A 56,001-nucleotide genomic window follows, 5' to 3' on the forward strand; every position below is an offset into this window, starting at 1 on the left:
CTTGCAGGCGATGCAGCGCTCTTCGCCGTTTTCATAGCGGCGCAGCGCATGCAGGCCACGGAAGCGCGGCGACAGCGGCGTCTTCTCTTCCGGAAACTGCACCGTGATGTTGCGCGACAGGAAATGCCGGCCGGTCAGGGCCATGCCCTTGAACAGCTCGGTGAGCATGAAGCTCTTGAGTAGGTCCTTGATGGAGCTCACAGCGGACACCTCGGAATCACTTCCAGATATTGAACGGGGACTGGATCCACAGACCCACGATCACCAGCCAGATCAGCGTGATCGGGATGAAGATCTTCCAGCCCAGACGCATGATCTGGTCATAGCGGAAGCGCGGGAAGGTCGCGCGCACCCACAGGAACATGGTCACGACGATGAAGGTCTTGGCGAACAGCCAGAACCAGTTCCAGAACGCCATGCTGTTCTGGATGAAGGCCGGCGTCTCCATGCCCAGCAGGTTGAAGGAGATCGGCGCCGACCAGCCGCCCAGGAACATCACCACCGAAAGCGCCGACACCAGGATCATGTTGGCGTACTCGGCGAGGAAGAACATCGCGAAGGACATGCCCGAGTACTCGATCATGTGGCCGGCGACGATCTCCGATTCGCCTTCCACCACGTCGAAGGGGTGGCGGTTGGTCTCGGCCAGGCCAGAGATGAAGTAGACGACGAAGACGGGCAGCAGCGGCAGCCAGTTCCAGGACAGGAAGTTCAGGCCATGCGTGGCGAACCAGCCCTTGGTCTGGCTCACGACGATGTCGGTCATGGACATCGAGCCGGTCACCATCAGCACGATCACCAGCGCGAAGCCCATCGCGATCTCGTAGGACACCATCTGCGCCGAGGCGCGCAGTGCGCCCAGGAAGGCGTACTTCGAGTTCGAGGCCCAGCCGGCGATGATCACGCCATAGACCTCCAGCGAGGTGATGGCCATCAGGAACAGCAGGCCGGCGTTGACATTGGCCACCGCGGCGTCCGGACCAAAGGGCACGACCGCCCAGGCGGCCAGCGCCGGCATGATGGTCATGATGGGGCCGAGGAAGAACAGGCCCTTGTTCGCCGCCGCCGGCGTGATGATCTCCTTGAAGATCAGCTTGACCGCGTCGGCGATGGGGGTCAGCAGGCCGTAGGGGCCCACGCGGTTGGGGCCGGGACGGATCTGCGACCAGCCGATGGCCTTGCGCTCCCACAGCGTGAGATAGGCGACGCAGACCATCAGCGGCGCGACGACCGCGATGATCTTCAGCAGGCTCCAGAGCACCGGCCAGATCAGCGGCGAGTAGCCGTTGAAGAAGGCCGCGCCAGCGTTGTAGAAGTTGTCCATGTTCTAGTCTCTCAACTCCTGATTACGCCTTGCTCACGCGCAGGCTGCCGAACATCGCGCCGAGCGGCGCGGTCTCGGGCAGGCCGGCCGGCACGCGCACCACGTTGGCGGGCAGCGAAGCCTCGGCGCGAGCCGTCAGCAGCGCCTCGCCGGCGCCGTCCTGGCTCAGCCGCACCAGGCCGCCCTGCTCGCCAAGTCCCAGCTCCTGGCACAGCGCGGTGGGCAGGCCCACGATGGCGGCGTCGCGCCCATCGCGGGTCAGCTGCAGGCTGCTCGCGCGGCGCACCATCGCGTCGGTGGCGTAGATGGGCACGGGGCTCAGGCGCTCCAGGCCGGCCGCGGCGGCCGGCAGGACTGGCGCCACGCCGGTCGTGTTGTCCAGGCGGGCGGACAGCTCGCCGTGGCCCAGTGCCGCTTGGCGCACCTGTTCCGAGCTGTCGAACTCGAAGCCCGACAGACCCAGCAGATTGCCCAGCACACGCAGGATCTTCCAGCCCGGACGGGTCTCGCCCAGCGCCTTGACGACGCCGACGAAGCTCTGCAGGCGGCCTTCGGCGTTGACGAAAGAACCCGAGGTCTCGGTGAACGGCGCGGCGGGCAGCAGCACGTCGGCGTAGTCCAGACCGCTCTTGAACGGGCTCATCACGACGACCATCTCGGCGGCGTCCAGCGCCTTGGCGGCGGCCGACGGGTTGGCGCCATCCAACACCGGGTCCACATTCAACAGCAGCAGCGCCTTGGCCGATGTGGCCTCCAACAGTTCCACGGCGGAACGACCGCCCTGCCCCGGGCGCGCTCCCACCAGCTGGGCGCCGACGGTGTTCGCCGCGGCGGACAGGAAGCCCACGCTGGCGCCGGTCTGCGCGGCGATCCACTGCGCCAATGCCAGCAGGCTGCTCGCCTGCGGATGCTGCGCGGCGGCGTTACCCAGCAGCACCGCCTTCTGTTCGCCCGACAGCAGCGCGGCGGCGATGGCGCGCGCCTCGTCGGTGGCCTCGCCGGCCAGCGGTGCGTTGGCGCCGGTGCTCTGCGCCACAGCGGCGGCCACGTTGGCCAGCTGCTGCACCCAGTTCGACGGCGCGGCGCTGATGCGCGCGGCGACCGGCATCAGCCAGTCATCGGCCATGCCGCCCAGCGCGACGATCTGCGCGCCATGGCGGGCCGCCTGGCGCAGACGCTGCGCGAACAGCGGGTGATCCTTGCGCAGGAAGGAGCCGATCACGAAGGCCGCGTCCAGCTTGGACAGCGACGCGATGGGGCGCCCCAGCCAGAAGGCCTTTCCATGGCCGGCGCGCAGGCCGGCGTCGGCCTTGCGCAGCTCGGTGTCGATGTTCTCGCTGCCCAGGCCGCGCACCAGCTGCGCCAGCAGGTGCAGTTCCTCGACAGTGCTGTGCTCGGAGCCCAGCGCGGCAATGCTGGCGGCGCCGTGCTGGTCCTTGATCTGCTTCAGACCGTTGGCCACGTATTCCAGCGCGGTGGTCCAGTCCACCGTCTTCCACTGGCCGCCCTGCTTCAGCATGGGCGCGCTCAGGCGCTCGTCGCCGTTCAGCGCCTCGTACGAGAAGCGGTCGCGGTCGGCGATCCAGCATTCGTTGACGTCCTCGTTCTCCAGCGGAACGACGCGCATCACCTGGTTGTTCTTGACCTGCACCACCAGGTTGGCCCCGGTGGAATCGTGCGGGCTAACGCTCTTGCGGCGCGACAACTCCCAGGTCCGGGCGCTGTAGCGGAAAGGCTTGCTGGTCAGCGCGCCGACCGGGCAGATGTCGATCATGTTGCCCGACAGCTCGGAATCGACGGTGCGGCCGACGAAGGTCTGGATCTCGCTGTGCTCGCCGCGGTGGGCCATGCCCAGCTCCATCTGGCCGGCGATCTCCTGACCGAAGCGCACGCAGCGGGTGCAGTGGATGCAGCGGCTCATCTCCTCCATGGAGATCAGCGGACCGACGTTCTTGTGGAAGACGACGCGCTTTTCTTCGCTATAGCGCGACTGGCTGGCGCCATAGCCCACGGCCAGGTCCTGCAGCTGGCATTCGCCACCCTGGTCGCAGATCGGGCAGTCCAGCGGGTGGTTGATGAGCAGGAACTCCATCACCCCCTGCTGGGCCTTGATCGCCTTGTCGCTCTTGGTGCGGACGATCATGCCCTGGGTCACCGGCGTGGCGCAGGCGGGCAGCGGCTTCGGCGCCTTCTCCACCTCGACCAGGCACATGCGGCAGTTGGCCGCGATCGAGAGCTTCTTGTGATAGCAGAAGTGCGGGATGTAGGTGCCGGACTTTTCGGCGGCATGCATGACCATGCTGCCTTCCTGCACCTCGACCTTCTTGCCGTCGATTTCGATTTCAACCATAGCTTGTCCTCACCGGCACCGCGTCAGGCGGCGATCGGCGTCTGGGCCTTCTGTTTCTGTGCCGCCTCGATCATCGCGACGAACTCGTGCTTGAAGTGCTTGAGCATCGCGCGCACCGGCATGGCCGCGGCGTCGCCCAAGGCGCAGATCGTGCGACCCTGGATGTTGTCGGCGACCGAGTTCAGCAGATCGATGTCCTCGGGACGTCCCTGGCCGTGCGCGATGCGCTCGATCACGCGGTGCATCCAGCCCGTGCCCTCGCGGCAGGGCGTGCACTGGCCGCAGGATTCGTGGGCGTAGAAGTAGGACAGGCGCAGCAGGCTCTTGACCATGCAGCGGCTGTCGTCCATCACGATCACCGCGCCCGAGCCCAGCATGGAGCCGGCCTTGGCGATGGAGTCATAGTCCATCGTGCAGTCCATCATGACGCTGGCCGGCAGCACCGGGGCCGACGAGCCGCCGGGAATCACGGCCTTGAGCTGGCGGCCGGTGCGCACGCCACCGGCGAGCTCCAGCAGCTTGGAGAACGGCGTGCCCAGCGGGATCTCGTAATTGCCCGGACGCTCGACGTCGCCAGAGACCGAGAAGATCTTGGTGCCACCGTTGTTGGGCTTGCCGATCTCCAGATAGGGCTGGCCGCCGTTGCGGATGATCCAGGGCACCGCGGCGAAGGTCTCGGTGTTGTTGATCGTGGTCGGCTTGCCGTACAGGCCGAAGCTGGCCGGGAACGGCGGCTTGAAGCGCGGCTGGCCCTTCTTGCCTTCCAGCGATTCCAGCAGCGCGGTTTCCTCGCCGCAGATGTAGGCGCCGAAGCCATGGTGGGCGTGGAGCTGGAAGCTGAAGTCCGAGCCCATGATGCGCTCGCCCAGATAGCCGGCGGCCCGGGCTTCTTCCAGCGCGGCCTCGAAGCGCTCGTAGACCTCGAAGATCTCGCCGTGGATGTAGTTGTAGCCCGTCGTGATGCCCATGGCGTAGGCCGCGATGGCCATGCCTTCGATCACGATGTGCGGGTTGTACATCAGGATGTCGCGGTCCTTGCAGGTGCCCGGTTCGCCCTCGTCGGAGTTGCAGACCAGGTACTTCTGTCCCGGGAACTGGCGCGGCATGAAGCTCCACTTCAGCCCGGTGGGGAAGCCCGCGCCACCGCGGCCGCGCAGGCCGGAGGCCTTGACCTCGGCGATCACCTGGTCCTGCGTCAGGCCGGCACCGCCGTCCTTGCCCAGAATCTTGCGCAGCGCGGCATAGCCGCCACGCACTTCATAGTCCTTCAGCGACCAGTTGCCGCCGTTCAGGTCGGCATAGATCTGCGGGCCAATATGGCGGCCGTGGAAGCAGGTTTCGACGCCCTTGCTTTGAAACTTGGAGAGATCCAGCATGCTTGCCCTCAGTTCTTGGCGGCGTGGGCCTTCAGCGTGTCCACGAGTTCATCGAGCCGCTCGTGGCTCATGAAGGAGCACATCTGGCGGTCGTTGACCAGCATCACCGGCGCATCGGCGCAGGCGCCCAGGCATTCGCACTTCTGCACGGTGAAGACGCCGTCGGCGGTGGTGCCGCCCTCGTCCACACCGAGCTTGTGCAGCAGATGGTCCAGCGCCTGCTGGCCATTGCGCAGCAGGCACGGCAGGTTGGTGCAGACGTTGAGCTTGAACTTGCCCACCGGCCGCTGGTTGTACATGTTGTAGAAGGTCGTGACCTCGTACACCGCGATCGCGGGCATGCCCAGGTAGTCGGCAATCGCGTCCTCGGCGGCGCGGGACACATGGCCCTGCTCCTGCTGGACGATGGACAGGCAGGCCATCACGGCCGACTGCTTCTGCTCGGCGGGATACTTGGCGACCTCGCGGGCGAAGCGCGCCTTCGTGGCCTCGCTCAGGACGAAGCCGGTGTCTACGGTTTCAGTGCTGCTGCTCATCGCGCTCACCACTCAACGGTCAATTTCGCCGAACACGATGTCCATCGTGCCGATCACGGCCACGGCATCGGCAATCATGTGGCCGCGGGACATCTCGTCCAGGGCCGCCAGATGCGAGAAGCCCGGCGCGCGGATCTTCAGGCGGTAGGGCTTGTTGGCGCCATCGCTGACGATGTAGATGCCGAACTCGCCCTTGGGATGTTCCACCGCGGCATAGGCCTCGCCCTCGGGCACGCGGAAGCCTTCGGTGAAGAGCTTGAAGTGGTGGATCAGCTCTTCCATCGAGGACTTCATCGCCACGCGCGACGGCGGCGCCACCTTGTGGTTGTCGGTGATCACCGGGCCCGGGTTGGCACGCAGCCACTTCACGCACTGCTCGACGATGCGGCAGGACTGGCGCATTTCCTCGACACGCACCACATAGCGGTCGTAGGTGTCGCCGTTCGTGCCCACCGGCACGTCGAAGTCCATCTTCGCGTAGACGTCGTAGGGCTGGGTCTTGCGCAGGTCCCAGGCGATGCCTGAACCGCGCAGCATCGCGCCGGTCAGGCCCAGGTTCAGCGCGCGCTCAGGCGGAACGACGCCGATGCCCACGGTGCGCTGCTTCCAGATCCGGTTGTCGGTCAGCAGGGTTTCGTAGTCGTCGACGTTCTTCGGGAAGCGCTTGCAGAAGTCCTCTATGAAGTCCAGCAGCGAGCCCTGGCGGTTCTCGTTGAGCTGGGCGATGGTCTTCGCGTTCTTGATCTTGCTGACCTTGTACTGCGGCATGCTGTCCGGCAGGTCGCGGTACACGCCGCCCGGACGGAAATAGGCTGCATGCATGCGCGCGCCCGAGACCGCTTCGTACATGTCGAAGATGTCCTCGCGCTCGCGGAAGCAATAGATCAGGATGTTCATCGCGCCGCAGTCCAGACCATGGCAGCCCAACCACAGCAGGTGGTTCAGGATGCGGGTCAGCTCCGCGAACATCACGCGGATGTACTGGGCGCGCTCGGGCACCTCGATGCCCAGCATCTTCTCGATCGCCAGGCAGTACGCGTGCTCGTTGGCCATCATGGACACGTAGTCCAGGCGGTCCATGTAGGGCAGCGACTGGATGTAGGTCTTGCTCTCGGCCAGCTTCTCGGTGGCGCGGTGCAGCAGGCCGATGTGCGGGTCGGCGCGCTGAATGACTTCGCCGTCCAGCTCGAGCACCAGGCGCAGCACGCCGTGTGCGGCCGGGTGCTGCGGGCCGAAGTTCAGCGTGTAGTTCTTGATTTCTGCCATCTCAACCTCTATGCCGGATCACAGCCCGCCGTAGTTCTCTTCGCGGATCACGCGCGGCGTGATCTCGCGCGGCTCGATGGTCACCGGCTGGTAGACCACGCGCTTCTGCTCGGCGTCGTAGCGCATCTCGACGTGGCCCGTGGTCGGGAAGTCCTTGCGCAGCGGGTGGCCGATGAAGCCGTAGTCCGTCAGGATGCGGCGCAGGTCCTCATGGCCCTCGAAGATGATGCCGAACATGTCGAAGGCCTCGCGCTCGAACCAGTTTGCCGCGTTCCAGATCGGCGTCAGCGCGGGCACGCTGGGGAAATCGTCGTCCGGCGCGAACACCTTCAGGCGCAGGCGCCAGTTTTTGTTCACCGACAGCAGGTGCGACACCGCCGCGAAGCGCGGGCCTTCGTGAGCGCCATCCTTGTAGCTGCTGTAGTCGACGCCGCAGAGGTCGATCAGTTGCTCGAAGCGCAGCTCCGAGTGATCGCGCAGCAGCTTGGCGACATTCAGCGAATCCTTGGCCGCCACGGTGATGGTGATCTCGCCCAGTTCGCGCTTCAGGGACACGATCTGGCCACCCAGGACGGACTCAAGCGCCGCCTGCAAGTTATCGAGTTTGCTCATGTGCTCAGCGTGCGATGGTGTTTTCGCGGCGGATCTTGGCCTGCAGCTGCAGGATGCCGTACAGCAGCGCCTCGGCGGTGGGCGGACAGCCAGGGACATAGACGTCCACCGGCACGATGCGGTCGCAGCCGCGCACCACGGAGTAGCTGTAGTGGTAGTAACCGCCGCCGTTGGCGCAGGAGCCCATCGACAGCACCCAGCGCGGCTCGGCCATCTGGTCGTAGACCTTGCGCAGCGCCGGCGCCATCTTGTTGCACAGCGTGCCGGCGACGATCATCAGGTCGGACTGGCGTGGGCTGGGGCGGAACAGCATGCCGAAGCGGTCGATGTCGTAGCGTGCCGCGCCGGCGTGCATCATCTCGACCGCGCAGCAGGCCAGACCGAAGGTCATGGGCCACAGGGAGCCCGTCTTGGACCAGTTGATCAGCTTGTCGACCGAGGTGGTGACGAAGCCTTCCTTCAAAACGCCTTCAATGCCCATAGCGTGATTCCATTCATTCGCAGCGATGGGGCTCCAGGAGCCCCAGCTTGCGCAGGTCGCTCAGCAAGCGCCTGCCGTCCCTGCCCCGACCCGCCGGCCGGGACCACAGCTCATTCCCAGTCCAGCGCGCCCTTTTTCCATTCGTAGGCAAAGCCAACGACCAGAATGCCCAGGAAAACCATCATGGCCCAGAAGCCCGCCGCGCCGATCTCGCGCAGCGAAACCGCCCACGGGAACAGGAAAGCGATTTCCAGGTCGAACAGGATGAAGAGAATGGCGACGAGGTAGTAGCGCACGTCGAACTTCATGCGCGCGTCTTCAAAGGCCTCGAAGCCGCATTCGTACGGAGAGTTCTTGGCGGCGTCGGGACGACGCGGGCCGAGCACGAAACCCAGCACCTGGGGCAGGATACCCACGACGGCACCGACCAGAATGAAAAGGATGACGGGGAGATATTGCTCCAGGCTCACGGATCTGCCCTTCTCTTGTAATTCGCTGCACGACCGACCCCACGGGGCCGAGGATTGACCAAAAGCAACGGGCGCGCCGCAGGCGATTCTTCAATCGCTCACGGACCGCGCCCGCTTGTGTCCCCTTTCGCGGTCCCGACTCCTCTTCGGAACCGCCACAGGGCGCCCGACACTGTCATCGCACGATACCCGCCCAATCTGACAGATACCCTGCACCCCAGGTCATTTGTATTTGTATTTGGTGCCGACGGCGAGACTCGAACTCGCACAGCTTTCGCCACTACCCCCTCAAGATAGCGTGTCTACCAATTTCACCACGTCGGCTTTGCAATTTCGTCTGAAGTTCAGCACCTCAGACAGCCTTGCATTCTATACCGTTTTTACAGAGCCTCCAGAGAGTTGCTGCGCTTTTTGTTGCTTGACTCTCGAGACGGCCGCTGTGCGTTCAGCGCGAGGCCGCCGGAGCCGGAGCCGGTGCCACGCCAGGAATGGCAGCCGCGCCGGAGGCCGCGGGCACCACCACGGCCGGGGCCGCTTCGTCCAGTTCGCTGCCGCCGCCCGGCGCGGCCGAGGGCCGATGGCTGCCCAGATAGGCCAGTGCCAGCGTGCAAACAAAGAACAGCGTGGCACACACCGCGGTGCTGCGCGACAGGAAGTTGGCACTGCCGGTGGCACCGAACAGGCTGCCCGACGCACCGCTGCCAAAGGACGCGCCCATGTCGGCGCCCTTGCCGTGCTGCACCAGCACCAGACCGATCATTGCCAGCGCGCTCAACAGTTGCACCACCAGCACCAGGTTCATCATCACTTGCATTCTTCTTTCTCCGAAAAACTCGTTGCCGGACCGAGACTCAGCCCGCGGCGCGGCAGATCGCGGCGAAGTCCGCCGCCTTCAGCGAGGCGCCACCGATCAGACCGCCGTCGATGTCCGGCTGGCGAAACAGCTCGGCGGCGTTGTCCGGCTTGACGCTACCGCCATACAGGATCTGCATCTGTTCGGCCTTCTGCGTCGCCGCACGCAGTTGCTGGCGCAGCAGCGCATGCACCGCTTGAGCCTGCTCCGGCGTGGCGGTGCGTCCCGTGCCGATAGCCCAGACCGGCTCATAGGCCACCACGATCTCGCCAATGCAGTGCGTCAACGTGTGGACCACCGCGGCAAGCTGGCGCTTGACCACTTCCTCGGTGCGCCCGGCCTCGCGCTCCTCCAGCGTCTCGCCGACGCAGACAATGGGCGTGACGCCGTGCGCCAGCGCGGCCTTGGCCTTGTCCGCGACCAACTGATCGCCTTCGCGATGGTAGGCACGGCGCTCCGAGTGGCCGACGATGGCATAACGACAGCCCAGGTCGGCCAGCATCGCCGACGAGACTTCGCCGGTGTAGGCGCCCTGCTCGTGGGCCGAGCAGTCCTGGGCACCGTATTGCACCTGCTGGCCGGTCAGCGCCAGCGCCGTTTCGGTGATGTAGGGAAAGGGCACGCAGACGGCCACCTGGGCGCTCCAGGGGCCCAGCTCCTTCAGGCCCGCCAGCAGCAGCGCGTTGGACGCGCGGTTGCCATGCATCTTCCAGTTGCCCACCACCAGTTTCTTGCGCATCTGAGACTCCGAATTCAATTCACCAGCACAGCACGATCTTGCCCACGTGCTCGCCGGACTCCATCAGGGCATGGGCCGCGGCCGCCTCGGTGGCCGGGAACTGGCGATAGATCACCGGCGCGACGCGCCGGCTTTCCAGCAGCGGCCAGACCCGCTCGCGCAGCGCACGGGCAATCTCTGCCTTGAACGCCACGGGACGCGGACGCAGCGTGGATCCGGTGATCGTCAGACGCCGGCGCAGCACCTGCCCGGCATCGAACTCCGCCTTCACCCCACCCTGCACCGCGATGATCACCGCGCGGCCATCGTCCGCCAGGCACTGCACGTTGCGCGCCACGTAGGCCCCGGCAACCATGTCCAGGATCACGTCGACGCCGCGCCCCTCGGTGGCGGTCTTCACGGCCTCCACGAAGTCCTCGTCGCGATAGTTGATCGCCACGTCAGCGCCCAGACGCCGGCAGGCCTCGGCCTTGGCCGCGCTGCCCACCGTCACCAGCACGCGCGACCCCAGGGCCTTGGCCAGCTGGATCGCGGTGACGCCGATGCCGCTGCTGCCCCCATGGACCAGCAGGCTCTCGCCTGGCTGCAGGCGCGCGCGCTCGAAGACATTGCTCCACACGGTGAAGAAGGTCTCCGGCAGGCTGGCCGCCTCGGCCATGCTCCAGCCCGCGGGCACCGGCAGGCATTGCGCCACCGGCGCCGTGCACAGCTCGGCATAGCCGCCACCCGCGACCAACGCGCAGACCGCGTCGCCGATCTTCAGGCCGGCCTCGGCCAGTGCCGCGGCATCGCCCTCGGCGACGGTGCCCGCCACCTCCAGCCCGGGCAGCTCGCTGGCCCCGGGCGGCGGTGGATAAGCGCCCTTGCGCTGCAGCACGTCCGGTCGATTGACGCCGTAGGCCTGCACCCGGATCAGGCATTCGCCTGCCCCGGGCTGCGGCACGGGCCACTCCACCAGCTGCAGCACCTCCGGCCCGCCGGGCCGGCTGATCGCCAGGGCTTTCATCGCCGTCGCTTACTCGGCAGCACCTTCGCCAGCCGGGGCTTCCGGCGCGGCGGCCTGTGCGGCCATCGGCGCATCGCGGTCGATCAGCGCCTTCATCGACAGCTTGATGCGGCCCTTCTCGTCGGTCTCCAGCACCTTGACCTTGACGATCTGGCCTTCGCTCAGGAAGTCGGTCACCTTCTCGACGCGCTGATGCGCGATCTGGCTGATGTGCAGCAGGCCGTCCTTGCCAGGCAGGATGTTGACCAGGGCACCGAAGTCCAGGATCTTGGTGACCGGGCCCTCGTAGACCTTGCCCACCTCGGCTTCGGCGGTGATCTCCTCGATGCGCTTCTTGGCGATCTCGGCCTTGGCGCCATCGGTCGACGCGATGGTGATCGTGCCGTCTTCGGCGATGTCGATCTGCGTACCCGTCTCTTCGGTCAGCGCACGGATGGTGGCGCCACCCTTGCCGATCACGTCACGGATCTTCTCCGGATTGATCTTCATGGTGTACAGGCGCGGGGCGAATTCCGAGATCTCGGTCTTCGCGCCACCGACGGCCTCGACCATCTTGCCCAGGATGTGCAGACGGGCTTCCTTGGCCTGAGCCAGCGCGACCTGCATGATTTCCTTGGTGATGCCCTGGATCTTGATGTCCATCTGCAGCGCGGTCACGCCGGTGGTCGTGCCGGCCACCTTGAAGTCCATGTCGCCGAGGTGGTCCTCGTCACCCAGGATGTCGGTCAGCACCGCGAAGCGGTTGCCGTCCTTGATCAGGCCCATCGCGATGCCGGCGACGTGCGCCTTCAGCGGCACGCCCGCGTCCATCAGCGAGAGGCAGCCGCCGCAGACCGAGGCCATGGACGACGAACCGTTGGACTCGGTGATCTCGGACACCACGCGGATGGAGTACGGGAACTCTTCCTTGCTCGGCAGCACCGCGACCAGCGCGCGCTTGGCCAGGCGGCCGTGGCCGATCTCGCGGCGCTTGGGGCTGCCCACGCGGCCGGTCTCGCCGGTGGCGAACGGAGGCATGTTGTAGTGCAGCATGAAGCGCTCGCTGTACTCGCCGGCCAGCGCGTCGATGACTTGCGCATCGCGGTCGGTACCCAGGGTCGCGGCGACCAGCGCCTGCGTTTCACCACGGGTGAACAGCGATGAGCCATGCACGCGCGGCAGCACGCCGGAGCGGATCTCGATCGGGCGCACGGTGCGGGTGTCGCGACCGTCGATGCGCGGCTCGCCGGCCAGGATCTGGCTGCGCACGATGCGAGCTTCGATCTCGAACAGCAGGCCGTCGACCTCGACGCCGTCGAATTCCACGCCCTCGGCGCTCAGCGCTTCCTTGACCTTGGCATAGGCCTCGCGGCAAGCCTGGGTACGCGCCTGCTTGGAGCGGATCTGGTAGGCGGCACGCAGCGGCTCTTCGGCCAGCTGGGTCACCTTGGCGATGAACGGCTCGTTCTTGGCCGGGGCGGTCCAGTTCCAGGCCGGCTTGCCGGCCTCGCGGACCAGCTCGTTGATCGCGGCGATCGCGATCTTGCCTTGATCATGGCCATAGACCACGGCGCCCAGCATCAGGTCTTCGCTGAGCTGATCGGCTTCGGATTCCACCATCAGCACGGCGGCTTCCGTGCCGGCGACCACCAGGTCCAGCTTGGAATCGGCCAGCTGGGTCTTGCCCGGGTTCAGCACGTACTCGCCATTCACATAGCCCACGCGCGCGGCGCCGATCGGGCCGTTGAACGGAATGCCGGAGACGGCCAGCGCGGCGCTGGTCGCGATCATCGCGGCGATGTCGGCCTGCACCTCGGGGTTCAGCGACAGCGTGTGGATCACCACCTGCACTTCGTTGAAGAAGCCCTCGGGGAACAGCGGACGGATGGGGCGGTCGATCAGGCGGCTGGTCAGGGTCTCCAGCTCGCTGGGGCGGCCTTCACGCTTGAAGAAGCTGCCCGGGATCTTGCCAGCAGCGTAGGTCTTCTCGATGTAGTCGACCGTCAGCGGGAAAAAGTCCTGGCCCGGCTTGGCCTCGGTGCGCGCCACCACGGTGGCCAGCACCACGGTGTCCTCGATGTTGACCAGCACGGCGCCGCTGGCCTGACGGGCGATCTCGCCCGTTTCCATCGTCACGCTATGGGGACCCCATTGGAAGGTCTTGGTGACTTTGTTGAACATGCTCATGCGCATCTCCTCTAGTGTTCGGGCGCTTGCGGTGCGCCGCTAAAAACCGGGAGTGGGGCTGGGTTTGGCGCGATGCCATTCCAGAGGACCTGCAGCGCAGGCACCGTGGAATGACACATCCGCCACGTCAGCTCAACTCCAGTAGCGAAGAACAAAACGATGAAGGACAAAGAGCCTGTGCTGGCGTGTACATCCAGACAGGCTCTTCATGCTCGCGGCGCGATTACTTGCGCAGGCCCAGCTTCTGGATCAGCGCGGTGTAGCGGGAGGCGTCCTTGCTCTTCAGGTAGGCCAGCAGGCTCTTGCGCTGGTTGACCATCTTCAGCAGACCGCGACGGCCATGGTGATCCTTGGCGTGCAGCTTGAAGTGGGGGGTCAGCTCATTGATGCGGGCGGTCAGCAGGGCCACTTGGACTTCGGGAGACCCCGTGTCGTTGGCGCTGCGGGCGTTGGCCTTGACGATTTCGGCCTTGTTCAGATCGGCGACTGCCATGATGCGTTCCTTGCTGGATCGGAGTGCCGCCGGCAGCGCAACGCAGAAAGAATTCTTCTGCGCCGGGATACGCGAACGGTTTCCGTAGGTTGGACTTGCGGACACAGGTGAAACCGACCCATGCCGTGCTGTGTTTTCCTTCAAGCACTCGCCCCAAGCAGCTTGGCGCGAGGCGCACTTGCAGGAAAACCCGTGGAGTATAGCCTATCCGCTCAACCGGGCCGGCGCATCCGGCAGCGACTGGGCAATTGGGCCTCTTCGGCGCTCAGGAAACGCAGCGTGCGGAAGCCATAGCCCGAACCCTCGTTGTCGTGCGCCACACCGCCCTCCCCGGCGCGCCGCATCACGCTGACCACCAGGGGTTGCTGCAGCTGGTGGTCCGTCGGCCGCATCCAGCCTTGATGGGCGATCCCCAAGGGACGGCCATCCAGCTTCAGCCCCTCGAGCGCGCGCGCCACCGCCAGCGCCTCGGTGCTGCCGGCGCGTTCCATCGCGGCCACCAGCATCTCCACCATCAGCTGCATGCGGGCATGCAGATAGTCGTGCTCGGGCCGCGAAAAGCGGGCACGGAAGGCCGCATAAAAGCGCTCGCTGGCCGCATCGCCCATGTTCGGATGCCACTCCGCCACCGCCAGCACGCGATCCACGCCCGCCTCGCCCAGCGCGGCGGGCACGCCCAGCGCATTGCCATAGAAGGTGTAGAAGCGCGTGTCCAGGCCGAGATCGCGGGTGGATTTGATCAGCAAGGTGAGGTCGTTGCCCCAGTTGCCGGTCAGCACCGCCTGGGCACCGCTGGCGCGGATCTTGGACGCATAGGGCAGGAAATCGCGCACCCGGCCCATCGGATGCAGCTCGTCGCCGACGATCTGCAGGTCGGGCCGGCGCTGCGCCAGCATCTCGCGCGCGCGGCGCAGCACATGCTGACCGAAGCTGTAGTCCTGGCCAATCAGATAGAGACGCTGCAGGCGGCGGTCCTGCGCGATCACCTCGACCAGCGCGGCCAGGCGCATGTCGGCATGGGCGTCGAAGCGGAAATGCCAGACGCTGCATTGCTGCTCGGTGAGCACCGGATCGACGGCCGCGTAGTTGAGAAAGAGCGCGCGTCGCCCCGGTTCGCGCGCGTTGTGCTTGTCCAGCGCGGCCAGCATGGCGCCGGCCACCGCCGAGCTGTTGCCTTGCAGCAGGAATCCCGCGCCCTGCTCAATCGCGCCGCGCATCAGCGCCAGCGATTCCTCGGCCGAGCCCTTGCTGTCCATGCGCAGCAGGGCCAGCGGCCTCGCGCCCTGCGGCAACCGGACACCACCGCGCGCATTGACGCGCTCGACAGCCCAGACCAGATTGCGATGGACCGCCTCGCCCGCATTGCCGAAGGGGCCGGACAAGCCTTCGATCAGCGCCAGCCGGATCGGCTCGCCCGCGGCGCGCGCGGGCTGTGCGCAGGCCAGCGCGGCGGCCGCCAGCAGCGATCGCCGCTTCACGCCGCCGCCAGGTCCCAACGGGGGCGCACCTCGAAGGCACCACTGGTCTCGGTGCGGGCCAGCCCGGCGCGCAGGCGCAGCGCCGCGGCCATCGCGATCATCGCGCCGTTGTCGGTGCACAGGTGCAACTCGGGATAGTGGACGCGCACGCCGCGCCGAGCGCACTGGGCATCCAGCTGCTCACGCAGGCGCTTGTTGGCCCCCACGCCGCCGGCCACAACCAGTCGCCGCAACCCCGACTCCTTCAACGCCAGCAGCGACTTCTTCACCAGCACTTCGACGATGGCGGCCTGCGTGGACGCCGCAAGATCGGCGCGCTGCGCGTCGGTGATGCCCTCGCCCAGGCGACGGACCTGGGTCAGCACCGCGGTCTTGAGCCCGGCGAAGCTGAAGTCAGGCTTGCCGCTGTGCAGCAGCGGCCGCGGCAGCGCAAAGGCCGTCGGATCGCCCTGCTCCGCCAGGCGCGCCAGGTGCGGCCCACCCGGATAGGGCAGCCCCAGCAGCTTGGCGCTCTTGTCAAAGGCCTCGCCGGCCGCGTCGTCGATGGTCTCGCCCAGCAACTCGTACACACCCACGCCGTCCACCCGCATCAGCTGGGTGTGGCCGCCAGAAACCAGCAGCGCGACGAAGGGGAACTCTGGCGGATCGGCCGACAGAAAGGGCGACAGCAGATGCCCTTCGAGGTGATGGACCGCCAGCGTGGGCCGCTCCAGCGCGGCCGCCAGCGACACGGCGACGCCCGCGCCCACGAGCAGCGCGCCAGCCAGCCCCGGCCCCTGGGTGTAGGCCACGAGGTCAATGTCCTGCAGGCGGCAACCGGCCTGCTGCATCACTTCGCGGGTCAGGGGCAACACGCGCCGGATGTGATCGCGGGAGGCCAGCTCCGGCACCACGCCGCCGTAGGCCTGGTGCATCGCGATCTGGCTGTGCAGCGCATGCGCCAGCAGCCGCGGCGTGCCGGCGCCGCTGGCGTCGACCAGCGCCACGCCGGTCTCGTCGCAGGAAGATTCGATGCCCAGGACCCGCATGCTCAGTGCTTTTCCTTGGCGTGGTTGATGGAGTACTTGGGGATCTCCACCGTCACGTCGGTGTTGGCCAGGATGGCCTGGCAGGACAGGCGCGAGTTGGCCTCCAGCCCCCAGGCGCGGTCCAGCATGTCTTCCTCGTTCTCCTCCATCTCGGACAGCGAGGCAAAGCCCTCGCGCACGATCACGTGGCAGGTGGTGCAGGCACAGACCTGATCGCAGGCGTGCTCGATCTCCACGCCGTTGTCCAGCAGAGCCTCGCAGATGGAGGTGCCGGCCGGCGCCTGCACCGTCTTGCCCTCGGGGCAGTACTCGGGATGGGGAAGGATCTTGATGATGGGCATGGGTTGTCCTGATGCTGACTCAGACCTGGTCGATGCTGCGCCCGGTCAGGGCTTGCTGAATGCCGCGGTTCATGCGCGCGGCGGCAAAGGCCTCGGTGCCCTTGGCCAGCGCCTCGGTGGCGGCCTCGATGGCGTTGGCATCGCTGCCGGCCGCCGCTTCCACCATGCGATGGGCCAGCGCCGCGATATCGGCATGCTCGGCCTCCGACAGCAGGTCGCCGTCGGCCGCCAGCGCGCTCTGCGTGGCGAGCAGCATGCGCTCGGCCTCCACCTGGGCCTCGCGCAGCTTGCGAGCCTGCATATCGGACTCGGCGCTGTCGAAGCCTTCACGCAGCATGCCGGCGATCTGTTCGTCGGACAGCCCGTAGCTGGGCTTGACCTGAACCGACGCCTGCACGCCGGAGCCCAGTTCCTGGGCCGACACGCTGAGCAGGCCGTCGGCGTCGACCTGGAAGCTGACGCGTATGCGCGCGGCCCCGGCGGCCATGGGCGGAATCCCACGCAGCTCGAAGCGCGCCAGCGAGCGGCACTCGCTGACCAACTCGCGTTCGCCCTGCAGCACATGCAGCGCCAGCGCGGTCTGGCCGTCCTTGAAGGTGGTGAAGTCCTGGGCGCGCGCCACCGGGATGGTGGCGTTGCGCTCGATGATGCGCTCGACCAAGCCGCCCATGGTCTCCAGCCCCAGCGACAGCGGGATCACGTCCAGCAGCAGGATCTCACCGTCGCTGTTATTGCCGGCCAGCAGGTTGGCCTGGATGGCGGCGCCCAGCGCGACCACTTCGTCCGGATTCAGATTGGTCAACACCTTGGCCGCGCCGTCGGGGCCGAAGTGATCGCCGATCGCGCGGCGTACGCAGGGCATGCGCGTGGAGCCGCCCACCATCACGACCCCTTGCACGTCCTCGGGGCGCACCCGGGCATCGCGCAGCACGCGGCGCACCACGGCCAGGGTCCTCGCCACCAGGGGCTGGGTGAGCGTTTCGAACTGGACGCGGCTGACCTCCAGGCTGAGTGCCCCGGTTGAAAGCTCGGCGCTCAGGGTGCTGCGGTCCGCGTCGGTCAGCGCCTCCTTGGCCCGGCGCGCGGCGACCAGCACGCGGCGCTTATCCTGGGCGCTGACCGCGATGAGCCCGGCCTGCGCCAGGGCCCAGTCGGCCAGCGCGCGGTCGAAGTCGTCGCCTCCCAACTGGGCATCGCCACCGGTGGAGACGACCTCGAACACACCGCGCGTCAGGCGCAGCAGCGAAATGTCGAAAGTGCCACCGCCCAGGTCATAGACGGCATAGAGCCCCTCGCTGCCGTTGTCCAGCCCATAGGCGATGGCGGCGGCCGTCGGTTCGTTGATCAGGCGCAGCACATTCAGACCCGCGAGCTGGGCCGCATCCTTGGTGGCCTGGCGCTGCGCGTCGTCGAAATAGGCTGGCACGGTGATCACCGCGCCGAACAGGTCATCATCGAAGCTGTCCTCGGCGCGCTGGCGCAGGGTGGCCAGAATCTCCGCAGAGATTTCCACCGGCGACTTGGCACCCTCGCGCGTCATCAGGCTGAGCATGCCCGGCGTGTCCTCGAACTGATAGGGCAGCTTCGCGCGGTCGGCCACATCGACTACGCGGCGCCCCATGAAACGCTTGACCGAGACGATGGTGTTTTCCGGGTCCTCGCCCTGCGCGGCCAGCGCGTCGAAGCCGATCTGGCGTCGCCCCTCGGGCAGCACGCGCACCGCGGACGGCAGGATCACCCGCCCCTGCTCGTCCGGCAGGCATTCGGCGACGCCGTGTCGCATCGCGGCCACCAGCGAATGGGTCGTCCCCAGGTCTATGCCCACTGCAATGCGGCGCTGATGCGGGTCGGGAGATGCGCCGGGTTCGGAAATCTGTAGCAATGCCATGGTCTTATTGTCCCAACGCTTCCAAGCGTTGATCGATGTCGGAGCGGAACCGGGTGATGAACATCAAAGCCCGCACCGCCTGGGCGGCGGCGGCGGGCTCGCCCAACTCGTCCAGCTGCCGCCCCGCCTCGGCCAACAGCGCACGCTCGCGCTGCGCAACTTCGTCATCCAGCCGCTGCACGGTTTCGGCATCGGCGGCCTCGTCCAGCGCCTCGCGCCACTGCATCTGCTCCATCAGGAAGGATGCCGGCATGCGCGTGTTCTCATGCGCCTGGATGGGCGCGCCGCGCAACTCGCACAGATACGCGGCGCGTTTGAGCGGGTCGCGCAGGCGCTGATGCGCCTCGTTGACGCGCAAAGCCCATTGCATGGCCATGCGCTGGGCCGCGCCGCCCTCGGCAACGAATTTGTCGGGATGCACGCGGGCCGCCAGTTGCTTCCAGCGCGCGGCGATTTCCGCGCCGTCCTGCGCAAAGCGCTGCGGCAGGCCGAACAGGCTGAAATCGTCGTCGTCTAGCTTCATGGCATCAGGCTTGTCGCTGTCTCGGACGCCGGCAGGCGGCTCCGGAATGAAAAAGCGCGGCCCTGCCGCGCCTCGGTGGAAGCTCGCCCCGGGCGTACGCCTGCAGGACCGCCTCCGTCAGGCCCGTCGGCTCAATCCATCGTCAGACGCGGAAGGACTCGCCGCAGCCGCAGCGGTCCTTCTCGCGCGGGTTGCGGAACTTGAAGCCCTCGTTGAGCCCCTCGCGGACAAAGTCCAGCTCGGTGCCATCCAGGTAAGGCAGGCTCTTGGGGTCAATCAGCACCTTGACGCCATGACCCTCGAAGACCACATCCTCGGGCGCGATCTCGTCGGCGTACTCCAGCTTGTAGGCCAAGCCCGAGCAGCCGGTGGTCTTCACACCCAGGCGCACGCCCACGCCACGCCCTCTCTTGCTGATGTAGCGGGTCACATGCCGTGCGGCGGCTTCGGTCAGGGTGACTGCCATCTTGTCCTTCCGTCTGCGTTCAGGGGCTTCAGGCCGTGTGCTTGGCGCGGTAGTCGTCCACCGCGGCCTTGATGGCGTCCTCGGCGAGGATGGAGCAGTGGATCTTGACCGGCGGCAACGCCAGCTCCTCGGCGATCTGCGTGTTCTTGATCGACAGCGCCTCATCCAGGCTCTTGCCCTTCACCCATTCGGTGACCAGCGAGCTCGAGGCGATCGCCGAACCGCAACCGTAGGTCTTGAACTTCGCGTCCTCGATCAGCCCGGTGGCCGGGTTGACCTTGATCTGCAGCTTCATCACGTCGCCACAGGCGGGCGCCCCCACCATGCCGGTCCCGACCGAATCGTCGCCCTTCTCGAAGGCGCCGACGTTGCGCGGGTTTTCATAGTGGTCGATGACTTTGTCGCTGTATGCCATGTTGATACTCCTTGTTCAATGGGCCGCCCACTGGATGGTGCTGAGGTCCACGCCATCCTTGTACATGTCCCACAGCGGCGACAGCTCGCGCAGTTTCGCGACCCTGTCCTTCAGCTGGCTGACCGCGAAATCGATCTCCTCTTCGGTCGTGAAACGGCCAATGGTCATGCGCAGCGAGGAATGCGCCAACTCGTCGCTGCGGCCCAGTGCGCGCAGCACGTAGCTGGGCTCCAGGCTGGCGGAGGTGCAGGCCGATCCCGAGGACACGGCAATGCCCTTGATGCCCATGATCAGCGACTCGCCTTCGACATAGTTGAAGGAGGCGTTCACGTTGTGGGGCACGCGCCGGCTCAGGTCGCCGTTGATGAACACCTGTTCGATGTCCGCCAATCCGTCCAGCAGGCGCTGCTGCAGCGCGCGAATGCGGGGCAGCTCGGTGGCCATTTCCTCGCGGGCGATTCGGAAAGCCTCGCCCATGCCGACGATCTGGTGCGTGGGCAGCGTGCCCGAACGCAGGCCGCGCTCGTGACCGCCGCCGTGCATCTGCGCCTCCAGGCGCACACGCGGCTTGCGGCGCACATACAGCGCGCCAATGCCCTTGGGGCCATAGGACTTGTGCGAGGCCAGACTCATCAGGTCCACCGGCAGGGTCGCCAGGTCGATCTCGACCTTGCCGGTCGCCTGCGCCGCATCGACATGGAACACAATGCCCTTCTCGCGGCAGATCGTGCCCAGCGCCGTGATGTCCTGAATCACGCCGATCTCATTGTTGACGAACATCACCGAGGCCAGGATGGTGTCGGGGCGGATCGCGGCCTTGAAGGCGTCCAGGTCCAGCAGGCCGTTTTCCTGCACGTCCAGGTAGCTCACCTCGAAGCCCTGGCGCTCCAGTTCGCGCATCGGATCCAGCACGGCCTTGTGCTCGGTCTTGACGGTGATCAGGTGTTTGCCACGGCTCTGGTAGAAATGCGCCGCGCCCTTCACGGCCAGGTTGTTGGACTCGGTGGCACCCGAGGTCCAGACGATCTCGCGCGGGTCGGCTCCGATCAGCGCGGCGACTTGGCCGCGCGCCTTCTCGACGGCCTCCTCGGCCTCCCAACCCCAGGCATGGCTGCGTGACGCCGGATTGCCGAAGTGCTCGCGCAACCAGGGAATCATCGCGTCGACGACACGCGGGTCCACCGGCGTGGTGGCACCGTAGTCCATGTAGATGGGGAAGTGAGGCGTCATGTCCATGGGAGGAGACCTGTTTTTGTTCTCGAGAGAGGGGTTACTTGCTCAGCGCGTTGCCCAGTGCGAAGACCGAGTTCGGCGCGGTAATGCGGATGGGCTTGACCACGGGGGTGCTGGAGATCGCGCGCTTGATCGGCGCCTCCTCGACCGTGACGCCCTTGGCGAGTTGGTCGTCGACCAGCTTGCGCAGCGTGACCGAGTCCAGGTACTCGATCATCTTGTTGTTCAGCGCCGTCCACAGGTCATGCGTGATGCAGCGACCGGCGTCGTCGCCCATGCAGTTTTCCTTGCCGCCGCAGCCGGTGGCGTCAATGGGCTCATCGACGGCAACGATGATGTCAGCCACGGTGATCTCGTCCGAACGCCGGCCCAGCGAATAACCGCCGCCCGGGCCCCGGGTGCTCTCCACGAGCTGGTGCCGGCGCAGCTTGCCGAACAGCTGCTCCAGATAGGACAGCGAAATTTGCTGGCGCTGGCTGATGGCGGCCAGCGCGACCGGGCCGCTGTTCTCGCGCAGAGCCAAATCGATCATCGCCGTGACCGCAAAACGACCTTTGGTGGTGAGACGCATCAGAGTCCTCCTTGACCCGCCAGGGCCTTCATACCGTGGACGGAAGCCCTGGCACAGAACCTCCGAAGCAACAGGAGTCGGCCACTAGGACTAACCCTTGTTATGCCCGAGCATTTTACTCAATTAATTCGAGACTTGCTTGGGACCGGCTGCGGGCGCCGATGAGCCCACGCCCGCAGTCGGGTCTTTGCATAGGCGACAGGGGCGGATGTTCCGCCCCGTCTTCGGCGTTCAGGCGGCTTTGGCCGCCCCAATGGGCACCACATTGTCGTGGACCGCGGCGCCGAAAGCCTGTTCGCGCAGCTGCGCCAGTTGGTCGCGCAGGCGAGCGGCCTTTTCGAACTCCAGGTTGCGCGCGTGTTCCAGCATCTGCTTTTCGAGCTGCGCGATGCGCTTGCCCAGGTCTTTCTCGCTGAGCGCCTCCACCTCGGCCGTGTCGTGCAGCACCTTGTCCTGGTCGCGCCCCGGCTTGTCGCTGTACACGCCGTCGATCAATTCCTTGATGCGCTTGACCACGCCGCGCGGCGTGATGCCATTCGCCTCGTTGAAGGCGATCTGCTTGGCACGGCGGCGCTCGGTTTCGTCGATCGCGCGGCGCATGGAGTCGGTGATTTTGTCGGCATAGAGGATGGCCTTGCCGTTCAGGTTGCGCGCCGCCCGGCCTATGGTCTGGATCAGGCTGCGCTCGGAGCGCAGAAAGCCTTCTTTGTCGGCATCCAGGATGGCGACCAGCGAAACCTCGGGAATGTCCAAGCCCTCGCGCAGCAGGTTGATGCCCACCAGCACGTCGAAGGTTCCCAGGCGCAGATCGCGCAGGATTTCCACCCGCTCCACGGTGTCCACGTCCGAATGCAGATAGCGGACCTTGACGCCGTTGTCGGTCAGGTATTCGGTCAGCTGCTCCGCCATGCGCTTGGTCAGCGTCGTGATCAGCACACGGTCGCCCTGCTCCACGCGTTCGCGGATCTCCTGCAGCACGTCATCCACCTGGTGGGTGGCCGGACGCACCTCCACCACCGGGTCCACCAGCCCGGTGGGCCGCACCACTTGTTCGACGATCTGTCCGGCGTTCTTCTGTTCGTAGTCAGCCGGCGTCGCGGACACGAAGATGACCTGGCGCATCTTGCGCTCGAATTCGGCGAACTTCAGCGGCCGGTTGTCCAGTGCCGATGGCAGGCGGAAGCCGTATTCCACCAGCGTGGTCTTGCGCGCCCGGTCGCCGTTGTACATGCCGCCGAACTGCCCCAGCGTGACATGGCTCTCGTCCACCAGCATCAGTGCATCGGGCGGCAGATAGTCCACCAGCGTGGGCGGCGCCTCGCCGGGCTGGGCACCGGACAGGTGGCGGGTGTAGTTCTCAATGCCCTTGCAGTGCCCCACCTCCTGGAGCATCTCCAGGTCGAAGCGGGTGCGCTGTTCCAGGCGCTGCGCCTCGACCAGCTTGCCTTCCTTGACGAAGAAGCCCACGCGCTCGCGCAGCTCCTCCTTGATCGTTTCCACCGCCGCCAGCACGCGCTCGCGCGGCGTGACGTAGTGACTGGACGGGTAGACGGTGAAGCGGGGAATCTTCTGCCGCACATGGCCGGTCAACGGATCGAAGAGCTGCAAGCCCTCCACCTCGTCGTCGAACAGCTCGATGCGCAGGGCCAGCTCCGAATGCTCGGCGGGGAAGACATCGATGGTGTCACCGCGCACACGGAAATGGCCGCGGGTGAATTCCATCTCGTTGCGCGTGTACTGCATGCGCGCCAGCTGCGCGATCACCTCGCGCTGACCCATCTTGTCGCCAACGCGCAGGGTCATCACCATCTGGTGGTAATCGCTCGGGTTGCCGATGCCGTAGATCGCCGACACCGAGGCCACGATGATCACGTCGCGCCGCTCCAGCAGGCTTTTGGTGCAAGACAGGCGCAGCTGCTCGATCTGCTCGTTGATCGCGCTGTCCTTCTCGATGAAGAGGTCGCGCTGAGGCACATAGGCCTCGGGCTGGTAGTAGTCGTAGTAGGAGACAAAGTACTCCACCGCGTTCTTGGGAAAGAACTCGCGGAACTCGCTGTACAGCTGGGCCGCCAGGGTCTTGTTGTGCGCGAACACGATGGCCGGCCGCCCCAGTCGGGCAATGACGTTGGCCATCGTGAAGGTCTTGCCCGACCCGGTCACGCCCAGCAGGGTCTGGAAGGACAGGCCATCCTCCACGCCCTCCACCAACTGAGCGATCGCCGTCGGCTGATCGCCCGCGGGCGGATAGGGCTGGAAGAGCTGGAAGGGCGATCCTTCGAATGTGACGAACTCGCCCTTCGGCGCCTCCTGCTCGGCGGCGTGCACCTCTGGGGAGGACGGGGCAAGAGAGGACTGGCTCATCGGGGATTCCCTGGGTATCGGCATCCGGGCTGCCTACAATGGACGCGCTCTGCCGGGCCTGAAACCCGACAGCGTAGCGCAGCCGGCCGCCCGCTGCCGGGACCTGCCCCTTTGTCTCTTGCCAACGCACTGTCAGGAAGCTTTCATGTCCTTGTTCGCCGCCGTCGCCATGGCCCCCCGCGATCCCATCCTGGGTCTGAACGAGCAGTTCAACGCCGACCCCAATCCCAACAAGGTGAACCTGGGGGTGGGGGTCTACTACGACGACAACGGCAAGCTGCCGCTGCTGGCCTGCGTGGCCGAGGCCGAGGCACAGATGCTGGCCGCCCCCAAGGCGCGCGGCTATCTGCCCATCGACGGCATCGCCGCCTATGACCAGGCCGTGCAAGGCCTGGTGTTCGGCGCCGACAGCGAGGCAGTGAAGTCCAAGCGCGTCGCCACCGTGCAGGCGCTGGGCGGCACCGGCGGCCTGAAGATCGGCGCGGACTTCCTGAAGAAGCTCAACCCGGACGCCAAGGTGCTGATCTCGGACCCGTCCTGGGAGAACCATCGCGCGCTGTTCACGAACGCGGGCTTCACGGTCGAGACCTACCCCTATTACGACGCCGCCGCGCGCGGCATCAACGTCGAGGGCATGCTGGCCGCGCTGAACGGTGCAGCCGCCGGCACCGTGGTCGTGCTGCACGCCTGCTGCCACAACCCGACCGGCTATGACCTGACGCCTGCGCAGTGGAACCAGGTCGTCGAGGCCGTGAAAGCGCGCAACCTGGTCGCCTTCCTGGACATGGCCTACCAGGGTTTCGGCGAAGGCATCGCCGAGGACGGCGCCGTGATCCAGCAGTTCCTGGCTGCCGGGCTGGATTTCTTCGTGTCCACCAGCTTCTCCAAGAGCTTCTCGCTGTATGGCGAACGCGTGGGCGCACTCAGCGTGGTCTGCGCCAGCAGCGAGGAAGCCGCCAAGGTGCTGTCGCAGCTCAAAATCGTGATCCGCACCAACTACTCCAACCCGCCCACCCACGGCGCCCAAGTCGTGGCCACAGTGCTGTCCACCCCGGCGCTGCGTCAGCAATGGGAGCAGGAGCTGGCCGGCATGCGCGTGCGCATCCGCCAAATGCGTGAAGCGCTGGTGACGGAACTGAAGGCCGCCGGCGTCGACGCCGACCTGAGCTTCGTGACGCGCCAGAAAGGCATGTTCAGCTACTCCGGCCTCAATGCCGAACAGATGCAGCGCCTGCGCGGCGAGTTCGGCGTCTACGGCGTGGATTCCGGCCGCATCTGCGTGGCGGCGCTGAACAGCAAGAACATCCAGGCCGTGGCCCAGGCCATGGCCACGGTGATGCGCGGCTGATCCGCCTCACGCCCCTCGCCCCCACGGGGCCGCCGGTAAAAGCCGGCGGCCCCGTGCTTTTTTGGGGTTTGTCTGAAGCCGAAACGTCACCGGCTTGTCAGGCTTGCCTAGGGTCAAGCGCCTAGAATGCTGCATTGCACAAGGCAAGGTCCAGCCTGAGGGAAGTCCGATGCTCTACCAGCTCTACGAAACCCAGCGCGCCCTGTTGAGCCCGTTTTCGGAGTTCGCCAGCGCCTCCGCGAAGCTCTACAGCCATCCGCTCTCCCCGTTCGCGCACACGCCGCTGTCGCACCGCGTGTCGGCCGGGCTGGACCTGATGCACCGGTTGGCCAAGGAATACGAAAAGCCGGAGTTCGACATCCGCAGCATTGCCGTCGACGGCGTGGACGTCGCGGTGCAGGAGCTGGTGCCGCTGCAAAAGCCCTTCTGCCGGCTGCTGCGCTTCAAGCGCTACACCGACAATCCCCAGGTGCTCGAGAAGATGAAGGGCCAGCCCACCGTGCTGGTCGTCGCGCCGCTATCTGGGCACCACAGCACGCTGCTGCGCGACACGGTCAAGCAACTGCTCAAGGACCACAAGGTGTTCATCACCGACTGGACCGACGCGCGCATGGTGCCGCTTGAGCAAGGCCCCTTCCACCTTGACGACTACATCGAGTACGTGCAGGAGTTCATTCGCCTGATCGGCGCCAAGGAATGCCATGTGATCTCGGTCTGCCAGCCCACCGTGCCGGTGCTGGCCGCGATCTCGCTGATGGCCTCGCGCGGCGAGGACACGCCGCGCTCCATGACCATGATGGGTGGTCCGATCGATGCGCGCCGAAGCCCCACCGCGGTCAACAACCTGGCGATGAACCGCAGCCATGCCTGGTTCGAGAACAACGTGATCTACCGCGTGCCCACCAACTACCCGGGCGCCGGCCGCGAGGTCTACCCTGGCTTTCTGCAGCACACCGGCTTCGTGGCCATGAACCCGGACCGCCACGTCAGCTCGCACTACGACTACTTTCTGGACCTGGTGCGTGGTGACGACGACAGCGCCGAAGCCCATCGTCAGTTCTATGACGAGTACAACGCGGTGCTGGACATGCCCGCCGAGTACTACCTGGACACCATCAAGACCGTGTTCCAGGACTTCGCGCTGGTCAACGGCACCTGGCGCGTGCGCGGCGAGCTGGTGCGCCCACAGGACATCCGCGGCACCGCGCTGCTGACCGTCGAGGGTGAACTGGACGACATCTCCGGTGCCGGCCAGACGCGTGCCGCCCATGAGCTGTGCAGCGGCATCGACAAGGCCAACCAGCGCCACTACGACGTTCAGGGTGCCGGCCACTACGGCATCTTCTCGGGGCGGCGCTGGCGCGAAATGGTGTACCCGGTGATCCGCGAGTTCATTGCGCAGTACGATGCGGCCCCATTGGTCAGCCCGACCGCCACGCGCGCCCCCACGCGTCCGGCAGGCAAGTCCGCGCGCGGCGCGGCGCCACGGACGCGCAGCCAGACCTGAGTGAACGTCTCCACCTCTTCCTCCTTCCCCGCGATCGAGGCCCTGGTCCAGCAACTGGACCGGGCCCTGCCCCAGACGCAGTGCACCCGCTGCGGCTATCCCGACTGCCACTCCTACGCCCATGCCATCGCGCTGGGCGAGGCGGCGATCAACCAATGCCCGCCCGGCGGCGCCGAAGGCGTGCAGCGACTGTCCGCGCTGACCGGCCAGCCCGCCCTGCCCCTGAATCCCGAGCACGGCAGCGAAGGGCCGCGCCGCCTCGCGCGCATCGACGAGGACTGGTGCATCGGCTGCACGCTGTGCATCAAGGCCTGCCCGGTGGATGCCATCCTGGGCAGCAACAAGCAGATGCATGTGGTGCTGGACGCGCCGTGCAATGGCTGCGAGCTCTGTGTGCCGGTCTGCCCCGTGGACTGTATTGCGATGCTGGACGTCACGCCCGGCCGCAGCGGCTGGCAGGCCTGGACCCCGGCGCAGGCCGATGAATCCCGCGCCCGCTACGAGGCCCGGCAGCAACGCCTGGTGCGCGAGCAGCGCGAGCACGAGGAACGCCTGCTGACCAAGGCCCAGCGCAAGCTGGACCATCTGGCCCAGGAGTCCAAGCTGACCGATCCCGCGGACCTGGATCGCAAGCGCGCGGTGATCCAGGCCGCGATGGCCCGTGCCCGCGCCAAGCGCGCCACCTGACCAAGCACCTCGCCATGAACGACACCCAAGTCCGCGAGTTCTTCGACATCCTGGCGCAAGCCAATCCCTCGCCCCAGACCGAACTCGAGTACGCCAGCGTGTTCGAGCTGCTCGCCGCCGTCCTGCTCTCCGCCCAGGCCACCGACGTGGGCGTGAACAAGGCGACCCGGCGCCTGTTCGTCGTCGCCAACACCCCGGCGAAGATCCTGGCGCTCGGCGAGGAGGGGCTGGCCGACTACATCAAGACCATCGGCCTGTACCGCACCAAGGCCAAGAACCTCCACGCCACCTGTCGCATCCTGCTGGAGCAGCATGGCGGCCAGGTGCCGCGCAGCCGCGAGGCCCTGGAGGCTCTGCCGGGCGTGGGCCGCAAGACCGCCAACGTGGTGCTCAACGTCGCCTTCGGCGAACCGACGATGGCGGTGGACACGCACATCTTCCGTGTCAGCAACCGGACCGGACTGGCGCCCGGCAGGACGCCGCTGGAGGTGGAGCAGAAACTGCTGGCCCGCGTGCCCGAGCGCTTCCTCGTCGACGCCCACCACTGGCTGATCCTGCATGGCCGCTACGTCTGCCAGGCGCGACGCCCGCTGTGCGAGCGCTGCGCGGTGGTGGCGCAATGCGACAGCCGCCCCGGATCCGGGCGACGGCCCTAGGCGCGCGGCGCCTACAATCCCAGCCCTAGCCAGCCCATCACACCATGTCCAGCATCACCGAACTCGCCGACCGGGTGGAACGCCTGCTGTTGCGCCACGAGGAACTCACGCGCACCAATGCTCTGCTGGAGCAGCAGGTGCAGAGCCTGACCCAGGAGCGCGACAGCCTGCGCTCCCGACTCGCGGCCGCGCGCGCGCGCGTCGACGCGCTGCTGGACCGTCTGCCCCTGGAGGCGGATGCACCCGACGCGGAGAAGAACCACCCATGAAGCAAATGGAAGTCACGATCATGGGGCAGAGCTACCTGCTGGGCTGCCCCGTCGGCGGCGAGGCCGCGCTGGCCAAGGCCGTGGCGCGTGTCGACAAGGAAATGTGCGCGATCCGCGATGCCGGCCGCGTCAAGGCGCGCGAGCGCATCGCCGTGCTGGCGGCGCTGAACCTGGCCTATTCGCTCAGCGAGCCGCAGGGCGAGTCGGCCGAGATGGCCAGCACGGATGCCACGCTGCCCGATCTGGACGCGTTGATCAAGCGCCTGGACGAAGCCCTGACCCAAGACGGGCAACTGCTCTGAAGTCGCGGCGCGGGCGTAGAATGCCCTCGTCTGCCGCGTCCGCGTGGGTTCTATATTTCCTTGAACCGATGCTCTCGCGAGCAAGGGCCTGGAACATCGCTTGGCTGGTGCGATCGTCTCGCGTCAGATGAACCCGAAGCCTTGCTGACCTCGCCCACCTGAATCCCCTGGGTTCAGGAATGCGGCCCACGGTTCGCGGTGGACACCCCCTCCCCTCGCCTCGCCCTTCCGTCGCAACGACGGCCCCCCCTCCCACGCGGGCGCAGGCGCACAACGCAGGAAGAAGCACGGTGAACTACTGGCTGATGAAGTCGGAACCCGACGAGTGCTCCATCGACGACCTGGCCGCGGCACCGGGCCGACAGCTCCCCTGGACCGGCGTGCGCAACTACCAGGCGCGCAACTTCATGCGCGACCAGATGCGCATCGGCGACGGTGTGCTTTTCTACCACTCGTCCTGCCCCGAACCCGGCATCGCCGGACTGGCCGAGGTGGCGAGCACAGCCTACCCCGACGCGACGCAGTTCGATCCGCAAAGCCCCTACCACGACCCCAAGTCCGATCCTCAGGCGCCGCGCTGGCTGCATGTCGACGTGCGCTTCGTGCGCAAGACCCCGCTGCTGCGCCTGTCCGACATGCGCCAGGACCCGCAGCTGGCCGGCATGCGCCTGCTGCAGCCGGGCAGCCGCCTGTCCATCACGCCGGTCAGCGCGGATGAGTGGCGGCACCTGATGCAGCGGCTCTCATGATCCCGACACAAAGGATCACCCCATGAGCGCCTGGCTGGTGCTGCAACTGCTGGCGCTGGGCGTGTGCAGCGGCTTCCTGGCCGGGCTTTTAGGCATAGGCGGCGGCATGCTGATGGTGCCCTTCCTGACCTTGATCCTGTCGACCCAGGGCGTGGGCGAGAGCCTGGCGGTGAAGATGGCGATCGCCACCTCCATGGCCACCATCATGTTCACCTCGTTGTCCAGCGTGCGCGCCCATCACAAGCGGAGAGCCGTCCGTTGGGACCTGGTGCGCGGACTGGCGCCCGGCATCCTGGTGGGTGGACTGCTGGCCGGCGCCGGCCTCTTCGCCCTGCTGAAGGGGCAGGCGCTGGCGCTGCTGTTTGCCGCCTTCGTCGGCTTCTCGGCGCTGCAGATGCTGCGCGAGCGCAAGCCTCACCCCGGACGGCAGATGCCCGGCCCGCTGGGCCAGACAGCCGTCGGCTCCGGCATCGGCTTGCTGTCCGGGCTGGTCGGTGCGGGCGGCGGGTTCATCTCCGTGCCCTTCATGACCTGGTGCAACGTGCCCATCCACCAGGCCGTGGCCACCAGCGCCGCGCTGGGCTTCCCAATCGCGGCCGCGAACACCGTGGGCTATCTCATTGGCGGCCGGTCCCTGCCGGTGGCTCTGCCAGGCGCGCTGGGCTATTTGTACCTGCCGGGGCTGGCGGTCGTCGCGCTGGCCAGTGTCAGCCTCGCGCCGCTGGGCGCACGCGCCGCCCATGCCATGGATGTCAAGCAGCTGCGGAGGGCCTTCGCCGGAGTCTTGGTCCTGCTCGCCGCCTACATGCTGCAGCGTGGACTGGGCTAAGCCCGTTCGTCCGCACCAGGGGACATCGTCGCCGCCCGCGAAGACGGGCTTGGCCGGAACTCAGGGCACGCCGGCTTCGCCGAACGCAAACGGGATGGAGGCGAGCACCACCTGGTTGCCGCCGCGGCGTTGCGCCTCCTGCACCGCGGCCTCGCTGGCCTGCAGCAGCTCGTCCTGCCGGGACGCGGTGTGCGGGAAGCTGGCCACGCCGATGGACAAGGACAGCCCCAGATCCACCCCGTCGATCACGACAATTTGCGCACTGCATTGCCGGCGCAGCTGCTCCATGCGCGAGTGCGCCGTCGCCAGCCCCACGCCGGACAACAGCACCGCAAACAGCTGCGGCCCAATGCGACAGGCCGAGTCCATGGCCCGCGTGTTGGCGCGCAGCATGCGCCCCAGCGCCTCGAGCAGGCGCTCGCCAGCCTGTTCGGCAGGCGCCGGCCCGGCGGGCGGATCGAGCGCAATCAGCACCAGCGCGAACTCGCGGTGCTCGCGCGTGGACAGGTCGATCTCTCGCAACAGCTGATCGTCGAACTGCGCGCGCATGTAAAGGCCGGAGGTCGCATCGCGCCCGCTGCCGCTCTGCAGTTCGCGGCGCAGCGATTCCATGGCTTTTTGCTGTTGCTCCAGTTGTTGCAGCGCCCGCTGCAGATGCGACTCGCGGTGGCGCTCCTCGGTCTTGTCCAGCCACAGCGCCATCACATGGTCCGAGCCCAGCGCCATGCGTGCGACCAGGAACTCGCGCCGCCGCCCGGCCAGGTCCAGCCGGTGTTCGCTACAAACCAGGCTGCGCTGCGCCATGGCGGCCTGCTCGGCCCGGCGCATCGCGGCCACCTCTTCGCTGCGCATCAGCTCGCTGTCGCCGTAGCCCACCACGGTGGATTCGGTGCGTTCGAACAGCCGGTCCATGCCCGCACTGGCGTACACATAGCGCCCGGTCGACAGCGCCTTGACGGCCAGATTGGCACCGCTGGGCTCAAGCAGGCTGGCCAGCGCCGCCGCGGCTTCCCCCGCGCCGAGACCGGAGGCGGACAACCAGTCACCGAATTCGGCGGGAGACTGGGAAGCGGCAGCGGCAAGGTGGTCCATCAACGTTGATCGCAAGAAGCCCCAGGCACCGGCATCGACCGCCCGGGCTGGAATCAGTACAAGGTGAAAAGGCCAGAGACGGGGCAGCGCGCCAGGCGCGTCCCGACGTCCGTCGGGCTCCAGGGCGTGAATGGTAGCCTGGGATATGCTCGGCGTCCGTGCGTACCGGCCTTGGTTGTGGGGGGAACCCGTTCTGCCCTGTTTGAACTCAAAATATCGCCATGGTTCGAAAAAAGGGTTAGAATCCGCGTTTTGCTGGCAAACCCTGCGCGTCGATTCGGAAGCGGAATCCGGATAACCCGCTTCAAGGCCGGCAAGGCAACAAGCCTTGTCGTCCCGGGCGAACACCGAGCGCACTTTGAAGGAACCACTGTTTCATGACCACCATTCGCGTCAAAGAAAACGAGCCGTTCGACGTGGCCCTGCGCCGCTTCAAGCGCACCATTGAAAAGCTGGGCCTGCTCACCGAGCTGCGCGCCCGCGAGTTCTACGAGAAGCCCACGGCCGAGCGCAAGCGCAAGAAAGCCGCCGCCGTGAAGCGTCACTACAAGCGTGTGCGCAGCATGCAGCTGCCCAAGAAGCTGTACTGAGCCTCGTCTCTTCAGCGCTTTTGTCGCCGACCCGGCCTCTGCCCGGTCGCTGTCGATGAAGCCTTGGCAAAAGCCCGCCCAGGACGCTGCGCGGGCTTTTTGCTATCTTGGCCGCAAAATTGTTGGAATAACCGGAATCACCTCATGAGCCTCAAGGACCAGATCACCGAAGACATGAAAGCCGCCATGCGCGCCAAGGACAGCGAGCGCCTGTCCACCATCCGCATGCTGCTGGCCGCCGTCAAGCAGAAAGAGGTTGACGAGCGCGTCACCGTGGACGACACGATGCTGATCGCCATCGTCGACAAGCTGATCAAGCAGCGCAAGGACTCGATCAGCCAGTTCAGCGCCGCCGGCCGTCAAGACCTGGCCGACAAGGAAAGCGCCGAGGTCCAGGTGCTGGAAGCCTACCTGCCCCAGCGCCTGAGCGCCGAGGAGATCCAGGCCGCCGTGCAGGCCATCGTCGCGCAGCTGGGCGCCACGGGGCCCGCCGACATGGGCAAAGTGATGGGCGCGGTCAAGACCCAGCTGGCCGGCAAGGCCGACATGGGCCTGGTGGCCGCCGCGGTGAAGACCGCCCTCAACCCCTGACACGCCCCGATCACCCAGAAAGCCCGGACCCCGCCATGAGCAGCATCCAGACCCTGACCCCCGACTTCAGCGTCGCTCCGCAACTGGCTCCCGAAGCCATGGCCCAGGCTGCGGCGCTGGGCTTTCGCAGCGTGATCAACAACCGGCCCGACCACGAGGGCGGCGCCGAGCAACCCACCAGCGCGCAAATGCAGGCCGCGGCCGCGGCCGCGGGCCTGCAGTACCGCCACCTGCCGGTCAATGGCGCCTACCAGTCGCCCGAAGAGATCGCCGCCTTCAAGCGCCTGCTGGACGAGCTGCCCAAGCCGGTGCTCGCCTTCTGCCGCTCGGGCGCGCGCTCGACCCGGCTTTTCGTCGCGGCGCAAAACCTCTGACCCCGAGAGGCTCCGCGATGGCCCGCCATGGGCCGCGCCCCCAGGGGGCCGCACCGGCCGCCTCACCCTGACTGAGCCAGTGAACACGCCCTAGGACTTCCCCTAGGAACGCCTGTTGTTCAGGCGACTTTCAGCCCTGGGCTCTTACAGTGCGATCTATCGCCATGCGTCCGTTCTGCGAACGCAGGGCGCTGGCACTCCGCAACGAGAACTCAGGAGCCTCCGTGTCATTCCTGCTTCAACTGTCACGGCTGATCGACGGCATGAGCCGCTTCGTCGGCCGCTGGGTCATCTGGCTGATCTTTGCCTCGACGGCGATCAGCGGCCTCAACGCCATCGTCCGCAAGGCTTTCAACTACAGCTCCAACGCCTTCCTCGAGGTGCAGTGGTACCTGTTTGCCGCCTCCTTCATGCTGGCCGCGGGCTACACGCTGCTCAACAACGAGCATGTGCGCATCGACGTCGTGGTGGGGCGTTTCTCGCGTCGCGTCCAGACCTGGATCGATATTTTCGGCTTCGTGGTCTTCCTGCTGCCGCTGTGCGCGGTGGTCCTCTATCTCGGCGTGCCCTTCTTCCTGCAAGCCTGGCATTCCAACGAAATGTCATCCAACGCGGGCGGCCTGGTGCTCTGGCCGGTCTATGCGTTGATGCCGCTGGGCTTCTTTCTGCTGCTGCTGCAGGCGATCAGTGAGCTGATCAAGCGCATCGCCTTCCTGATGGGTCTGATCGACGACCCGACCAAGAAGGCCGACGCCAAATCGGCGGAAGAAGAGCTGGCCGAGGCGATCCGCCTGGCCGCCGAAGAAAAAGCGGCGCGGGGAGCCTGAGGATGGAATTCATTGCGCAAAACCTGGCCCCGATCATGTTCGCGGGGCTGATCGTCTTCCTGTTGATGGGCTTCCCGGTGGCCTTCAGCCTGGGCGCCTGCGGCCTCTTCTTCGGCTTCCTGGGCATTGAGCTGGGCGTGCTGCCGGCCTCGCTGATGCAAGCCCTGCCCTTGCGCATCTTCGGCATCATGAAGAACGACACGCTGCTGGCGATTCCGTTCTTCACCTTGATGGGCCTGATCCTGGAGCGATCCGGAATGGCCGAGGATCTGCTCGACACCATCGGACAGCTGTTCGGCCCGATACGCGGCGGCCTGGCCTATGCGGTGATCTTCGTCGGCGCGCTGCTGGCGGCGACGACCGGCGTGGTGGCGGCGTCGGTGATCTCCATGGGCCTGATCTCGCTGCCCATCATGCTGCGCTATGGCTATGACCGACGCGTCGCCTCCGGCGTGATCGCCGCGAGTGGCACGCTGGCGCAGATCATCCCGCCCTCGCTCGTGCTGATCATCCTGGCCGACCAGCTGGGCCGCAGCGTCGGAGACATGTACAAGGGCGCCTTCATCCCCGGCTTCGTGCTGACCGGCCTGTATGTGGTGTTCATCGTGCTGGTCTCCATCTTCCGGCCCACCTGGGTGCCCGCCCTGCCGCCGGAGGCTCGCTCCATCCGCGAGGACAACGGCAAGAGCGGCCTGCTGTCGCTCAGCCTGCTGACCCTGGTGTCGGTGGCGGCGGCCGTCGCCTTCGGCGAGCACTACGCCCAGATCCTGAGTTACTTCAAGGGCGAGACCATTGCCAGCGTTGCCACCGACGAGACCATCGTCGTCGCGATGTCGGTGGGCGTGGGCGTGGCCTTTGTCGCGGCGGTGATCAACAAGCTGTTCCGCATCGGTCTGCTGTCGCGCATGGCCGAGCGGGTCACCTTCGTGCTGATCCCGCCGCTGGCGCTGATCTTCCTGGTGCTGGGCACCATCTTCCTGGGCATCGCCACGCCGACCGAAGGCGGTGCGATGGGCGCGCTGGGCGCCTTCGTGATGGCCCTGGCGCGCGGACGCATCAGCATGGCCCTGCTGAAGCAGGCGCTGACCTCCACCACCAAGCTCTCCTGCTTCGTGGTGTTCATCCTGATCGGCTCCACCGTCTTCAGCCTGAGCTTCCAGGGCGTGGACGGACCGCGCTGGGTGGAACACCTGCTGACCAGCCTGCCCGGCGGCCAGCTGGGCTTCCTGATCTTCGTGAACCTGCTGGTCTTCGTGCTGGCCTTTTTCCTGGACTTCTTCGAGCTGAGCTTCATCGTCGTGCCGCTGCTGGGCCCCGTGGCCGAGAAGCTGGGCATCGACCTGATCTGGTTCGGCGTGCTGCTGGGCGTGAACATGCAGACCTCGTTCATGCACCCGCCCTTCGGCTTCGCGCTGTTCTATTTGCGCAGCGTGGCCCCGCTGTCGGACTACATCGACAAGCTCACCGGCAAGCGCATCGCGCGTGTCAGCACCAGCCAGATCTACTGGGGCGCCGTGCCATTCGTGGTGATCCAGATCATCATGGTCGGGCTGATCATCGCCTTCCCCGGCATCGTCTCCAGCGGTCTGGACAAGGAGCAGGCGGTGGACCTGGAGAAGGTCCAGCAGGAGATGGAAGCCAATCTGCCGGCCGACGACCTGGGCAACGCCACGCTGCCCGAAGCGGCCTCGGCCGCGGCCTCCGAGGCCTCGGGCGCGCAGGGCGACGACGACCCACTGAAGGCGTTGCAGGAATCCCTGAGCGAGAAGAAGTAGGCCTTGGGCGCGGGGCCATGGGCCTCGCGCAGTCCCGCGGGGCGCGGCTGGCGCGCCAGACAAAAAAAGCGGCCCGCGGGCCGCTTTTTCAATGGGCGGGCGCCGTTTGCACGACGCCCTCGGGCTTACAGCTTTTGCTGCGCCATGAAGGCATCGAAGCGGTTCTCGGCGAAGCGGAACCACAGCACCTGGTCGCGCTGGAAGGCGCGCATGTCGGCATAGATCTTCTTCCACTCGGGGCTCTTCGCGTCGTTGGCGGCGAAGACCTCCATCGAGGCCTTGAACGAAGCGTCCAGGATGGCCGGCGAGAAGGGCAGCACCTTGGTCTTCGCGGCCACCAGCTGCTTCAGCGCCGTGGGATTGAGCGCGTCGTACTTCGCCAGCATGTCCTGCGAGGCCAGGGCCGACGCGGCTTCGATGATGGCCTTGTACTCGGGCGTCAGCGCGTCGTAGGCCTTGCGGTTGATGAAGAAGTCGACCTCCGGGCCGCCTTCCCACCAGCCGGGGTAGTAGTAGAAAGGCGCCACCTTGTTGAAGCCCAGCTTCTGGTCGTCGTACGGGCCCACCCACTCCGCCGCGTCGATCGTGCCCTTCTCCAGCGACTGGTAGATCTCGCCACCGGGGATGCTCTGCGGCACTGCGCCCAGCTTTTGCATCACCTCGCCGACCAGACCACCGCCCAGGCGCATCTTCAGGCCCTTGAAGTCGGCCACGCTCTTCACTTCCTTGCGGAACCAGCCGCCCATCTGCGTGCCGGTATTGCCGCCGGCCATGCTGAGCATGTTGTAGTTGGCGTAGAACTCGTTCATCAGCTTGCGGCCATTGCCATGCGTCATCCAGGCCGTCATCTGGCGCGCATTCAGGCCGAAGGGAATCGCCGAGCCCAGCGCGAACGCAGGATTCTTGCCGTAGAAGTAGTAGGGCACGGTGTGGCACATCTCGACGGTGCCGCTCTGCACGCCGTCCACGACGCCGAAGGGAGGCATCAGCTCGCCGCCCGCATGCACGGAGATCTCGAACTTGCCACCGGACATCGCCTTGACAGCCTTGGCAAAGACCTCGGCTCCGCCGTAAATGGTGTCCAGCGACTTCGGGAAGCTGGACGCCAGGCGCCAACGCAGATTGGTCTGGGCATGGACCACGGCCGGCGCGGCGCCGGCAGCGACGATGCCCGCGAGACCGGCATGGCGCACAAAGGAACGACGTTCCATGGATTTGTCTCCTAGTTCATGAGGTTGCGACAGAGTCGCGAACGATTCTAGGAGTGCCCACACGCCCTTCGCTCAGGGACAACCCGCGCGAAAAACCGCGATATCGCGGGCATTGCCGCGCAACTTTCGCGAGTCTTACATCCAGCTGAAATCAGGCTGAAACGCTGCCCCGAAACGATGGGGCTGCCGCTCGAGGCAGGGCCCCCGCGGGCGCTCAGCTACCGGCCAGCTTCATGCCGTCCACCAGCACCGAGCCCACGGTCTTGGTGCCCGTCGTATAGGTGTCCGCGCCGATGCCAACGATGCGCTGGAACATGTCCTTCAAGTTGCCCGCGATCGTCACCTCATGAACCGGATAGGCGATTTCGCCGTTCTCCACCCAGTAGCCGCTCGCGCCGCGCGAGTAGTCGCCGGTGACGTAGTTGACGCCCTGCCCCATCAGTTCGGTGACGAACAAACCGGTGCCGAGGCGGCGCAGCATGGTGCGCAGGTCGTCACCAGGCGCGGTGCAGCGGCTGCGCATCACCAGGTTGTGAGAACCGCCGGCATGGCCGGTGGTGCGCAGGCCCAGCTTGCGCGCCGAGTAGGTGGTCAGGAAATAGCCCTGCAGCACGCCGCCCTCGACGACGCTGCGCGCACGCGTCAGCACGCCTTCGTCATCGAAGGGCGAGCTGCCCTTGCCCTTGCGCACATGTGGGTCCTCCAGCACGTCGATGTGCGAAGCCATCACCGGCTGGCCCAGGCTGTCCAGCAGGAAGCTGGCGCGCCGGTAGAGCGCGCCACCGCTGGTGGCCTGCACCAGCGACCCGAGCAGCCCGGCCGCCACCGGCGCCTCGAACAGCACCGGCACCGTGGCCGTCTTCGCCTTGCGCCCTTTCAGGCGCGCCAGTGCGCGCTCGGCCGCGTAGCGGCCCACCGATTCGGGGCTGGCCAGGTCGGCCGCGTCGCGCATCGAGCTGTACCAGGCGTCGCGCTCCATGCCCGCGCCACGGCCGGAGATAGGAGCCACCGACAGCGAGTGCCGCGAACTGGCATAGCCACCGCGGAAGCCGCGCGTGTTGCCCATGTAGAAGTGCGACTGCTGGGCCGACACGCCCGCGCCTTCCGAGTTGGTGATGCGCGCATCGGTCGCGAAGGCCGCCGCCTCGCAGCGCAGCGCCAGACGCGCGGCCTCCTCGGCCTCCAGCATCCAGGGGTGGAAGAGGTCCAGCTCGGGCTGCTGCGTCGGGTCCAGCGCCAGGTCCTGCTCGTCGGGCAGGCCGGCGAATTCGTCCTCGGCGGTGAAGCGCGCGATGTCGAAGGCCGCACGCACCGTGTCTTTCAGCGCGCGGGGCGAGAAATCCGAGCTGCTCGCATTGCCGCGCCGCTGCCCCAGGTAGACCGAGACACCCAGCGACTTGTCGCGGTTGCGTTCGACGTTCTCCAGCTGCCCGCGCCGCACCGACACCGACAGACCGCAGCCCTCGGACACCTCGGCACCGGCATCGCTGGCGCCCAGGCGCTTGGCCTCGGCCAGCACGTCTTCGATCAATTGGCGGAACTGGTCCTGGGCGTAGGCAAAACCGTGGTCGGGATGGCTCATGAGAAGGATGCTTGAGAGGCGAGAGGTCTGGCCGACTATCATACGAGCCCTGCACGGCCCGAGACGGGCCCCAACCGCGCGAGCACGCCAGGTGGCGCCGCCGCGCCCTCCCCATGCACGACCAAGAGAATCCCGACGATCCGTTCTACGAACGCCCCAGCAAGAGCCAGCTCAAGCGCGACATGAGCGCGCTGCAGGACCTGGGCGTGGAACTGCTCAACCTGCCCGAAAGCCGGGTGCAGGCGCTGGACCTGCCCGATATCCTGAACGACGCGCTGAAGCAGGCGCGCCGCATCACCGCCCATGGCGCGCGCCGCCGCCAGCTGCAGCTGATCGGCAAGCTGATGCGCGGCATCGACCCCGAGCCCATCCGCGAGGCCGTGGCGGAATTCAAGCTGGGTCGCGCCCAGGACAGCCTGCTGCTGCACCAGGCCGAGCGCTGGCGCGAACGCCTGGTCGACGACGACGCCGCGCTGCAGGACTTCATGGCCGAGTTCGCCGACCTGGATGTCCAGCATCTGCGCAGCCTGCTGCGCGCGGCCCGCAAGGACCGCGCCGCGGCGCCCGAGCAGCGCAATGGCCGCGCCTGGCGCGAGCTGTTCCAGTTCATCAAGGCCCAGATGAAGTCCGCCGGTTCCGCGTCGCGCGATGAGGGCCTGATCGACGACGCGGAGGACCACGATGACTGATGCCCGCCACGACGCCCCGCCGGAGGCGGTGCGCATCGGCATCGTCTCAATCAGCGACCGCGCCTCCAGCGGCGTCTACGAAGACAAGGGCCTGCCGGCGCTGCAGGACTGGCTGAGCCAGGCCTTGCTGAACCCGATCGAATTCCAGCCGCGCCTGATCCCCGACGAGCGCGCGCGCATCGCCGCGACGCTGCGCGAGCTGGTCGACGAGGCGCGCTGCGACCTGGTGCTGACCACCGGCGGCACCGGCCCCGCGCCGCGCGACGTCACACCCGAGGCGACGATGGACGTGGCCGAGCGCGAGATGCCCGGTTTCGGCGAGCAGATGCGCCAGATCTCGCTGCACTTCGTGCCCACGGCCATCCTGTCGCGTCAGGTCGCGGTGATACGCGGCCAGGCGCTGATCATCAACCTCCCGGGCCAGCCCAAGGCCATCGCCGAAACCCTGGCCGGCCACGAGAAGGCCAGCGGCATCTTCGCCGCCGTGCCCTACTGCCTGGACCTGATCGGCGGCCCCTACCTGGAAACCCGCGACAGCGTGATCAAGGCCTTCCGCCCCAAGACGGCGCAGCGGCCGCCGCGCGCCTGAACGCGAATCCGCGCCATGAGGAAACGGGGCCCGCGGGCCCCGTTTTACTTGACCAGCCGGCTCAGGCTGTCGGCGTCGAAACACTCGGCCTGCTTGGCATCGGACGGCACGCAGTCGCTGCGCTGTTGGGCCGAGAGTTTGGCCACGGCCTGCCACAGCAGCGCGATCTGGTGCTCATTGCCGGCGGCGTTGTCGATCAGGCCTTTCAGCGCCTGCGCGACCGGGTCGTCGCCCTGTGTCAGACCGTAGGCGGAGAAGCCCATGCGGGCGGCCGCTTCCTCGCGCTGGGCGTCGGCCTTGGCCTCGATGATGCGCGCCGGATTGCCCACCGCGGTGGCCCCCGGGGGGACCGGCTTGGTGACCACGGCGCCCGAGCCCACGCGAGCGCCCTCGCCCACCGTGAAGCCGCCCAGCACGCAGGCGTTGGCGCCGACGATCACGCCGCGGCCCAGCGTGGGATGGCGCTTGGCGCCCTTCACCAGCGAGGTGCCGCCCAGCGTGACGCCCTGGTAGATGGTGCATTCGTCGCCGATCTCGGCCATCTCGCCGATCACGATGCCCATGCCATGATCGATGAACACGCGCCGCCCTATCGTGGCGCCGGGGTGGATCTCGATGCCGGTCAGAAAGCGCGCCAGGTGCGAGGTGAAGCGGCCCGGCCACTTCATCCCATGCGTCCAGCACCAGTGCGCGACGCGATGCAGCCACAGCGCATGCAGCCCCGGGTAACAAGTCAGCACCTCCCAGGCCGAGCGGGCGGCGGGGTCGCGTTCGAGGATGCAGGCGATGTCTTCGCGCAGGCGCTGGAACATGGGGAGGAGGGTCTACTGCGATGGGGTGGGCCAGTTTAGCGGCGCCGATCAATCTTGCTCGCGCGGGGATTTGGGCGCGGCCGCACGTTCCATCGAGCGCGCGATGCCACGCAGAATGTGCACCTCTTCGTCGGTCAGCTGCGCGCGGTTGAAGAGCTGGTTGAGCCGCGGCATCAGCTTCTTGGGCGCTACCGGGTCCAGGTAGCCGATCGCCACCAGCCCCTGCTCCAGGTGCGTCAGCAGGCCCTGCACCGCGCGCGCATCGGCCAGGGTTGGGTCCGCCGTGCGCGGCTGTACCGAGAAGCCGCCCAAGGCCTGGCGCCAGTCATAGGCCAGCAACTGCACCGCTTGCGCCAGGTTCAGCGAGCCGTAGTCGGGATGGGTGGGAATGGACAGCACCGCATGCGCGCGGTACACGTCCTCGTTGCTCATGCCATAGCGCTCCGAGCCGAACACCAGTGCGACGCTGTGCGCCGACGCGGCCAGCTCGGCGAACAGCTCGCGCGGCGCGCGCGTCGGCGGACCGAAGTCGCGCGGCGTCATCGCGGTGGCGCAGACAAAGCTGATCCCGTCCAGCGCCTCCTCCAGCGTGCCGACGATGCGCGCCCGCGCCAGGATGTCGGCCGCGCCACTGGCCATCGCCACCGTCTCTTCCTGACTCAGCACGTCGGCAAAGCGCGGCCGCACCAGCACCAGGTCGCGAAAGCCCATCACCTTCATCGCGCGTGCCGTGGCGCCCACGTTGCCCGGATGGCTGGTCTCGATCAGCACGAAGCGTGTGGAAGCAACGGTCTCGGGCATAGGGGAAAACGCGTGTTTATGTCAGAATGGCGGATTATCCGCGTCGGTCCTGGTCTTTTCGGGATGGCGCCCGTTCTTTTCCTTCGCCAGTCCACCTCCCTCGTTTGCAAGGAAGCACTCCAGCATGACGCAAGCCGCTCTTCATCCCATGCTCAACGTCGCCATCAAGGCGGCTCGCGCAGCAGGCGCCATCATCAACCGTGCCTCGCTGGATCTGGACGTGCTGAAGATCAACACCAAGTCGCCCAACGACTTCGTCACCGAGGTGGACCAGGCCGCCGAAGCGGTCATCATCGAGACCCTGCTCTCCGCCTACCCCGACCACGGCATCCTCGCCGAGGAAACCGGCCGCACGCACGGCAACAAGCATTCCGAGTACCAGTGGATCATCGACCCGCTGGACGGCACCACCAACTTCATCCACGGATTCCCGGTCTACGCCGTTTCCATCGCGCTGGCGCACCGCGACGTGGTGCAGCAGGCGGTGGTCTACGACCCGACGCGCAACGACCTCTTCTACGCCACCCGCGGCCGCGGCGCCTTCCTGAACGACCGCCGCCTGCGCGTCTCGCGCCGCACGCGCATGAGCGACGCGCTGATCGGCACCGGCTTCCCCTTCCGCCGCGGCGACAACTTCAAGCGCTACCTGAAGATGTTCGAAGAGGTCATGCAGCAATGCGCCGGCCTGCGCCGCCCGGGCGCCGCCGCGCTGGACCTGTGCTACGTGGCCGCCGGCTACTACGACGCCTTCTTCGAAACCGGCCTGAACCCCTGGGACGTGGCCGCGGGCTCGCTGATCATCACCGAGGCTGGCGGCCTGGTGGGCAATTTCACCGGCGAGGCCGACTTCCTGCATCAGCGCGAAGTGGTCGCCGGCAACCCCAAGATTTACGGCCAGCTGGTGCAGGTGCTCGCGCCCTACACCCGCGTGATCAAGGCTGAGGAATTGGAAGCCGACGCCCAGGCCAACGAGGCCCCGATCAAGAAAACCCAGGCCGCCCCCGCCGGGGAAGCGGTCAAGAAGCGCGGCCCGGTGCGCATCAAGAAGCCGGCCGAAGACAGCCCGATCTGATCGTGCCCAGGCGCGCCGCCCGCCTCACGGCCGGCGCGCCTCAGCGGTGCACGATGGGAAAAGTCCCGGGCGCCTTGTCGATCAGGGCCAGGAAGCGGATCAGCTCGACGCCAGCCGATTGATCGCTTCGACCTGCTTAGCTAGACTAGGAAATTCCTCCGTAGAGTGGCTCGGATGCAAATCGCGGGGCTGCGCGAGGGTATCTCTGGGGTCGGCTTGCCGACCATCTCGAGTGCCCACTCCCCGCTGCGGAGGAACCAACAATTCGACGCTGCCGTCGTCGCGCGCCGCTCCACTGCACTGCAGCGAGTTTTTCGTTCAGTTCCACGGCCTCGACGGGGCATAGCCGATTCGCCATTGCGACGGACGCGGTTTCCGTCACCGTCAGATTCCTCAGCCGGGCATTGCCGTCGAACAACACCGGTGCAAGGAAACAATGCCAGAGCGATCTTCTAGGCCCGGCTATGGTGTTCTTGGCCGCCATCGAGCCCCCGCCTGAACACCCGGCCCTTCGACTTCAGCGGCCCCTTTAGGGTCAACCGCCACCAGTTCGGCACCGCTAGGACAGCCGGCCCGAGTCGCGTCCCCCACACCCTGGCCGAGCCCATGTGCCGGCGTAGGTTCGCCGCAGCCACCGGAAAACCAATCCATGAGGTCGTAGGCCGGGGCCCATGTAACGCTCGCTGCAGGTCAGTTCGGACAGTTCACCAAGCTGGTTTAACGCCACGCTGCGAGCCCGCAAGATGTGCTTGCCCGTGATGTGGCTAACCAGCTTTCGATCAATGAAGGCATCCAGGAGCTGGCGCATGGTCACGACACTCCCTGCCGGACCTGGTGTCCGTACCGTCGCGCGCGCCCGCTGACATTGCCCCCCCGGCCAGGCGCCGAGTTTCAGCTGACACATCTGTCCGGTGAGCGGGCTCCTGTAGTGGCACGCACAAGTCCGCATGCTCGCCGTGGCCTCCAGCCTCAGGCCAGCCGCGTCAATCACCGTAAGATGCTCGCCGGCCGGCCGTTGCTTTGCCACGCTGGCGTCGAACGCGGACCCCCATCCCTTTCGGCAAAACCCACGCCAAATTCAAAGGTTACGCCAGAGGCCCAAGTGCAAACGATGGGACGACGGTGTGCAGGCGGTTTTGTGTCAGAAGTGAGGAGCCCACTCGGCTAGAGATACCAGAAGAATCAATGACCTACGACGGAAATACCAAGTCAAAGCAAGGCGTTACTGAAATCGACTTTTCGGGCCACACCCCCATGATGCAGCAGTACCTGCGCATCAAAGCCGAGTTTCCCGATACCCTGGTGTTCTACCGGATGGGGGATTTCTACGAGGTCTTCTACGACGACGCACGCAAGGCCAACCAGCTGCTGGACGTCACGCTGACCACGCGCGGCCAGAGCGGCGGCGCGCCGGTGGTGATGGCCGGCGTGCCGGTGCACGCGCTGGAAGCCTACCTGGCCAAGCTCATCAAGCTGGGCGAGGCCGTCGCGATCGCCGAGCAGGTGGGCGAGGTCGGCGCAAGCAAGGGCCCGGTGGAGCGCAAGGTGGTGCGCGTGGTCACGCCGGGCACGGTGACCGACACCGAACTGCTCGCCGACAAGCAGGACTCCATCCTGCTGGCCGTCGCCACCCAGGGCGGCAAGGCCAACGCCACGCTGGGCCTGGCCTGGCTGTCGCTGACCCAGGGCCAGCTGGGCCTGGCCCAGTGCAGCGAGCGCGAGCTCGCCTCCTGGCTGGGGCGACTGTCGCCGTCCGAAGTGCTGGTGGACCGCGAACGCCATCCGGCCGCGGTGCTGGCGGCCCGGCTGCCCATCACCAATCGGCCCAGCTGGCAGTTCGACAGCGGACTGGGCCAGCGCAAGCTCTGCGAACAGCTGGGCGTGGCCAGCCTGCAGGGCTTCAACGCCCAGGACCTGGGCGCCGCGCATGCCGCCGCGGCCGCCCTGCTTTCCTATGCGGAGCACACCCAGGGCCGCGCGCTGGCGCATGTGAAGAGCCTGCAGGTGCAGCGCGCCAGCGACCTGCTGGACCTGCCGCCCGCCACCCAGCGCAATCTGGAGCTGACCCAGACCCTGCGCGGCGAGAGCTCGCCGACCCTGCTGTCGCTGCTGGACAGCTGCCGCACCGGCATGGGCAGCCGTGCCCTGCGCCACTGGCTGCTGCATCCCAGCCGCGACCGCGCGCCAGCGCGCGCACGCCAGGAGGCCATCGCCGCACTGATGGCCACCGGCTTCGAGCCGCTGCGCGAGGCGCTGCGCCAGGTGTCGGACGTCGAACGGATCGCGGCGCGCATCGCGCTGCGCCAGGTGCGCCCGCGCGAACTCGCCGGGTTGCGCGCCACGCTGCTGGTGCTGCCCGAGCTGGCCGGCACGGTGCCCGGCGACGCCGCGCTGCTGCGGGAGCTGATCGCGGGCCTGGGCGCCTCGCCGCACCTGGCCGAGCTGCTGTCGCGCGCGATCGCCGAGGAACCGGCCGTGCTGCTGCGTGACGGCGGCGTGATCGCCACCGGCTTCGACGAGCAGCTCGACGAGCTGCGCGCAATCCAGGAGAACTGCGACGCCTTCCTGCTGGATCTGGAAACGCGCGAACGCGCGCGCACCGGCATCGCCAACCTGCGCGTCCAGTACAACAAGGTGCATGGCTTCTACATCGAGGTCACCAGCAGCGGGCTGGACAAGGTGCCGATGGACTACCAGCGCCGCCAGACGCTGAAGAACGCCGAGCGCTTCATCACGCCCGAACTCAAGACCTTCGAGGACAAGGCCCTGTCGGCACAGGAGCGCGCGCTGGCACGCGAGAAGCTGCTCTACGAACTGGTGCTGGACCAGCTCAGCGAGGAGCTGCCCGCGCTGACCCGCCTGGCGCGCTCGCTGGCCGGACTGGACGTGCTGGCCGCGCTGGCCGAGCGCGCCGCCACGCTGAACTGGTGCTGCCCCGAGTTCGTGCCCCAGCCCTGCATCCAGATCGAGGCCGGCCGCCACCCGGTGGTCGAGTCCCGGTTGCGCGAGACCGGCGCCGGCGAGTTCATGGCCAACGATTGCCGACTGGACGCGCGCACCAAGATGCTGGTCATCACCGGTCCCAACATGGGCGGCAAGAGCACCTTCATGCGCCAGGTGGCGCTGATCGCGCTGCTCGCCGCGGTGGGGTCTTACGTGCCCGCCTCCGCGTGCCGGCTGGGCCCCATCGACGCGATCCACACCCGCATCGGCGCGGCCGACGACCTGGCCAACGCGCAGTCCACTTTCATGCTGGAGATGACCGAGGCCGCCGCCATCCTGCACAGCGCCAGCGACCAGTCGCTGGTGCTGATGGACGAGATCGGCCGCGGCACCTCCACCTTCGACGGCCTGGCGCTGGCCGGCGCGATCGCCAGCCATCTGCACGACCGCTGCCGCGCGTTCACGCTGTTCGCGACCCACTACTTCGAGCTGACCGAGTTCCCCGTCCAGCATCCGCAGGCGGTCAACATGCATGTCTCGGCAGTGGAGAGCGGCGAGGACATCGTCTTCCTGCACGAGATCCAGCCCGGCCCGGCGAGCCGCAGCTACGGCGTGCAGGTCGCGCGCCTGGCCGGCATGCCGGCCACCGTGGTGCGCCAGGCCCGCGGCGCGCTGGAGGCGCTGGAGGCGCGCGCCAGCGCAGGCGAGGCGCAGATCGATCTCTTTGCCGCCCCCGCCGCCGCGGCCGAGCTCGAGCCGCCGGCCACCCCTGTCCCGCAGGAGATAGCGGCGCTGCAGGCGGCGCTGCAGGATCTGAACCCCGACACCCTGAGCCCGCGCGAGGCGCTGGACGCGCTGTACCGGCTCAAGACCCTGGCCTCGGGCAAGACATGACCCCCACCGCCGCCGAGCCCGACGCGCTGCCGCGCACCCTCGTCTTCTCGCACGCCAACGGCTTTCCCGCCGGCTGCTACCGCGTGCTCTTCCACGCCTGGGAGGCTGCCGGCTGGCAGGTCCATGCGATCCCGCGCATCGGCCATGATCCGGCCCGGCCGGTGACCAGCAACTGGCCCCACCTGCGCGACGAGCTGATCGCCTTCATCGAGGAGCAGGTGCAGCCCCGCATGCCCCGGCCCGGCCCGGTGATGCTGGTGGGCCATTCGCTGGGCGGCATGCTGTCGCTGCTGGCCGCCTGCCGACGGCCGGCACTGGCCCAGGGCCTGGTGATGCTGGACTCGCCGGTCGTCGAGGGCTGGCGCGCCCACAGCCTGGGCGTGGCCAAGGCCACTGGGCTGGTACGGCGCGTTTCGCCCGGCAAGGTGTCGCGCCAGCGCCGCCACGAATGGGGCAGCCGCGAGGAGGTGCATGCGCATTTCGCGGCCAAGCACAAGTTCGCGCGCTGGGACCCGCGCGTGCTGCAGGACTATGTGGACTGCGGCTTCGACGAGCACGGCGGCCGCGTGCACCTGGGCTTCAAGCGCGAGATCGAGACCCACATCTACAACACCCTGCCGCACAACCTGCCGGGCCTGTTGCGGCGCCACCCGCCGCGCTGCCCGGTCGCCTTCGTCGCCGGCACGCAGTCCGAGGAGTTGCGACAGGCGGGCGCCCATGCGTCCAAGACCCTGGCGCGCGAGCACTTCCACTGGTTCGAGGGCAGCCACCTCTACCCCTTCGAGCGGCCGGACGACACCGCCGCGCTGGTGCTGCAGCTGATGGAGCAGCTGCGTCTGCAGCCCCGGCGCTGAGGCGCGCGGCGCTGGCGCCACCGGGACAAGCCCCGAGGTCCGGGCGGGCATCCCGGATCGCTATAATCGCGCTTTACCACCACGGCGTTCTTGCATCCCTTCGGATCGGCAAGGCGCTGCAAGACAATGACCAAGTACGTCTTCGTCACCGGCGGTGTGGTGTCCTCGCTCGGCAAGGGTATCGCATCGGCCTCGCTGGCCGCTTTGCTCGAATCCCGGGGCCTCAAAGTCACCCTCATCAAGCTGGATCCCTACATCAACGTGGATCCGGGCACCATGTCCCCCTTCCAGCACGGCGAGGTCTTCGTCACCGACGACGGCGCCGAGACCGACCTGGACCTGGGCCACTACGAACGCTTCATCACCACGCGGATGAAGCGCTCCAACAACTTCACCACCGGCCAGATCTACAAGTCGGTGCTTGAAAAGGAGCGCCGTGGTGATTACCTGGGCAAGACGGTCCAGGTCATTCCGCATATCACGAACGAGATCCAGGACTTCGTCAAGCGCGGCGCCGGTGCCGGCACCGCGGACGCGGTGGACGTGGCCATCGTCGAGATCGGCGGCACGGTGGGCGACATCGAATCGCTGCCCTTCCTGGAAGCCGCGCGCCAGATGAGCCTGAAGCTGGGGCCGACGAACACCGCCTTCGTCCACCTCACCTACGTGCCCTGGATCGCCGCCGCCGGCGAACTGAAGACCAAGCCCACGCAGCACACGGTGCAGAAGCTGCGTGAGATCGGCATCCAGCCCGACGCGCTGCTGTGCCGCGCCGACCGCCGCATCCCGGACGACGAACGCGAGAAGATCTCGCTGTTCACCAACGTGCCCGAGTACGGCGTGATCTCGATGTGGGACGTGAACACCATCTACAAGGTGCCCCGCGTGCTGCACGAGCAGGGTCTGGACCAGCTGATCTGCACCAAGCTGCAGCTCAACACCAAGTCCACCGACCTGAAGCGCTGGGACAGCCTGGTCTATGAGGTCGAGAACCCCAAGACCGAGGTCACGATCGCGATGTGCGGCAAGTACACCGACCTGTCGGACTCGTACAAGTCGCTCAATGAGGCGCTGCGCCACGCCGGCATCCACAACCATGCGCGGGTCAACATCGAGTATGTCGACTCCGAGACGCTGGACGCCGACAACATCGCGCAACTGGGCAAGTTCGACGCCATCCTGGTGCCGGGCGGCTTCGGCAAGCGCGGCGTCGAAGGCAAGATCCTCGCCGCCCAGTACGCCCGCGAGCACCGGCTGCCCTACCTGGGCATCTGCCTGGGCATGCAGGTGGCCACCATCGAGTACGCGCGCCACAAGGCGGGCCTCGCCGGAGCCAACTCCACCGAATTCGAGCCTGAGGCGCCGCACAAGGTGATCGCGCTGATCGACGAATGGCAGGACGCCGACGGCTCCATCCAGAAGCGCGACGCCAACTCCGACCTGGGCGGCACCATGCGCCTGGGTGCGCAGAGCTCCGACGTCAAGCCCGGCACGCTGGCCTACGAGATCTACGGCCCGGTCGTCACAGAGCGCCACCGCCACCGCTACGAGGCCAACGAGCACTACCTCGACAAGCTGCAGGGCGCCGGCCTGGTGATCTCGGCGATCACGCAGCGCGAGAAGCTGACCGAGATCGTCGAGCTGCCGCGCGAGGTGCACCCCTGGTTCGTCGGCGTCCAGTTCCACCCCGAGTTCAAGTCCACGCCCTGGGACGGCCACCCGCTGTTCAAGGCCTTCATCAAGGCCGCGCTGGACCACAAGGCCCAGGCCTGAGGAGATCCGCCATGAAGCTGTGCGGCTTTGACGTCGGGCTGGACCGCCCCTTCTTTCTGATCGCCGGCCCCTGCGTCGTCGAGAGCGAGCAACTGCAGATCGATGTCGCCGGGCGCCTCCAGGAGATCACCGGCGAGCTGGGCATCCCTTTCATCTTCAAGTCCAGCTACGACAAGGCCAACCGCTCCAGTGGCGTCTCCTTCCGTGGCCCGGGCATGGACAAGGGCCTGGAGATCCTCGCCCAGGTCAAGCGCCAGCTGGGCGTGCCCGTGCTGACCGACGTGCACACCGAGGCCGAGGTGCCCACCGTGGCTGGCGTGGTTGATGTGCTGCAGACGCCGGCCTTCCTGTGCCGCCAGACCGATTTCATCCGCGCGGTGGCGCAGAGCGGCAAGCCGGTGAACATCAAGAAGGGCCAGTTCCTCGCGCCCCACGACATGAAGAACGTGATCCAGAAGGCTCGCGACGCCGCGCGCGAAAAAGGCCTGCCGGACGACGTGTTCATGGCCTGCGAGCGCGGCGCCAGCTTCGGCTACAACAACCTGGTGTCCGACATGCGCAGCCTCGCGATCATGCGCGAGACCGGCGCGCCGGTGGTGTTTGACGCCACCCACAGCGTGCAGCTGCCCGGCGGCCAGGGCACCAGCTCGGGCGGCCAGCGCGAATTTGTGCCGGTGCTGTCGCGCGCCGCGGTGGCGGTGGGCGTCGCGGGGCTCTTCATGGAGACCCACCCCGATCCGGCCAACGCGCTGTCCGACGGCCCCAACGCCGTGCCACTGAAGCACATGAAGGCGCTGCTGGAGCAGCTGGTCGCGCTGGACCGCGTGGTCAAGACCCAGCCGCTGCTCGAGAACGACTTCAGCTGCTGACCCTTCCCTCTCACCGCACCGGAGCCTCCGCCACCATGGCCTCTTTCGTGATTGCCGACGTGACCATCACCGACCCCGAGCAGATGGCCAAGTACCGCGAGTGGAGCACCAAGGCCATGCAGGAGCATGGCGCGGAGATCCTGGTGCGCGGCGGCGCGATCGAGGTGCTGGAAGGCGACTGGCAGCCCAGCCGCCTGGTGATGCTGAAGTTCGCCGACCATGCGGCGGCGCGCGCCTTCTACGATTCCCAGACTTACCAGCATGCCAAGTCGCTGCGCCAGAACGCCGGCGTGATGCGCATGCTGATCGTCGACGGGGTCTGAGCCCCCGAATGTTCAGCGCGGGTAACGCTTCGCTGGCACCATGCGGCCGGCACCGCACCTCGCCCTAGATTTTTCACTTCTGGAGACTGTTCCCATGAGCGCCATTGTTGACATCGTCGGCCGCGAAATCCTCGACAGCCGCGGCAATCCCACCGTGGAATGCGACGTGCTGCTGGAGTCCGGCGTGATGGGCCGCGCGGCCGTGCCCTCCGGCGCGTCCACCGGCTCGCGCGAGGCCATCGAGCTGCGCGACGGCGACAAGGGCCGCTACCTGGGCAAGGGCGTGCTCAAGGCCGTGGAACACATCAACACCGAGATCTCCGAGGCCGTGCTGGGCCTGGACGCCTCCGAGCAGGCCTTCCTGGACAAGACCCTGATCGACCTGGACGGCACCGAGAACAAGAGCCGCCTGGGCGCCAACGCGATGCTGGCCGTCTCGATGGCCGTGGCCCGCGCCGCCGCGGAAGAAAGCGGCCTGCCGCTGTACCGCTACTTCGGCGGCATGGGCGGCGTGCAGCTGCCGGTGCCGATGATGAACGTGATCAACGGCGGCGCCCATGCGAACAACTCGCTGGACCTGCAAGAGCTGATGATCATCCCCGTGGGCGCGCCGAGCTTCCGCGAAGCCCTGCGCTGGGGTGCCGAGGTCTTCCACGCGCTGAAGAAGATCATCGACGCCAAGGGCATGTCCACCGCCGTCGGTGACGAAGGCGGTTTCGCGCCCAGCGTCGAGAACCACGAGGCCGCGATCCAGCTGATCCTGGAAGCGATCGACAAGGCCGGCTACACCGCCGGCGAGCAGATCGCGCTGGGCCTGGACTGCGCCGCCAGCGAGTTCTACAAGGATGGCAAGTACGTGCTGGAAGGCGAAGGCGGCATCCAGCTCAGCGCCGAACAGTGGACCGACATGCTGGCCACCTGGGTCGACAAGTACCCCATCATCTCCATCGAAGACGGCATGGCCGAAGGCGACTGGGACGGCTGGAAGCACATCACCGAGCGCCTGGGCGCCAAGGTGCAGCTGGTCGGTGACGACCTCTTCGTGACCAACACCAAGATCCTGAAGGAAGGCATCGACAAGGGCATCGCCAACTCGATCCTCATCAAGATCAACCAGATCGGCACGCTGACCGAGACCTTCGCCGCCATCGAGATGGCCAAGCGCGCGGGCTACACCGCGGTGATCTCGCACCGCTCGGGCGAGACGGAAGACTCCACCATCTCCGACATCGCCGTGGGCCTGAACGCCGGCCAGATCAAGACCGGCTCGCTGTCGCGCTCGGACCGCATGGCCAAGTACAACCAGCTGCTGCGCATCGAGGAAGACCTGGGCGACATCGCCGTCTACCCGGGCCGCGCTGCGTTCTACAACCTGCGCTGAGGACAACGGCGGGGCCGCTCTACCGGAGCGGCCCCGCCCCTTGCGCCCACGGGTCCGGCCGCGTGAGCACGCGCCGGCTCGGATACGCCGCGCCCCCCCGGGCAAGGCCCAAGGCCCCGGCTGCACGCAGAAGTTACACTCCGACGCCATGAAGACCCTGGCCGTCATCCTCGTCGCCTTTCTTGCCGCGATCCAGGCACAGCTGTGGCTGGGCAAGGGCGGCCTGGCGCGCGGTGTGCAGCTGCGCGCCGAACTGCGCGCGCAGGACGCCGCCAACGAGCAGGCCCGCGCCCGCAACGCCCAGCTCCAGGCCGAACTGCTGGACCTGAAGGAGGGTCTGGAGATGGTCGAGGAAAAGGCCCGGCTCGAGCTGGGCATGGTCAAGCCGGACGAGATCTTCGTCCAGCTGCGCCGCTGAACACCCCTCCCCCATGGACACCCTGCTGCAACTGCTGCGGCCCGCGCTCGCGCCGGCCTTCCATGCGCTGGGCAGCCCGATCAGCTGGCTGGAACTGATCGCCTTCGTGCTCGCGCTGTGGATGGTGGTCTGCAACATGCGCGTGCAGGTGCTGGCCTGGCCGCTGGCGCTGATCAGCTCGCTGCTGTACTTCCTGCTCTTCCTCGACGGCAAGCTCTATGGCGAAGCCTCGCTGCAGCTGCTGTTCGCCGCGCTGGCCCTATGGGGTTGGTGGCAATGGCTGCGCGGACGCACATCCGACGGAGAGCCGCTGCGCGTGCGCCGGCTCAGCGCGCGCGGGCGTGTCGCCGCGCTGCTGTTGACGCTGGCCGCGTGGCCGCTGCTGGGCCTCTTCCTGCAGCAGCGCACCGACTCCCCGCTGCCCTACTGGGATGCGTTGCCCACCGTCGCCAGCCTGACCGGGCAATGGCTGCTGGGCCGCAAGTACCAGGAGAACTGGCCGGTTTGGGTGGGCGTCAACTGCGTCAGCGTGCTGCTGTTCGCGATCAAGGGCTACTGGCTCACGGTGCTGCTGTACGCGCTCTTCGTGCCGCTGTCCGTGGCCGGCTGGCGTGCCTGGCAGCGTCAGCTCGCGGCGCCCGCCTGAGCCCCGCCATGGCCCTGCGCATCGCCCTGCTGGGTGCCGAGAGCACCGGCAAGACCTGGCTCGCCGAGGCCCTGACGGCTCGCCTGAGCCAGCAGCCGGGGCTGCGCGTGGCCCGCGTCGACGAGTACCTGCGCGCCTGGTGTGAGCGCGAGGGCCGCACGCCGCGTGCCGACGAGCAGGCCGCGATCGCCGCCGAGCAGGCGCGCCGGATCGACGACGCGGCCCGCTGCGCCGACGTGGTCGTCTGCGACACCACGCCGCTGATGACCGCCGTCTACAGCGAACTGCTGTTCGCCGATACCGCGCTGCACGCATCCGCGCTGGAGTTCCAGGCTCGCCTGGACCTGCACCTGCTCACCGGGCTGGATCTGCCCTGGCAGGCCGACGGCCTGCAGCGCGACGGCCCCCATGTGCGTGAGCCGGTCGACCGCGCGATCCGCCGTCTGCTGCGCGCGGCCCGACTGCCCCATGCCATCGTGCTGGGCCAGGGCGAGCAACGGCTTCACGCGGCGCTGCGCGCGCTGCCGCCGCCGCTGCGAGACCTCGGGGCCACCGCCGCTTCCGGCCTGTTCAGTGGCCTGCTCGCCGGTCACGCGACCCAGGCGGGCTGGCGCTGCGAACTCTGCGACGCCCCCGAATGCGAGCGCCTGAGCCGCCATCGTCCTCAGGGCGCCGGAGAAACCGCCGACTGAGCCGCCGACTGAGGCCCCCAGACCAGGCTGGCGCACAGCCCCTCCCCGTCCAGCCCCGGCCCCAGCTCCAGGTTCGCGCCCAGCAGCTCGGCATAGCGGCCGACGATGGCCAGCCCCAGGCCGCTGCCCTGCCCAAGCTGGCGCGCCAACTGGCCGCGCCACCAGCGCTGGCGCAACTGTTCCTGCTCCAGTCGCCCCAGCCCGGGGCCACGGTCGGCCACGCTGAGCACAACGCCGCCAGCGCGCCGCTGCAGCCCCACCACGATGGCATGCGCGCCCCGCGCCGGCCGGCCATAGCGCACCGCGTTGTCCAGCAGGTTGTTCAGCACGCCCTCCACCAGCGCTCGGTCCGCGCGCAGCGTCAGCGCATCGTCCAGCCCGTTGGCCTCGATCTGGATGCCGGCCTGGTCCAGCCGCGGCAGGCGGCTCAGCAGCAACTCGCGCACGCACTGATCCAGCCGCAGCGGCTGCAGCACCAGCGTGGCCTTGCTTTCCTCGGCCAGCGCGAGCGCCAGCAGCTGGTCGATCAGGTGCGAGGCGCGCGACTCGGCCGCCAGCACCGCCTCCAGCTGCTCACGCCAGCAGGCCGGATCGCGCTGTGCCAGCCCGTACTCGGCCGCGGCGCGCACGCCGGCCAGCGGCGTGCGCAGCTCGTGGGCCACGGTGCCAGCGAACTCGCGCTGCGCCGACACACCCTCCTCGACGCGCGCGAGCAGGCCGTCGATGGAATCGCCCAGCTCGCCCACCTCGGCGCTCTGCGCCTGCGAGCGCAGCTCGGGCGGCAGCGGCGATAGATCATTGGCATCGCGCTGCTCCAGCCATTCGCGCAGCTGGACCACGGGCGCGAGGTCGGAGCGGATCACGCGGCGCAGCCACCACAGCATCATCGCCAGCAGCAGGCCCTGCGGCAGCAGCGAGCTGAGGACCAGGCGCCGCAACAGCATGGAGCGGCTGTTGGTCGTCTGTGCGACCACGATCACCGCCGCTTCCGGCTGCTCGCGCGTCAGCACCACGGCGCGCAGCGCCAGGCCGTGGTAGCGGATGTCGCTGTAGTCCACGGTCTTGTCGGGGCGCTCGGGCGGACGCAGCCCGGCATGGCCGGCCACCAGATGCCCATCGGCGGCGAACACGGCGAAGAAGACCTGCTCGCTCTGGTCGTACAGGATGGTGCTCAGGTCGCTGTTGCTGATCGCCAGCGTCATGCGGCCGTCGCGCAGACCCAGGTGCGCGGCCAGTACCAGCGCATCGTCCAACATCGACCGGTCATAGGCGCGCTGCGTGAAGAAGTGCGCCGCGCCCAGCGCCAGCAGGCTGCCCAACGCCCAGATGAGCAACAGCGGCGGGACCAGATGGCTGAGCAGCCGCGTGGGCAGCGACGGCCCGTTGCGACGGCGCGGCATCAGCCTTCGGCCTCGATCAGATAGCCCAGCCCGCGCAAGGTGCGTATGCCCGCGCCGCTGCCCGCGAGCTTGCGCCTCAGCCGCGACACGAAGGCCTCCAGCGCGTTCGCGCCCAGCGCATCGTCGAAGCCCGAGAGCTTGTCCGACAGCTCCTTCTTGCTGACCAAGCGCCCGGGCGGCGTCAGCAGCTCCCACAGCACGTCGAATTCGCGCGCCGGCAGCTCCAGCGGCTCGTCGCCGATGCAGAGACGGCGCGCACGGCGATCCAGGCGCAGCAGCCCCACCTGGGCCTCGTCGGCGACGTCCAGGCGGCGGCGCATCAGCGCCCGCAGCCGCGCCTCCACCTCGGCCAGTTCGAAGGGCTTGCCCAGGTAGTCGTCCGCGCCGGCATCCAGACCGGCGATGCGCTCGTCGGTGCGGTTGCGCGCGGTGAGCACCAGCACCGGCGTGCGATCGCCACGCGCACGCGCCTCGCGCAGCACCTGCAGCCCGTTGCCGTCCGGCAGGCTCAGGTCCAGCAGCACGGCATCGAAGGGCTGGATGCGCCACAAATAGCGCGCCTCCTCGGCCGTCGCGGCCCGGTCGCAGCGGTGGCCCGCATCGCCCAGGCTGCGCTGCACGATGGAACTCAGCGTGGGATCGTCTTCGACCAGCAGGATGCGCATGGGCGTGAAGTTAACCGATTTGGCGCCGGGCCCGGCAAGAACCAGAGGCCCGGGACCGGATGCCGCGCCCTGGTCAGCTTCCGGTCAGGCGATGTTTGGGATAACCCTGAGCATGCTGAAACCACCCTATGCCGCGTGGATCCTGAGCGCCACGCTGATGGCCGCCGGCATGCACGCCGGCGCCGAGGCTCCGCCGCGCCCGGCCGCCGGTGCGCCCGGTGCGCTGTCCCTCACGCTGACCCAGGTGCTGGAGGCCGCCGCGCAGAACGCCGACGCCCGTGTGGCGCGCAGCGGCGTGGATGCGGCGCAGGCCGATGTGCTGGCCGCCGACCATGCCCCACTGCCGCAGCTGAGCGCCAAGGCCAGCCAGATCGACCTGCAGAACGGTGTGGGCGGCGGCAACTGGCTGCGCGACAAGCGCGTCGACAAATCCGTCGGGCTGGACTGGACCTGGGAGCGCGGCGACAAGCGCGCGCTGCGCACCGCCAGCGCGCGCTCGGCGGTGCAGGCGGCGCAGCAGGACTGGCGGGCGGTCCGCCAGCAGCAGCAGATGCAGGCCGCGTCGGCCTACTTCGACCTGCTCGCCGCGCAGGCCCGGGTCGTTGAAGTCCAGGGGCTCAGCGACAGCGCCGCGGCGCTGGCCGAACTGATGGGCAAGCGCGTGCAGGCCGGCGACGCCGCGCCGCAGGATCTGTCACGCAGCGAAGTCGAAGCCGCCAAGGCCCGCAACGACCTGCGCGCCGCCGAGGCGGACCGCCGTCAGGCCGCGCTGCAGCTGGCGCGCCTGCTGGGCCGCCCCGGCGACGCGCTCGCCG

General features: G+C 67.4%; 57 protein-coding genes and 1 tRNA gene (2 of these 58 only partly in view). 26 read left to right on the plus strand and 32 right to left on the minus strand.

The annotated features are described in order from the left end of the window. The 25 genes from nuoI to uvrB all read right to left on the minus strand — a co-directional run. On the minus strand, positions 1–210 hold the 5' portion of the coding sequence (gene nuoI, locus LZ017_RS15905; protein WP_241397872.1) for an NADH-quinone oxidoreductase subunit NuoI. The gene continues 288 nt to the left of window position 1, outside the view; the window shows 210 of its 498 coding nt (coding positions 1–210); its start codon is at positions 208–210; its stop codon lies beyond the left edge, outside the window. A 7-nt stretch (positions 211–217) separates the two neighbouring features. Continuing rightward, on the minus strand, positions 218–1,324 hold the full coding sequence (gene nuoH, locus LZ017_RS15910) for an NADH-quinone oxidoreductase subunit NuoH (protein ID WP_241397873.1): 1,107 nt from the start codon (positions 1,322–1,324) through the stop codon (positions 218–220). 22 nt (positions 1,325–1,346) lie between these two features. Then, positions 1,347–3,674, minus strand: coding sequence for an NADH-quinone oxidoreductase subunit NuoG (gene nuoG / locus LZ017_RS15915; RefSeq protein ID WP_241397874.1), 2,328 nt, complete (start codon positions 3,672–3,674; stop codon positions 1,347–1,349). A gap of 23 nt (positions 3,675–3,697) precedes the next feature. Further along, a complete protein-coding gene (gene nuoF / locus LZ017_RS15920; RefSeq protein WP_241397875.1) occupies positions 3,698–5,050 on the minus strand; it encodes an NADH-quinone oxidoreductase subunit NuoF in 1,353 nt (450 codons plus the stop codon). An 8-nt stretch (positions 5,051–5,058) separates the two neighbouring features. Next, positions 5,059–5,586, minus strand: a complete 528-nt coding sequence (nuoE, locus tag LZ017_RS15925) for an NADH-quinone oxidoreductase subunit NuoE (protein WP_241397876.1) — start codon at positions 5,584–5,586, stop codon at positions 5,059–5,061. Positions 5,587–5,598: 12 nt separating this feature from the next. Beyond that, positions 5,599–6,852 carry an NADH-quinone oxidoreductase subunit D gene (locus LZ017_RS15930; protein WP_241397877.1) on the minus strand — a complete coding sequence of 418 codons (1,254 nt, stop codon included), beginning with the start codon at positions 6,850–6,852 and terminating at the stop codon, positions 5,599–5,601. A gap of 18 nt (positions 6,853–6,870) precedes the next feature. After that, positions 6,871–7,464, minus strand: coding sequence for an NADH-quinone oxidoreductase subunit C (locus tag LZ017_RS15935; protein ID WP_241397878.1), 594 nt, complete (start codon positions 7,462–7,464; stop codon positions 6,871–6,873). Between the two features lie 4 nt (positions 7,465–7,468). Further along, the gene (locus tag LZ017_RS15940; protein ID WP_046113908.1) at positions 7,469–7,945 is read right to left on the minus strand and encodes an NADH-quinone oxidoreductase subunit B family protein; all 477 of its coding nucleotides are present in this window, start codon (positions 7,943–7,945) and stop codon (positions 7,469–7,471) included. Between the two features lie 110 nt (positions 7,946–8,055). Further along, positions 8,056–8,415: an NADH-quinone oxidoreductase subunit A gene (locus LZ017_RS15945; RefSeq protein WP_241397879.1), complete on the minus strand. Its 360-nt coding sequence runs from the start codon at positions 8,413–8,415 to the stop codon at positions 8,056–8,058. Between the two features lie 239 nt (positions 8,416–8,654). Then, positions 8,655–8,739 (minus strand) — tRNA-Leu (locus tag LZ017_RS15950). A 121-nt stretch (positions 8,740–8,860) separates the two neighbouring features. Beyond that, complete coding sequence (secG, locus tag LZ017_RS15955; RefSeq protein WP_241397880.1) at positions 8,861–9,229, minus strand: preprotein translocase subunit SecG; 369 nt, start codon at positions 9,227–9,229, stop codon at positions 8,861–8,863. Positions 9,230–9,266: 37 nt separating this feature from the next. After that, positions 9,267–10,007: a triose-phosphate isomerase gene (gene tpiA / locus LZ017_RS15960; RefSeq protein WP_241397881.1), complete on the minus strand. Its 741-nt coding sequence runs from the start codon at positions 10,005–10,007 to the stop codon at positions 9,267–9,269. A 19-nt stretch (positions 10,008–10,026) separates the two neighbouring features. Continuing rightward, entirely contained in the window at positions 10,027–11,013 is a 987-nt protein-coding gene (locus LZ017_RS15965) for an NAD(P)H-quinone oxidoreductase (protein WP_241397882.1), read from the minus strand. Positions 11,014–11,022: 9 nt separating this feature from the next. Continuing rightward, complete coding sequence (gene pnp / locus LZ017_RS15970) at positions 11,023–13,179, minus strand: polyribonucleotide nucleotidyltransferase (protein WP_241397883.1); 2,157 nt, start codon at positions 13,177–13,179, stop codon at positions 11,023–11,025. Between the two features lie 223 nt (positions 13,180–13,402). Further along, a complete protein-coding gene (rpsO, locus tag LZ017_RS15975) occupies positions 13,403–13,672 on the minus strand; it encodes a 30S ribosomal protein S15 (RefSeq protein ID WP_241397884.1) in 270 nt (89 codons plus the stop codon). Positions 13,673–13,884: 212 nt separating this feature from the next. Further along, complete coding sequence (locus LZ017_RS15980; RefSeq protein ID WP_374109933.1) at positions 13,885–15,150, minus strand: branched-chain amino acid ABC transporter substrate-binding protein; 1,266 nt, start codon at positions 15,148–15,150, stop codon at positions 13,885–13,887. Beyond that, positions 15,147–16,178 (minus strand): tRNA (adenosine(37)-N6)-threonylcarbamoyltransferase complex transferase subunit TsaD, encoded by a 1,032-nt coding sequence (gene tsaD, locus LZ017_RS15985; RefSeq protein WP_241397885.1) that lies wholly within the window; start codon positions 16,176–16,178, stop codon positions 15,147–15,149. Before tsaD ends, LZ017_RS15980 begins: the two co-directional genes overlap by 4 nt. Before the next feature lie 2 nt (positions 16,179–16,180). Then, positions 16,181–16,519 (minus strand): ISC system 2Fe-2S type ferredoxin, encoded by a 339-nt coding sequence (gene fdx, locus LZ017_RS15990; RefSeq protein ID WP_241397886.1) that lies wholly within the window; start codon positions 16,517–16,519, stop codon positions 16,181–16,183. Between the two features lie 19 nt (positions 16,520–16,538). Further along, entirely contained in the window at positions 16,539–18,407 is a 1,869-nt protein-coding gene (hscA, locus tag LZ017_RS15995) for a Fe-S protein assembly chaperone HscA (protein WP_241397887.1), read from the minus strand. A gap of 4 nt (positions 18,408–18,411) precedes the next feature. Further along, positions 18,412–18,930 carry a Fe-S protein assembly co-chaperone HscB gene (gene hscB / locus LZ017_RS16000; protein WP_241397888.1) on the minus strand — a complete coding sequence of 173 codons (519 nt, stop codon included), beginning with the start codon at positions 18,928–18,930 and terminating at the stop codon, positions 18,412–18,414. Positions 18,931–19,072: 142 nt separating this feature from the next. Further along, positions 19,073–19,396 carry an iron-sulfur cluster assembly protein IscA gene (gene iscA, locus LZ017_RS16005; RefSeq protein WP_241397889.1) on the minus strand — a complete coding sequence of 108 codons (324 nt, stop codon included), beginning with the start codon at positions 19,394–19,396 and terminating at the stop codon, positions 19,073–19,075. 28 nt (positions 19,397–19,424) lie between these two features. Further along, positions 19,425–19,811, minus strand: a complete 387-nt coding sequence (gene iscU / locus LZ017_RS16010; protein ID WP_241397890.1) for a Fe-S cluster assembly scaffold IscU — start codon at positions 19,809–19,811, stop codon at positions 19,425–19,427. Between the two features lie 15 nt (positions 19,812–19,826). Further along, positions 19,827–21,047, minus strand: coding sequence for an IscS subfamily cysteine desulfurase (locus tag LZ017_RS16015; RefSeq protein ID WP_241397891.1), 1,221 nt, complete (start codon positions 21,045–21,047; stop codon positions 19,827–19,829). Positions 21,048–21,081: 34 nt separating this feature from the next. After that, a complete protein-coding gene (locus LZ017_RS16020; protein ID WP_241397892.1) occupies positions 21,082–21,615 on the minus strand; it encodes a Fe-S cluster assembly transcription factor in 534 nt (177 codons plus the stop codon). A gap of 231 nt (positions 21,616–21,846) precedes the next feature. Then, positions 21,847–23,976, minus strand: coding sequence for an excinuclease ABC subunit UvrB (gene uvrB, locus LZ017_RS16025; RefSeq protein ID WP_241397893.1), 2,130 nt, complete (start codon positions 23,974–23,976; stop codon positions 21,847–21,849). Positions 23,977–24,121: 145 nt separating this feature from the next. On the opposite strand from uvrB, the gene LZ017_RS16030 reads away from it, so the two are divergent. The 8 genes from LZ017_RS16030 to LZ017_RS16065 all read left to right on the plus strand — a co-directional run bounded on the left by LZ017_RS16030 (position 24,122) and on the right by LZ017_RS16065 (position 30,323). After that, a complete protein-coding gene (locus LZ017_RS16030; protein WP_241397894.1) occupies positions 24,122–25,324 on the plus strand; it encodes an amino acid aminotransferase in 1,203 nt (400 codons plus the stop codon). 169 nt (positions 25,325–25,493) lie between these two features. Beyond that, positions 25,494–26,831: a polyhydroxyalkanoate depolymerase gene (locus LZ017_RS16035; RefSeq protein ID WP_241397895.1), complete on the plus strand. Its 1,338-nt coding sequence runs from the start codon at positions 25,494–25,496 to the stop codon at positions 26,829–26,831. Continuing rightward, positions 26,832–27,518, plus strand: coding sequence for an electron transport complex subunit RsxB (gene rsxB, locus LZ017_RS16040; protein ID WP_241397896.1), 687 nt, complete (start codon positions 26,832–26,834; stop codon positions 27,516–27,518). It abuts the gene before it with no gap. Between the two features lie 14 nt (positions 27,519–27,532). Next, positions 27,533–28,174, plus strand: a complete 642-nt coding sequence (gene nth / locus LZ017_RS16045) for an endonuclease III (protein ID WP_241397897.1) — start codon at positions 27,533–27,535, stop codon at positions 28,172–28,174. A gap of 44 nt (positions 28,175–28,218) precedes the next feature. Next, positions 28,219–28,443 carry a DUF904 domain-containing protein gene (locus LZ017_RS16050; protein ID WP_241397898.1) on the plus strand — a complete coding sequence of 75 codons (225 nt, stop codon included), beginning with the start codon at positions 28,219–28,221 and terminating at the stop codon, positions 28,441–28,443. Beyond that, positions 28,440–28,745, plus strand: coding sequence for a cell division protein ZapA (locus LZ017_RS16055; RefSeq protein WP_241397899.1), 306 nt, complete (start codon positions 28,440–28,442; stop codon positions 28,743–28,745). The genes LZ017_RS16050 and LZ017_RS16055 overlap by 4 nt, the downstream gene beginning before the upstream one ends. 290 nt (positions 28,746–29,035) lie before the next feature. Continuing rightward, the gene (locus tag LZ017_RS16060; RefSeq protein WP_241397900.1) at positions 29,036–29,494 is read left to right on the plus strand and encodes an EVE domain-containing protein; all 459 of its coding nucleotides are present in this window, start codon (positions 29,036–29,038) and stop codon (positions 29,492–29,494) included. A gap of 22 nt (positions 29,495–29,516) precedes the next feature. Continuing rightward, positions 29,517–30,323: a sulfite exporter TauE/SafE family protein gene (locus LZ017_RS16065; protein ID WP_241397901.1), complete on the plus strand. Its 807-nt coding sequence runs from the start codon at positions 29,517–29,519 to the stop codon at positions 30,321–30,323. Positions 30,324–30,383: 60 nt separating this feature from the next. On the opposite strand, the gene LZ017_RS16070 is transcribed toward LZ017_RS16065, so the two are convergent. Further along, entirely contained in the window at positions 30,384–31,361 is a 978-nt protein-coding gene (locus LZ017_RS16070; protein ID WP_241397902.1) for a GGDEF domain-containing protein, read from the minus strand. Positions 31,362–31,792: 431 nt separating this feature from the next. Here LZ017_RS16070 and rpsU point away from each other — a divergent pair, with 431 nt between their 5' ends. From rpsU to LZ017_RS16095, 5 genes are all read left to right on the plus strand, one after another. Further along, positions 31,793–32,005, plus strand: coding sequence for a 30S ribosomal protein S21 (gene rpsU / locus LZ017_RS16075; RefSeq protein WP_012346814.1), 213 nt, complete (start codon positions 31,793–31,795; stop codon positions 32,003–32,005). Between the two features lie 144 nt (positions 32,006–32,149). Next, the gene (locus LZ017_RS16080; protein WP_241397903.1) at positions 32,150–32,596 is read left to right on the plus strand and encodes a GatB/YqeY domain-containing protein; all 447 of its coding nucleotides are present in this window, start codon (positions 32,150–32,152) and stop codon (positions 32,594–32,596) included. Between the two features lie 35 nt (positions 32,597–32,631). After that, positions 32,632–32,970 (plus strand): TIGR01244 family sulfur transferase, encoded by a 339-nt coding sequence (locus LZ017_RS16085; protein WP_241397904.1) that lies wholly within the window; start codon positions 32,632–32,634, stop codon positions 32,968–32,970. A 224-nt stretch (positions 32,971–33,194) separates the two neighbouring features. Beyond that, positions 33,195–33,797, plus strand: a complete 603-nt coding sequence (locus tag LZ017_RS16090; protein ID WP_241397905.1) for a TRAP transporter small permease subunit — start codon at positions 33,195–33,197, stop codon at positions 33,795–33,797. 2 nt (positions 33,798–33,799) lie between these two features. Then, positions 33,800–35,572 carry a TRAP transporter large permease subunit gene (locus LZ017_RS16095; RefSeq protein WP_241397906.1) on the plus strand — a complete coding sequence of 591 codons (1,773 nt, stop codon included), beginning with the start codon at positions 33,800–33,802 and terminating at the stop codon, positions 35,570–35,572. A 125-nt stretch (positions 35,573–35,697) separates the two neighbouring features. On the opposite strand, the gene LZ017_RS16100 is transcribed toward LZ017_RS16095, so the two are convergent. Next, positions 35,698–36,783, minus strand: a complete 1,086-nt coding sequence (locus LZ017_RS16100) for a TRAP transporter substrate-binding protein (RefSeq protein WP_241397907.1) — start codon at positions 36,781–36,783, stop codon at positions 35,698–35,700. 214 nt (positions 36,784–36,997) lie between these two features. Continuing rightward, the gene (gene pmbA / locus LZ017_RS16105; protein ID WP_241397908.1) at positions 36,998–38,365 is read right to left on the minus strand and encodes a metalloprotease PmbA; all 1,368 of its coding nucleotides are present in this window, start codon (positions 38,363–38,365) and stop codon (positions 36,998–37,000) included. A 113-nt stretch (positions 38,366–38,478) separates the two neighbouring features. Here pmbA and yjgA point away from each other — a divergent pair, with 113 nt between their 5' ends. Continuing rightward, entirely contained in the window at positions 38,479–39,054 is a 576-nt protein-coding gene (gene yjgA / locus LZ017_RS16110) for a ribosome biogenesis factor YjgA (RefSeq protein ID WP_241397909.1), read from the plus strand. Beyond that, the gene (mog, locus tag LZ017_RS16115) at positions 39,047–39,643 is read left to right on the plus strand and encodes a molybdopterin adenylyltransferase (RefSeq protein WP_241397910.1); all 597 of its coding nucleotides are present in this window, start codon (positions 39,047–39,049) and stop codon (positions 39,641–39,643) included. Before yjgA ends, mog begins: the two co-directional genes overlap by 8 nt. A gap of 44 nt (positions 39,644–39,687) precedes the next feature. Here mog and cysE read toward each other — a convergent pair whose 3' ends face one another. Both cysE and LZ017_RS16125 read right to left on the minus strand, forming a co-directional pair. Next, a complete protein-coding gene (cysE, locus tag LZ017_RS16120; protein WP_241397911.1) occupies positions 39,688–40,455 on the minus strand; it encodes a serine O-acetyltransferase in 768 nt (255 codons plus the stop codon). Positions 40,456–40,503: 48 nt separating this feature from the next. After that, the gene (locus tag LZ017_RS16125) at positions 40,504–41,256 is read right to left on the minus strand and encodes an RNA methyltransferase (RefSeq protein ID WP_241397912.1); all 753 of its coding nucleotides are present in this window, start codon (positions 41,254–41,256) and stop codon (positions 40,504–40,506) included. Positions 41,257–41,380: 124 nt separating this feature from the next. On the opposite strand from LZ017_RS16125, the gene LZ017_RS16130 reads away from it, so the two are divergent. From LZ017_RS16130 to LZ017_RS16175, 10 genes are all read left to right on the plus strand, one after another. After that, on the plus strand, positions 41,381–42,328 hold the full coding sequence (locus LZ017_RS16130; protein ID WP_241397913.1) for an inositol monophosphatase: 948 nt from the start codon (positions 41,381–41,383) through the stop codon (positions 42,326–42,328). A 1,254-nt stretch (positions 42,329–43,582) separates the two neighbouring features. Next, positions 43,583–46,165 (plus strand): DNA mismatch repair protein MutS, encoded by a 2,583-nt coding sequence (mutS, locus tag LZ017_RS16135; protein ID WP_241397914.1) that lies wholly within the window; start codon positions 43,583–43,585, stop codon positions 46,163–46,165. Continuing rightward, on the plus strand, positions 46,162–47,019 hold the full coding sequence (locus tag LZ017_RS16140) for an alpha/beta fold hydrolase (RefSeq protein WP_241397915.1): 858 nt from the start codon (positions 46,162–46,164) through the stop codon (positions 47,017–47,019). Before mutS ends, LZ017_RS16140 begins: the two co-directional genes overlap by 4 nt. Before the next feature lie 126 nt (positions 47,020–47,145). Further along, on the plus strand, positions 47,146–48,792 hold the full coding sequence (locus LZ017_RS16145; protein ID WP_241397916.1) for a CTP synthase: 1,647 nt from the start codon (positions 47,146–47,148) through the stop codon (positions 48,790–48,792). Positions 48,793–48,803: 11 nt separating this feature from the next. Next, positions 48,804–49,661, plus strand: coding sequence for a 3-deoxy-8-phosphooctulonate synthase (gene kdsA / locus LZ017_RS16150; protein WP_241397917.1), 858 nt, complete (start codon positions 48,804–48,806; stop codon positions 49,659–49,661). Between the two features lie 35 nt (positions 49,662–49,696). Next, positions 49,697–49,984, plus strand: coding sequence for a DUF1330 domain-containing protein (locus LZ017_RS16155; protein ID WP_241397918.1), 288 nt, complete (start codon positions 49,697–49,699; stop codon positions 49,982–49,984). 94 nt (positions 49,985–50,078) lie between these two features. Continuing rightward, on the plus strand, positions 50,079–51,365 hold the full coding sequence (gene eno / locus LZ017_RS16160; RefSeq protein ID WP_241397919.1) for a phosphopyruvate hydratase: 1,287 nt from the start codon (positions 50,079–50,081) through the stop codon (positions 51,363–51,365). A gap of 148 nt (positions 51,366–51,513) precedes the next feature. After that, a complete protein-coding gene (gene ftsB / locus LZ017_RS16165; protein WP_241397920.1) occupies positions 51,514–51,783 on the plus strand; it encodes a cell division protein FtsB in 270 nt (89 codons plus the stop codon). Positions 51,784–51,796: 13 nt separating this feature from the next. Next, a complete protein-coding gene (pnuC, locus tag LZ017_RS16170; RefSeq protein ID WP_241397921.1) occupies positions 51,797–52,429 on the plus strand; it encodes a nicotinamide riboside transporter PnuC in 633 nt (210 codons plus the stop codon). Between the two features lie 8 nt (positions 52,430–52,437). After that, complete coding sequence (locus LZ017_RS16175) at positions 52,438–53,121, plus strand: AAA family ATPase (protein WP_241397922.1); 684 nt, start codon at positions 52,438–52,440, stop codon at positions 53,119–53,121. Here LZ017_RS16175 and LZ017_RS16180 read toward each other — a convergent pair. Together LZ017_RS16180 and LZ017_RS16185 are read right to left on the minus strand one after the other, a co-directional pair. Then, positions 53,094–54,521, minus strand: coding sequence for a sensor histidine kinase (locus LZ017_RS16180; protein WP_241397923.1), 1,428 nt, complete (start codon positions 54,519–54,521; stop codon positions 53,094–53,096). The two genes, LZ017_RS16175 and LZ017_RS16180, sit on opposite strands and share 28 nt — an antisense overlap. Beyond that, positions 54,521–55,186, minus strand: a complete 666-nt coding sequence (locus tag LZ017_RS16185; protein ID WP_241397924.1) for a response regulator transcription factor — start codon at positions 55,184–55,186, stop codon at positions 54,521–54,523. Before LZ017_RS16185 ends, LZ017_RS16180 begins: the two co-directional genes overlap by 1 nt. Positions 55,187–55,298: 112 nt before the next feature. Here LZ017_RS16185 and LZ017_RS16190 point away from each other — a divergent pair, with 112 nt between their 5' ends. Continuing rightward, a protein-coding gene (locus tag LZ017_RS16190; protein WP_241397925.1) for a TolC family protein crosses the window boundary here: on the plus strand, positions 55,299–56,001 show its 5' portion. The gene runs 614 nt beyond the window's last position; only the first 703 of its 1,317 coding nucleotides appear in the window; it begins with the start codon at positions 55,299–55,301; the stop codon falls past the right edge of the window.

Source organism: Pelomonas sp. CA6, assembly GCF_022549225.1.
In the GTDB taxonomy this organism is placed as follows: domain Bacteria; phylum Pseudomonadota; class Gammaproteobacteria; order Burkholderiales; family Burkholderiaceae_C; genus Roseateles.

Coding starts and splice junctions, on each gene's coding strand:
- nuoH (WP_241397873.1), bottom strand. CDS start 1,324: ATGGACAACTTCTACAACGCTGGCGCGGCCTTCTTCAACGGCTACTCG.
- nuoG (WP_241397874.1), bottom strand. CDS start 3,674: ATGGTTGAAATCGAAATCGACGGCAAGAAGGTCGAGGTGCAGGAAGGC.
- nuoF (WP_241397875.1), bottom strand. CDS start 5,050: ATGCTGGATCTCTCCAAGTTTCAAAGCAAGGGCGTCGAAACCTGCTTC.
- nuoE (WP_241397876.1), bottom strand. CDS start 5,586: ATGAGCAGCAGCACTGAAACCGTAGACACCGGCTTCGTCCTGAGCGAG.
- LZ017_RS15930 (WP_241397877.1), bottom strand. CDS start 6,852: ATGGCAGAAATCAAGAACTACACGCTGAACTTCGGCCCGCAGCACCCG.
- LZ017_RS15935 (WP_241397878.1), bottom strand. CDS start 7,464: ATGAGCAAACTCGATAACTTGCAGGCGGCGCTTGAGTCCGTCCTGGGT.
- LZ017_RS15940 (WP_046113908.1), bottom strand. CDS start 7,945: ATGGGCATTGAAGGCGTTTTGAAGGAAGGCTTCGTCACCACCTCGGTC.
- secG (WP_241397880.1), bottom strand. CDS start 9,229: ATGCAAGTGATGATGAACCTGGTGCTGGTGGTGCAACTGTTGAGCGCG.
- tpiA (WP_241397881.1), bottom strand. CDS start 10,007: ATGCGCAAGAAACTGGTGGTGGGCAACTGGAAGATGCATGGCAACCGC.
- LZ017_RS15965 (WP_241397882.1), bottom strand. CDS start 11,013: ATGAAAGCCCTGGCGATCAGCCGGCCCGGCGGGCCGGAGGTGCTGCAG.
- pnp (WP_241397883.1), bottom strand. CDS start 13,179: ATGAGCATGTTCAACAAAGTCACCAAGACCTTCCAATGGGGTCCCCAT.
- rpsO (WP_241397884.1), bottom strand. CDS start 13,672: ATGGCAGTCGCCGATCTGAACAAGGCCGAAATCGTCAAGGCCAACGCC.
- tsaD (WP_241397885.1), bottom strand. CDS start 16,178: ATGCGGGTCCTGGGCATCGAATCTTCCTGCGACGAGACCGGCGTGGCG.
- fdx (WP_241397886.1), bottom strand. CDS start 16,519: ATGCCCATCATCAAGATCCTTCCCCATCCCGAGTACTGCCCCGAGGGC.
- hscA (WP_241397887.1), bottom strand. CDS start 18,407: ATGGCATTGCTACAGATTTCCGAACCCGGCGCATCTCCCGACCCGCAT.
- hscB (WP_241397888.1), bottom strand. CDS start 18,930: ATGAAGCTAGACGACGACGATTTCAGCCTGTTCGGCCTGCCGCAGCGC.
- iscA (WP_241397889.1), bottom strand. CDS start 19,396: ATGGCAGTCACCCTGACCGAAGCCGCCGCACGGCATGTGACCCGCTAC.
- iscU (WP_241397890.1), bottom strand. CDS start 19,811: ATGGCATACAGCGACAAAGTCATCGACCACTATGAAAACCCGCGCAAC.
- LZ017_RS16015 (WP_241397891.1), bottom strand. CDS start 21,047: ATGGACATGACGCCTCACTTCCCCATCTACATGGACTACGGTGCCACC.
- LZ017_RS16020 (WP_241397892.1), bottom strand. CDS start 21,615: ATGCGTCTCACCACCAAAGGTCGTTTTGCGGTCACGGCGATGATCGAT.
- uvrB (WP_241397893.1), bottom strand. CDS start 23,976: ATGAGCCAGTCCTCTCTTGCCCCGTCCTCCCCAGAGGTGCACGCCGCC.
- LZ017_RS16030 (WP_241397894.1), top strand. CDS start 24,122: ATGTCCTTGTTCGCCGCCGTCGCCATGGCCCCCCGCGATCCCATCCTG.
- LZ017_RS16035 (WP_241397895.1), top strand. CDS start 25,494: ATGCTCTACCAGCTCTACGAAACCCAGCGCGCCCTGTTGAGCCCGTTT.
- nth (WP_241397897.1), top strand. CDS start 27,533: ATGAACGACACCCAAGTCCGCGAGTTCTTCGACATCCTGGCGCAAGCC.
- LZ017_RS16050 (WP_241397898.1), top strand. CDS start 28,219: ATGTCCAGCATCACCGAACTCGCCGACCGGGTGGAACGCCTGCTGTTG.
- LZ017_RS16055 (WP_241397899.1), top strand. CDS start 28,440: ATGAAGCAAATGGAAGTCACGATCATGGGGCAGAGCTACCTGCTGGGC.
- LZ017_RS16065 (WP_241397901.1), top strand. CDS start 29,517: ATGAGCGCCTGGCTGGTGCTGCAACTGCTGGCGCTGGGCGTGTGCAGC.
- rpsU (WP_012346814.1), top strand. CDS start 31,793: ATGACCACCATTCGCGTCAAAGAAAACGAGCCGTTCGACGTGGCCCTG.
- LZ017_RS16080 (WP_241397903.1), top strand. CDS start 32,150: ATGAGCCTCAAGGACCAGATCACCGAAGACATGAAAGCCGCCATGCGC.
- LZ017_RS16085 (WP_241397904.1), top strand. CDS start 32,632: ATGAGCAGCATCCAGACCCTGACCCCCGACTTCAGCGTCGCTCCGCAA.
- LZ017_RS16095 (WP_241397906.1), top strand. CDS start 33,800: ATGGAATTCATTGCGCAAAACCTGGCCCCGATCATGTTCGCGGGGCTG.
- LZ017_RS16100 (WP_241397907.1), bottom strand. CDS start 36,783: ATGGAACGTCGTTCCTTTGTGCGCCATGCCGGTCTCGCGGGCATCGTC.
- pmbA (WP_241397908.1), bottom strand. CDS start 38,365: ATGAGCCATCCCGACCACGGTTTTGCCTACGCCCAGGACCAGTTCCGC.
- yjgA (WP_241397909.1), top strand. CDS start 38,479: ATGCACGACCAAGAGAATCCCGACGATCCGTTCTACGAACGCCCCAGC.
- mog (WP_241397910.1), top strand. CDS start 39,047: ATGACTGATGCCCGCCACGACGCCCCGCCGGAGGCGGTGCGCATCGGC.
- cysE (WP_241397911.1), bottom strand. CDS start 40,455: ATGTTCCAGCGCCTGCGCGAAGACATCGCCTGCATCCTCGAACGCGAC.
- LZ017_RS16125 (WP_241397912.1), bottom strand. CDS start 41,256: ATGCCCGAGACCGTTGCTTCCACACGCTTCGTGCTGATCGAGACCAGC.
- LZ017_RS16130 (WP_241397913.1), top strand. CDS start 41,381: ATGACGCAAGCCGCTCTTCATCCCATGCTCAACGTCGCCATCAAGGCG.
- mutS (WP_241397914.1), top strand. CDS start 43,583: ATGATGCAGCAGTACCTGCGCATCAAAGCCGAGTTTCCCGATACCCTG.
- LZ017_RS16140 (WP_241397915.1), top strand. CDS start 46,162: ATGACCCCCACCGCCGCCGAGCCCGACGCGCTGCCGCGCACCCTCGTC.
- LZ017_RS16145 (WP_241397916.1), top strand. CDS start 47,146: ATGACCAAGTACGTCTTCGTCACCGGCGGTGTGGTGTCCTCGCTCGGC.
- kdsA (WP_241397917.1), top strand. CDS start 48,804: ATGAAGCTGTGCGGCTTTGACGTCGGGCTGGACCGCCCCTTCTTTCTG.
- LZ017_RS16155 (WP_241397918.1), top strand. CDS start 49,697: ATGGCCTCTTTCGTGATTGCCGACGTGACCATCACCGACCCCGAGCAG.
- eno (WP_241397919.1), top strand. CDS start 50,079: ATGAGCGCCATTGTTGACATCGTCGGCCGCGAAATCCTCGACAGCCGC.
- ftsB (WP_241397920.1), top strand. CDS start 51,514: ATGAAGACCCTGGCCGTCATCCTCGTCGCCTTTCTTGCCGCGATCCAG.
- pnuC (WP_241397921.1), top strand. CDS start 51,797: ATGGACACCCTGCTGCAACTGCTGCGGCCCGCGCTCGCGCCGGCCTTC.
- LZ017_RS16175 (WP_241397922.1), top strand. CDS start 52,438: ATGGCCCTGCGCATCGCCCTGCTGGGTGCCGAGAGCACCGGCAAGACC.
- LZ017_RS16180 (WP_241397923.1), bottom strand. CDS start 54,521: ATGCCGCGCCGTCGCAACGGGCCGTCGCTGCCCACGCGGCTGCTCAGC.
- LZ017_RS16185 (WP_241397924.1), bottom strand. CDS start 55,186: ATGCGCATCCTGCTGGTCGAAGACGATCCCACGCTGAGTTCCATCGTG.